We start from the raw sequence: 57671 nt of genomic DNA, 5'->3' as shown, positions 1-57671 counted from the left end.
AACAGCCCCCACTGGATGTGCAGACGGCCTTTTTAGCGACCGCTTTTACCGGGCTGGTGCACCACTGGTTAAATGACAATCGCCGTTATCGGTCAGAATTTTTGGCACAATCTTTTTGCCAATTATTAAAGCCGGAAGTCACGCCAGTCGCGGCCTGGTTCGCACCGGTCGGGATTGACTTGCCAATTGGTGCAGAAAAAGCTTGACGTAAGAAATCCTATCAAGTATAATTTTCATGTTGTATTTGTGGACTTCCACAGCTGCAACCGCTCGGGACGAGTCATTAAGTTTTCCGCCTTGCGGAGCACTTGTTTTCGGCGAGTCTAAGTCTAAATATATAAGGAGGTGCACACACATGTACGCAATTATCGTAACTGGCGGCAAGCAGTACAAGGTCGAAGCAGGCCAAGCTGTTTACGTCGAAAAGTTGAACGTTGAAGCTGGTGAAAAGGTTACTTTTGACCAAGTTGTCTTTGTCGGTGGTGACAAGCCTAAGATCGGGACGCCAACTGTTGCAGGTGCAACCGTTACTGGAACTGTTGAAAAGCAGGGTCTGGAAAAGAAGGTTGTTACTTTCAAGTACAAGGCCAAGAAGGGCCAACATACGAAGAAGGGTCACCGTCAACCATACACCAAGGTTGTCGTTGATGCTATCAACGCTTAAGCCTAAAGATTAAAGAGAGGCGATCTCGATGATTCACGCGACGTTCCATCATGGAACTAACCGAATCGATTCATTCCAAATCACTGGCCACGCTGACTCAGGTGAGTATGGTCAAGACATTGTTTGCGCTGCGGTATCGGTGCTTGCGATTACGACGGTCAATGCTCTACAACGAGTCGCTGAGATTCCAATAGAGGTTGAGAATCGTGATCAGGAGGGTGGCTATCTGGAAGTCCACCTTCCACCAAAGCTGGAAGCAACGGCCGAATTAAAGGGACAAACACTCCTCCAGAGTTTTGCGGATGGGTTAAGAGATGTCGCCACAAATTACGCGGATTACATTCAATTCGCTGAAACCAAAGACTAAATTGCGGAGGTGAAACTTATGCTGATGAACATGAACTTACAATTCTTCTCTCACCATAAAGGTGGTGGGTCTACTGCTAACGGTCGTGACTCTGCTGGTCGTCGTCTTGGGACGAAGGCTGCTGACGGTTCTACTGTTACCGGTGGTTCTATCCTTTACCGCCAACGTGGGACGCACATCTACCCAGGCTTGAACGTAGGCCGCGGTGGTGACGATACTTTGTTTGCCAAGGTTGCTGGCGTCGTTAAATTCGAACGTCTTGGCCGCGACAAGCGTCAAGTATCCGTATACCCAGTTGCAGAAGAAGCAGCTAAATAACACGAGGTTTTCCTCGTAACGACTGAAGAGCTTGAGGCGAGACCAATTCGCTTTGAGTTCTTCTTTTTTCTGCCAAACATCAAGGAGGCTAGGGTTATGACAACTAGAATCGAACGGTTACAGTCCAAATTTGCCACGTTAAGTATCGATAGCTTTTTGGTCTCATCACCCAGTAATCAACGCTACTTAGTTGGGACCAGTGTGGAGCCCGGCGACGGGTACCTGCTGGTCACGGAACACGACGCCGTGTTTATCACGGATGCGCGTTACCAGTCTGAATTAGCAGCGACTATGCCCAACGTGCCGAAAACAATCACCCGCGACTACTTGCAGGCCGTTGATGACGCGTTAGAGGCCGCTGGTGCGACGGTACTGGGGATTGAGGATAGTTTAACCTTAGCCGAATTTGAATGGTTAGATGAGCATTTAATGACCGACATCGTGCCCCTTAGTGGGGTCATCGATGCGCTTCGCCAAATCAAGGAGCCAGCCGAATTGGTAGCCTTGAAACGGGCAACGGCACTGACTAGCGAGGGTGTCCTCGCTTTGCTGGAGGTGTTGAAGCCCGGCATGACGGAGCGGCAAGCGGCCCAGTGGCTCGAACGGTGGATGCAAGACCACGGCGCAACCGGTCCCAGCTTTGGGACTATCGTTGCCAGTGGGGTGCGTTCAGCTTGGCCGCATGGTCAGGCGAGCGACAAGCAATTGGCCAGTGGTGAACTGGTCACGATTGATTGTGGCTTTTACGTGGATGGCTACACCTCTGATGTGACCCGGACGGTTGCCCTGGGAGATCCCGGGACTGCTTTGACGGCAGCCTATCACGCTGTGCAGACCGCACAGGAAAAGATTATGGCAGCGGTTAAACCTGGTGTCACGGGGGATGAGCTGGATATTATTGGTCGGCAGTATTTGACCGATCAGGGTTACGGCGCAGCCTTCATTCACGGTACGGGCCATGGCATTGGCTTGGATATCCACGAGGGTCCGAACATTGGTCGGGGCTGGCCCGACGTGATGGCCCCAAACGAGGTCATCACCGTGGAACCCGGTGTTTACTTTGCCGGTCAGGGTGGCATTCGCATTGAAGACGATTTATTGGTGACGGCAACGGGTCACGAGACCCTCACAACTGTCCCAAGAAATTTAATTATTCTGTAAGTGACTCACCTATCTTGCTTTTTATGGGTAAGAATTGATATTATAAAGAGGACATATTTTAGGAGGCTGACACATTATGGCAATTTCTACTGCTGATTTTAAAAACGGTTTAACGATCGAAGTCGATCACGCAATCTGGCGCATCATTGAGTTCCAACACGTTAAGCCTGGTAAGGGTGGCGCTTTCGTTCGTTCAAAGCTTAAGAACTTACGGACGGGTGCCGTTCAAGAAAAGACTTTCCGTGCCGGTGCTAAGATGGAACGTGCTGATATCCAAACGCGTTCGATGCAATACCTGTACGAAGATGGTAGTAACCGGGTCTTCATGGACACCGACAACTTCGAACAAATCGAAGTGCCAGATGAACAAATCAAGGCACAACTCCCATACTTACAAGAAAACATGAACGTTGACTTGGTACAATACGGTTCCGAAGTTCTCGGTATCGAAGTACCCAACACGGTTGTCTTGGAAGTTGTTGCTACGGAACCAGGTATTAAGGGGAACACCGCTTCTGGTGGTTCCAAGCCTGCTACCATGAACACTGGCTTAGTCGTTCAAGTGCCATTCTTCGTTAACGAAGGCGACAAGCTCTCCATCAACTCAACTGACGGTACGTACATTTCCCGTGCCTAAGTTTTCACACACGTTTAATCAGTAAGGGAGGGTCAACGAATGGCGGAAGATACTAATATCATTTTAGAATCAAAGGAACCCGCTTTGGGTAAGATCGAAGTGGCACCGCAAGTCCTCGAAATTATCGTCGGCATTGCGGCTAGTCAAACCGAAGGCGTCGCACGGATGCGGGGTTCTTTAGCAAATAGCGTCACCGAACTGTTGGGTCGTAAAGAACAACATGGGAAGGGCGTTAAGCTGGTCTTTGATGGCGACGAATTAGCGGTTGACGTTTACGTTTACTTGGATTATGGGGTAGCGGTGCCTAAGGTTGCCTTGGCCATTCAAGATAACGTGAAGCAACAATTGTTGTTCATGACGGACCTCGACTTGCGTGAAGTTAACGTTCACGTGGAAGGCGTCATTCCCGAAAAGACGGCGCAACAGGTCGACCCTGATAACCTGTTTAACCAGAGCGATGAAGGAGATAGTGACCAATAGTGACACTTACACGACATCAAATTCGGGAACGCGCGTTTCAAATGCTTTTTGCCTTGAACGCCAATCCCGATGCCGATCATGATGCGTTGTACCAACGTGTCTTGACGGATGACCCGGACCAAACCGTTCCCGTGCCTGACTACCTCCAGAAGCTCGTGACTGGCGTCTTAGCAAACCAAGCTGACTTGGATGCGAAGATCGACCAGTACCTGAGCACTGGCTGGCAGCTCAAGCGGATTGCCAAAACTGATTTGGTAATCATGCGGATCGCCTTTTATGAAATTGACTACGTGGAAGAAGTGCCTAACCGAGTGGCTGTCAACGAAGCCTTGGAATTAGCCAAGAACTTCAGCGACGACCGTTCTCGGCGGTTCATCAACGGTGTGCTTGCACATACGTTAGATGATGACCCGTTGGATTCACAATCTTAGTCACAAATCGACTGACTGCTAACTTTTAGCGGTCGGTCTTTTTTGTTGCGCCGAATGGGGTCAGTGCGTCGGGTGGAAACGTCAGTGGCCGACAAACATGTGTCGCGAACGAACACCGTCGACGTGCGGCGATGAGTGGGCACTGCGCACGGGGGTGCCGCGCGAAAAATTTGGTAGGGTGCGGACTAATTAAGTCTTCAGCAATCAATTCGTTTAACAGCTCGTCGCCGGGTCATTTTGCGCCGCGATGCAGTCCCGTTTTCAGGTCAACTATGCTAAAATGGTAGGTAACTTGAAATTTACGGGAGGAATAACTTCATGACGACCATTATCGACGGCAAACAACTGGCGAAAGACCTCAATGCGCAAACCAAGGACCGGGTGGCAACGCTCGCGCAACGCGGTGTCGTTCCAGGTCTGGCAGTGATTATTGTGGGCGAAGACCCCGCCAGTGCCATTTACGTGCGCAACAAGCACAAGAAGGCCGGCCAACTTGGCATCAATTCCGTGGTTCGGCAGCTTCCCGCAACCATTTCACAAACAGAACTTTTACAAGTTGTTAATGAGTATAATGCGGACCCAGCAATTCATGGTATCTTGGTGCAATCGCCGTTACCAGAGGGCCTGGATGAACAAACCGTGGTCGCTCAGATTGATCCGGCGAAGGACGTGGACGGGTTCCATCCCTTAAACGTTGGTCGCTTATTTGCCAACTTGCCAGGACACCATCCCGTTTCCTGCACGCCACGAGGAATTATGACCATGTTGAATTCACTCCCGGTTCATTTACGGGGGAAACACGCGGTCGTCGTTGGTCGCAGTATGATTGTGGGTCGGCCCATGGCTTCCATGCTGTTGAACGCCGATATGACGGTCAGCATCGCCCACATCTACACCAAGAATCTTAGCGAATTGACGCGAACGGCTGACGTGCTGGTTGTCGCGACCGGGGTGACCCATTTGATCAAGGAAACCGACGTGAAACCGGGTGCTATCGTCATTGACGTGGGGATGGATCGCGATGAAAACGGTAAATTGACCGGAGACGTGGACTTTGACGGCGTCGTTAAGCGGGCCGGTGCCATTACGCCCGTTCCGGGGGGCGTGGGTCCCATGACGATTGCCACACTAATGCAACAGACAGTTGACCTTTGCGAGTGGAGTGAGGAACTTGGCACAAACTGATTATTTAACGGTCACGGCGCTGACCCAGTATTTAAAACGAAAATTTGACGTCGATCCATACTTAGGCAAGGTGTATCTGACGGGTGAAATCTCTAACTTTCGGCTCCGGCCGCACGCCCACCAGTACTTTAGCTTAAAGGACGATCACGCGAAAATTAGTGCCATTATGTTCAAATCAGCCTTTGAGAAGCTGAAATTTACCCCGGAAACCGGGATGAAGGTCCTGGTGACGGGCCGCATTTCTCTGTACGAACCCACGGGAAACTATCAAATTTACGTGGAACGTATGGAGCCAGACGGTGTTGGTCAGCTGTATCAGGCCTATGAACAGTTGAAGCAAAAACTGGCCGATGAGGGCTTATTTACCGCGCCTAAACGGCCATTACCGCGCTTCCCTAAGCGAATCGCGGTCGTGACCAGTCCCAGTGGGGCCGTGATTCGAGACATTATTACCACAACCCGGCGGCGCTTTCCCATTGCACAGATTGTGCTTTTCCCGGCCGTTGTGCAGGGAGATGCGGCCGCGGCCGACATCGTTCGCCAGATTCAACGGGCCAACGCCAATGGCTCATTTGATACCCTGATTATTGGTCGGGGTGGTGGGTCAATCGAAGACCTGTGGCCATTTAACGAGGAAATTGTGGCACGGGCCATTGCAGCCAGTGAATTGCCAATCATTTCTTCGGTTGGACATGAAACGGATACCACGATTGCCGACCTGGTGGCCGATGTGCGGGCAGCAACGCCCACAGCGGCAGCCGAATTGGCCGTTCCAGTTTTGAGTGACGAATTGCTCAAACTGAGCCAACAACGGACGCGATTATTGAATGCCATGAGTAACCGAATCAACTTCCAACAGGAACGCCTGAATAAGTTAATGACGGCCTACGTGTTCCGACAGCCCCAGCGGTTGTACGAGACCTACGTAGAGCGCCTGGACCGCGCGCAGCAGGCCCTGATGCGGAACATGCAAACGCAGGTCCGTCAACGGCAGCAGCGCTTTGCGTTGGCCCAACAAGGCCTACTCGGGCAGTCGCCGCTGGAACGGGTTCATCGCGACCAGCTCCTGGTGAGCCAGACGTCGGCCCGTTTGAACACGGAAGCCAAGCGGTATTTAACCAATCAACAGAAACAAGTGGCCCAATTAATCAATGGACTGGATTATTTAAGCCCACTTAAGATTATGGGGCGGGGCTATAGCTACGTGACCCAAAATGATCACGTGGTTCGTAGCGTGAATGACTTAAAAGTCGCCCCAGCGACGATCCATCTGAGTGATGGCACGGCTGAAGCCGATATTAAGACGATTACACCAACATCGGAGGACAAACATGAGTGATGAAAAGCAACCAACATTTGAAGAGAATTTAACGACCTTAGAAACCATCGTTTCCCAACTGGAACAGGGAGACATTCCGTTGGAACAAGCCCTGGACCAATTTCAAAAGGGTGTCGCGCTGAGCAAGAGTCTGCAATCGACCCTCCAGGACGCTGAAAAGACGTTGACGACCATGATGAATGATTCCGATCAGGAAGTCGCCTTTGAAACGCCACAAGGGGGCAACGGTGATGCCGATTGATGACCAGCTCCAGCAGTTTGAAACGACCTGGGTACCGCGCTTAAATGCGCCGTTAAAGGCAGCTATTGCCACGGATAGTGGGGATGCTCGCTTGGCTGAAGCCATGAGTTACTCCGTTTTAGCCGGGGGCAAGCGTTTGCGGCCACTATTAACGGTGGCGACTCTCCAGACGCTGGGGCGGTCCTTTGACGACCAGCGTGATTGGCGACCCGTCATGGCGTTGGAACTACTCCACACCTATTCGTTGATTCATGATGATTTGCCGGCAATGGATAACGATGCCTTGCGGCGGGGAGAACCCACCAATCACATGAAGTTTGGTGCCGGTATGGCGACGTTAGCCGGTGATGGCCTGCTGACGTTGGCCTTTCAATGGCTGACGGCGACGGACTTACCCGCAGCGACCCAGGTGGCGCTGACCCAGGCCCTCGCTGTTGCGGCGGGACCACACGGTATGGTTGCCGGACAGGCCAAGGACGTGCAGAATGAGCACGTGGACCTGCCGATGGCTAAGTTGCGCGTCTTGCACCGGGAAAAGACCGGGGCACTGCTCCACTATGCCGTTCAGGCGGGATTGATTCTGAGTGAAGCACCAGAAGCGCAGTGGGCACCGTATCTGGAATTTGCTGACGCCTTTGGGCTGGCCTTTCAGATCTACGATGATATCTTAGACGTGGTCAGCACGCCTGCAGAATTGGGCAAGGCCACGCAAAAGGATGCCGGAGAGGCCAAGAATACCTATCCAGGTAAACTGGGCCTGGCGGGCGCTAATCAGGCGCTGATTGCCACGATTCAAAGCGGTCAGGCGGCCTTGGCCAAGGTGCCAGCTAGTGTAGATACAACGCTCCTCGCGGCTTTCTTTAGTTACTTTGATACGAAACGGGTGAATGCATGAAAAAGAAACGAGTTGCCGACTTATTAGTTGAACAGGGACTTTATACATCTTTAGATGACGCCAAGCGTGCCGTCATGGCTGGGGAAATCTTAGGAAAAAATGAGGAACGGTTGGATAAGCCGGGATCCATGATTCCAGCAGACACCGAACTTCATTTGAAGGGCCATCCCTTGCCATACGTGTCACGGGGCGGTTTCAAGTTGGCTAAGGCGTTAACTAGTTTTGATATCGACGTGACCGACCGTGTCGTCCTGGATATTGGCTCCTCGACGGGTGGGTTCACAGATGTCATGCTCCAAAACGGTGCGCAGTTAAGCTATGCGCTGGACGTTGGAAGCAACCAGCTGGTCTGGAAGCTCCGGCAAGATCCACGGGTCATTGTGATGGAGCACACCAATTTTCGCTACAGTAAGTTAAGTGACTTCACCAAAGGCCAACCCACCTTTGCCTCCATCGATGTCTCCTTCATCTCCTTGAAGATGATTTTGCCGCCATTGAAGGGCATCCTGGCGACAGATGGTGACGTGGTTGCACTGATCAAGCCCCAATTTGAAGCGAACCGCGACGATGTCGGTAGTCATGGAATCGTTCGTGACCGCGCCGTCCATACCCGCGTGGTGCAAATGATTATTGATTTTGCAGTTGCCACGGGATATAGCGTATTAGGTTTAGATTTTTCACCGATTCGGGGTGGCGAAGGGAATATTGAATTCCTGGTTCACTTACAGTCAGTTGATAAAAATGCAGTCTGTGCAAGTAATGTATCGGTTGAACAAACGATTGATGCTGCTTATAAGAGCCTACAACAATAGATTATGAGAAATTTATGAGAATTTACTTTCCAAATACTTAGGTCTGGTATATGATAAGATTATGCATTTTTATCACATAAGGGGGGCTAGGTATGAAGAAGCAGGAACGCCAGCAATTACTCAAACGATTACTGACATCACGAGAAATTGAACGGCAGGAGGATTTCGTCCGGCTATTAGATGAGGACGGGATTCACGTGACGCAAGCGACCATTTCACGGGATATCAAGGAGATGCAGCTGGTTAAGCTGCCAGCTGAGTCTGGTGGCTACCGCTACAGTCTACCCGTCCAAAAGAAAATTGATACGCAGAAAAAGTTACAGCGGACGTTACAAAACGCCTACATATCTTTTGCGGTTCAGGACCAATTCACCATTTTGAAGGTTCTACCAGGCAACGGTCCAGTAGTGGCCTCATTACTGGATCAAATGCGTTATGACTTTATTTTTGGGACGGTAGGCGATGATAGTTCCGTCTTGACCGTTTGTGTTTCCCATCAGGGTGCCTTACAATTAGAAAAGACGATTGACCGCATGATTGCGGATTAGAAACGACCGGACCACGACTGACGACCAGCAAGAGCTGATGAACAGCGGTGGTCTTTTATTTAGGGGGTCACAACGTGTTACAAGAGCTGTCAATTAAAAACTTTGCCATTATCGACCGACTGAACGTCGCCTTTAAGAATGGGATGACCGTGCTGACCGGGGAAACCGGGGCCGGGAAATCAATTATTATTGATGCGGTCGGTCTATTGGCTGGGGGTCGTGGATCGGCCAATTTTGTGCGTACCGGAACGGACAAAGCCATTATTCAAGGGAGTTTTATTTTTCCCACCGGCGGCACGACTTATCAAGTTCTAGACGAGTTGGGTATCGACCATGATGATGGAAGCGTGATTCTCCAGCGTGAAATTCATCAAAATGGCCGCAACACCTGTCGAGTCAATGGCATGCTGGTGAATACCAACACGTTGAAGCGCATTGGCGAAACGGCCGTTGATATTCATGGGCAAAACGAACACCAGGAACTCATGCAGCCAGAAAAACATCTGGGGATGCTCGATGAGTTCGCTGGCAGCTCGGTCGCAAAATTGCGGCAGCGCTACCAGGCCGTGTATCAGCAATATACCCAATTACAGGCAACCTTAGAAAATAAACGGGCCAACGAAAAAGAGTGGGCCCAGCATTTAGATATGCTGAAGTTTCAGGTCAACGAAATCGAATCGGCCCAGCTCCAACCCGGTGAGGAAGAAAGCTTGGTTGCTGAACGGGAACGACTGGATAATTTCCAGAAAATCAACGACGCCTTACAGTTGGTGCAAATTACCTTAACCGGTGAGGATACGGCTCCCGGGGCCAATGACCAAATCAGTGGCGCCATGCAAGCCATGCAGGGTATCGCTGATTTTGATCCGGCCTTTAAGCAGATTGCTAGTAGCCTGGAGACGGCCTACTACGCCTTAAGTGATGCGGTCGGGGATGTCTCTTCTCAATTGGATTTGCTGGAGTGGGACGAAGGTCGGCTCGACGAGATTGAACGGCGGTTAGACGTCATCAACCAGTTGAAGCGTAAGTACGGCGATTCCGAAGCCCAAGTTCTGAAATACTTTGATAAGATTGCGGCGGAACTTAAGCAAATGCAGGCTACCGATGAGACGGCTGACGACCTCGAGTCACAGGTTGCGACCCAACGGACGACACTATTGAAGCTGGGAGAACAGCTCAGTAAGGCCCGCAAACAGTCTGCCGATAAGCTGGAAACGGCCATTCATGGTGAACTGGCTGACCTATACATGGATAAGACGGTCTTTGCTGTGCACTTTACGCGGTCCAAGACCCAACCGATTCTCAGCACCGGACTGGATCACGTGGAGTTTTATTTGCGGACCAATCCCGGCGAAGCCATGCGGCCATTGGCCAAAATTGCTTCCGGTGGGGAACTCTCACGAATCATGCTGGCCTTGAAGACGATTTTCTCCGAGTCACAGGGGATTACCTCGATTATCTTCGATGAAGTGGATACCGGGGTCAGTGGTCGGGTGGCCCAAGCGATTGCCGAGAAGATTAGTGGCATTGCCCAGGCCTCTCAGGTCTTATGTATCACGCATTTGCCGCAAGTGGCAGCCATGGCGGATCACCATTACTTTATTGCTAAGGAAATTAAGGGTAACCGGACCGAAACGCAATTGACGCGGTTGAGTGAACACGACCGAATCAGCGAAATTGCGCGGATGTCTGCCGGAACTCAGGTCACCAAGCTAGCGATGGAGCACGCCAACGAGTTATTAGGCTTGGCTGATGAAGTGAAGGCGAAACGGCCAAAGAAGGCGTAGGTTTTGCGTTACGACTAGTGTTGGTAGGACTGAGGGGTGGTAAAAATGACTAAAACCAGAATTGTGGTCTATCCAACAGTTTTTATTCACGATACAGAAACAGATACAATGACGGTTATTTTTCCAGACGTGCCTAGTGCGATTAGCCAAGCGGCGACGTTGGGCAAGGCCATGCTAAATGCGCAAGAAGTTCTAGGACTCATGCTCTATGATGTGCAGGACCTGCCTACTGCATCATCGCTTGAACAGGTCCAGGCAGCTTATCCGCACGACCAGGTCCAATTGACGGCGGTTGATTTGAGCACAGTCGCTAAGGATAGTCACACACCGACAAATCAGGCATCTTAATTGGTGCCTGGTTAGACAATTTATTTAAAAAATTGCGTCAACTCTCCGTGAGCTAAACGGGTGAGTTGGCGCCTTTTATTTAGCTGTTAGTTTCAGGTGTATATGAATATGCCCTTAATCTATTGCCGCCTTTGCGGTATACTAGACCCAATGAAGTAACAAATTGAACGAGGTGTGAAATGTGGGTAAGCGTATTGGATTAATTGGATTCAGCTTGATGGTGACGCTACTGATTTTACTAGGATTTCAGAGTAGCGCTCAGGCCAGCAGCATTGATAACAATGTTCAGGGACTGAGTGCGCCCAGCAAGGTGGAAGAAGAGACCGGGGATAACACGTATACACCGGTGACCGATCCGACCGCGCCGCTCAAGTCGGGACAAAATTACCGGTTGTCGTATACGTGGAAGGTCGCCGACAATACGGCGATTAGTGATGGCGATACGGCGACGGTCACGTTGCCTGATTCTGCCAGCCATGGCTACGTTAAATTTGACGTGACAACTGGGGATCAAACGGCGACCAAGGTCGGGGACTTTTTACTTCCCGCTGACGATGGGCACACGGCAACGATTACGTTTAACAACGCTTTGGCCAATGCCAACACCTATCACCAAGGAACGCTAACCTTTAATGTCACGGGGACTAGCGGAACAGCCACGGGTGGTGGTAACGATTATGTCGTGGCAAAGAACGGCTGGATTCAAAAGAGTGATTACAACGACGCTGGTATTCCCAAGCAAGCCGTTTGGCAAATCGTGTTTAATCCGACGGCTAAGAACATGGGGACCGTCAAGCTGACGGATACGTTGGGGGCCTACCAGACTTATGTGGCTGGTTCCGTGTCAGCGACGAACGAAACGACCGGCGACAAGGTCACCCCGACCGTTGTGAGTGACGGCTCGAAGCTGACCATGACCTTTACGAATGTGACTGGGAAAATCTCGCTGTCCTACTATGCCAAGGTGGACACGACGGCCTTTACCGGGCAAACGAGTGGTTACCTCAGCAACAACGTTGATCTGTCAGCGGCCGATGGTGAATCGGGCAGTGCCGGCACCGGTTCGGGTTCTGGGTCGAATCCAGACAATCCGACGATGACGGCCGATTCCCACAAGAATGTGCAATGGGGCGGGAGTGCCACGATTGGTGGCGACTACATTGGCAGTGTCACGCTGACCAAGACGGCCGCTGATCAAGCTACGGTCCTGAGCGGCGCCGAATATACCCTGCAAAAGTTGAATCCAGCGACGGGGATGTACGAAGACTTGCAAACGAAGATGACCACCGATTCCCATGGGGTGATCAACGACTACGGGTTAGCCGCCGGCACGTATCAATTTGTGGAAACACAGGCGCCAAGTGGTTACCAGTTAAACACCACACCGGTCCCATTTGTGATCAGTGCGACCAATAAGGATGCCCATCAGACAGTGACCCAGGCGGATAGCCAGGGAACGGTTAAATTAACCAAATTTGATAAAAGCTCGCAGGACAAGTTAGCCGGCGCGATTTATGCATTGGCCTACGGCAGTGGTTGGCAGGATCACGAGGTTGGCGCACCGGTCTCCGCCGATGAGTACACTACCGGCGATGACGGCACGCTGACGGTGACGGGCCTGGCCCCAGGAAACTACGAATTTATCGAAGAGCAGGCACCAACCGGTTATCTGACGAATACCACGCCAATGCCATTTACCATTAGTGGCACTGAGCAGCGAGATAACGTGGTCAATGTTAAGCAGGACGATGTCTTTGCCACGGAGTCTAGCAGTAGTCCAAGTTCAAGTACTAGTGTTAGTTCGAACACCTCTAGCGTCAGTTCAAGTGCCTCCAGTCAGGATTCGTCGGTGACGAGTGAGACGGAGAGCACCAGTAGCGCAAGTTCTTCCGTGTCGGGCGGTTCTAGCCAAAGCAGTGAGACGACCGTTTCCAGTGCGACGGACTCTAGTCAAGAGTCGGACACATCGATTACATCTAGTACGAGTAGTTCTGGATTAAGTGATTCAAGCACGGGGAGCTCGAGTTCCAGCAGCGTCTCGTCGAATACTTACACGGTACCAAGCGCGAGCTCGTCTCAGTCACAACCGGGTTCGGAGCCATCTAGTGCTAAGAGTACCAGTTCGGAATCGACGTCTGTTTCCAGTTCTTCCGATAGTATGAGTAGTGGTGGGAGTGCTGACCGGGTAACCTCGTCCAGCGTCTCCAGCTCCAGTTCATCGATTAGTCGGGGAACAACCGTTGTGACAACATCGAGCCACGCCTCTTCAACACCAACAATCAGTTCCAGTGCGCCAGCAACGGCGGAGTCACAGAATCATATTTTGCCACAGACCAATGAAGGTAAAGGGGTCTTGGCTTTGATGGTCGGGCTAGTTCTGTTAGGCGTTGGCACGAGTGCTTGGCAGTGGCACCGGACGCATTAAACGAAAAATAGAGTGAATTTTAAGATCCAGCGGTGGTATCAGGAACCGCTGGATTTTTTATGCGCAAAGGCAACTAACTGTGTGAGTGTCATTTATTGCAGCAACTTATTTACACACTTCATATATTTAATACGAGTTTATTCGTTCAATTGCGTTATACTTGAGTTAAAACAAGTAATCAAATGTATGGGGTGTGTTTCTAATGTGGAAAAAGATTGGACTCTGGGGTTTAGGGTTGTTGACCATGGTGTTAGTTTTTATGGGTGGTTCAGTGGTCGCTAAGGCAGATGGTGAATCGCTGGATGGTCAGGTCGAGGGGGTGGATGCGCCTAAGGAAGTAAGAATGTACGATGCTTCAAAGCCAGGCCAGTTAGGCGCTGAAGTTCAGACAAACTCGCCGATGAGCTATCAATATCTGTCAGGAAATTATTACCACTTAATTTATCAGTACACTTTTAAACCTGGGACTAAGATAACGGATAAAAGTTATGTGACAGTTCACTTGCCAACTCAGAATATTGATTCTCAAGTGAATCCTATATCTGTAACGAAGAGTGACACAGATTCGACGATTGTGGGTAATTTTTCGAAGAATGAAGACCCTAAGGTAACTACAGGGCGGCTAACGTATAATGCTACTTTAGCAGGTGACGATGTGCTTACTACCGGGAAGCTGGACGTCATCGTAAGAGGGTCCTACATCAATAGTGAAAATACTGGGGGAGAATCACCTAATGTAGTTGATAAGAGCGGTTGGTGGGATTCTAAAAACAATAAAATTACTGTTGATACACCTGCTGGCGACCCAGTCACCTATCCAACAAAAACTGGCTGGAATGTTGTTTTTAATTCCGATGAGAAAAATATGGGGGATGTGACGCTGGTTGATACTTTTGGTCCGTATCAAACGTACAGTCCTGACTTTCTTGGCGCGACGGAAACCAAAGATGGTGTTAAGAAGGAAATTAATTTTGCTGATAGTCAGCAAGCAGAAATGACTTTAAATGGATCTGAAATGAAATTTGTTTTTAAGAACGTGACCGGTGAAATAAGTCTGCAGTATTATGCAACTGTAGATTACCAAACGTTGATTGATCAAAAACTATTGGGTGGTCACCTGAGTAATTATGTAGAACTAACAGCGGAAGACGGCGAAACGGGTAGTTCAGGAGAAGTACCTGGATCTGGGGATGATTCTGGCGTACCATCAGTTTCTGGAAAATCACATAATGATATTCCTTGGGGAACCGGTGGTGGTTCAGGGACCATTGATGGTTCTAATTTTATGGGTAGTCTGGTATTTACGAAGCAGGATGCCACGGATGAGAGTAAGGCGCTTAAAAATGCTGTTTATACCTTGCAAAAGAAAGACGATGCAGGTAACTTTACGGACTTTATGACGTTCTCAACTGATTACAAAGGGTCATTTTCAACTGACAGTTTACCGATGGGGACTTATCGTGTTCAGGAAACGACAGCACCAGTCGGGTACCAGCTTAACCCAGCGCCGTCAAAGGAGTTTAAAGTTGATATTACCAATGTAATTGTCAATATTTCGCAGGATGATGAACCTTACAAAGTGACATTAACTAAGAGCGATGAAAAAGATACGAAGAAATTGGCCAATGCTGTCTACCGGTTGTACTATGCTGGCACCAAAGAGTTAGCCAGCAACCTCACCTACAAAACGGATGCCAACGGCCAACTGACCATCAGTCCCATCGCCAAGGGCAGCTACGATTTCATTGAGCAAACCCCACCTGCTGGTTATAAGCTGGATCAAACACCGATTCCGTTTACAATTAGTGATGATAAAGAATCGACATCGCCCAATGATGGGCCGAATGCAGTCGTTTCACAGGCTGACGAGAGTAGCATTCCTACACCAGGCACAGACACCGGGAGTAGTAGTTCGAGTTCCAGTAACTCCTCGAACTCCAGCAATTCGACAAGCTCAAGTTCCAGCAGTTCATCATCGTCCAGCTCCAGCACTTCAACGAGTTCATCGACCCGGACGTCGACATCAACTTCAACGTCCAGCTCTAATTCTGTAGACTCAAGCAGTCGGCACGGTGACAGAGTGGGGTCTACGCCCGTTCCGCGTGCCTCGTCATCTAATCATGGCGGTGGCGCCGGCACCATCACGGGTAACCAGGCTTCGTCTGCTAAGCACCATAGTCAGGCCAATGGTCTTTTGCCTAAGACCAACGAAGCCAAGTCAATCTTCGCAGCCTTAGGTGGCTTACTGTTGATTGGCGGTAGCCTCAGCGTTTGGCAGTATCGCCGGACACGGAAAAGCTAAAAATTGGTAAAAAAACGGCCATGATAGGCGAGTGACTATCATGACCGTTTAGCTTACTTAACACGTTGGACCGAACGTAAGAGTTCCGGAGTCACAATGGTGGTAAGTTGTTTGTTCTGTTTTAAAGTGAGGTGACCAGCCAAGTCCTGTTTTAACTGACCGATCACAGTGGCGGGTGCCATCTCAGGCGCTGCCTTAAATTGGAGGCGGACTAAGTAATGACGGTCCAATGCCTGTTGTAGGAATAAGGTTAATTGAAAGGCGGGCATTTGGGCGTAAACGACCTGGCCGTTAATGACGGGTAAGGGACTGAACAGGGTCTGTGATAGGGTGGTTACCCGATCAGACAGGGTAACGCGTTTTGCGATTGAATTTTGCATGCTGATCACCTCGAACGTTTGTTTGTATTTTTATTATACGAACACTTGTTTGGAATTGCAAGCCTTTTTGTTCGTAACTTTTTTCGTCAAGGTGGTTAACCAGGTTGAAGTGCCGAGCTGACTCGGTTTAACGACAGGATTTTTATTTTTCTCCTCGATGACGGATTTTCCAGTATAGCACACACTGTTCGTTTTCAGTTAAATGCGGCTCACTGGCACTGAATCCAGTTTTTTTTCAGAAATAGCCCGGATATGCAGTATTTGTTGCTGAATAGTGGTAATATAGTATCCTATAGATTGTATAGTTCAAGCCAATCAATTCTGGCGATAAGCGGTTGGCTTCCCACTGATTTATTGACTAGGGGAGCCAACCCATAATTAAATTTTTTATGATGAAGGGATTTTTAAACGATGGCTAAACGTGGAATGCTCATTGTGCTCTCGGGTCCTTCCGGAGTTGGTAAGGGAACGGTTCGTAAGGCGCTATTTGAAACGGGAGCGACCGATTTTTCGTACTCCATTTCAATGACCACCCGGAAACCGCGGGAAGGCGAAGTGAATGGGGTCGACTATTACTTCGTCTCAAAGGAAGAATTTGAGGAAAACATCCGTAACGGTGAGATGCTGGAGTACGCCAAGTATGTTGACAACTACTACGGTACCCCGTTAAAATATGTTAATGAGACCCTTGATGAGGGTAAGGACGTCTTCTTGGAAATCGAAGTCAACGGGGCCATGCAGGTTCGCGCCAATTGTCCCGACGCTGTCTTCGTCTTCCTAACGCCACCTGATTTGATGGAATTAAAGCACCGCCTGATTGGTCGGGGCACTGACGCCATGGACGTCATTAACAAACGAATCAAGAAGGCCGTGGGTGAAATTCGGATGATGCGCAACTATGATTACGCCGTGGTAAACGACGAAGTCAGCCAAGCCGTCGACCGGATTCAAATGATCATCCGCAGTGAACGTTTACGGGTAACCCGGGTTATGCCGGATTACGAACAAATGATTGGAGACGAATAAAAATGTTACTCTATCCCTCAGTTGATGATTTATTAGCACAAGTTGATTCACGTTACTCTTTGATTATGCTGGCTAGCAAGCGGGCCCACGAGTTGGACGCCGGCGCTAAGCCACTCTTGACCGATTACAAGTCGCCCAAGACGATTGGTCGCGCACTGGAAGAAATTGCTGCCGGTGCCTTAATGATTGATCCGGACGAAAAGGATCTGGACGCCTAACTTTGGCGCCTCAGGAAAGACCAGGTTGCCGTTGGGTAATCTGGCCTTTTTTATCAGCCCGAGAAATTATAACGGGTTGAGCCATATGCTTTAGGTAGTCTTTGTGAATAAGGTATACTTAGTGCCGGTTTCTGAAAAATACGTTTCGTGTAAGCAGATTAAAGTACATGAAATTCAAATGACTAGATAATTGTTGATGCAGTGGACACGAAGAAAACAGTTGTCGCTCACAAGACTAGTGAAAATTAGCCATCAGTGTGAGTGACCAGAGGCGGGTCAACCTGGTCAGCTGTGTCGATGGCGTTAGCTGAGTGAACTGCTCAGCTTAGGCCATGGGCCGACCTTGGAAACTCGTGAACTTCAGCGAGGTTTCAAGGCGAGGTGGAAGCCCGTTTCTCAGGCTGGAACCGGGCCCCACAGTAGGACAGGTTGAACCCGCCGTCGGGAACGGCAGTCGGTGATCAGTCCAGGTTTATTTTCACTAGCCTTGTGACGATGGTTTCCTTCGTCTCAAGTGCAGATGATATAATTGGAGGGAAAGCAATGCTAGAAGACAAACACATTACGTTAACGGTCGGTGGCAGTGTGGCCGCCTACAAAGCCGCACTCCTAGCCCGTGACCTACAGCGGGCCGGCGCCACGGTTCGCGTTGTTCTGACAGCAGGGGCCGCCAAGTTTGTCACGGCGGCGACCTTTGCGGCCCTGACCAAGGCGCCCGTGCTCACGGACGAGACCTGGTGGCAGGCCAACGGGCAAATTGCCCACGTTGAGCTGGCCGATTGGACCGACCTGGCCATTGCCGCGCCGGCCTCCGCGAACCTCATGGCGCAATTTGCCAATGGTCAGGCCGATGACGCCGCTAGCGCAACCTGGCTGGCAACCGCCGCGCCCAAGGTCGTTGTGCCAGCGATGAACACCCACATGTGGCAGGCACCCGCAACGCAGCGGAATCGCCAGCAGCTGATTGCCGATGGGGTGCACGTTCTGGCGCCGGCCACGGGTAAACTAGCGGAGGGGTATTCCGGTCAAGGCCGTTTCCCTGAGCCCACCGATATCGTGGCGCAGGTGGAACAGTTAGGTGTGTTTACGCCCCAGACGCTGGCCGGTCGACGGGTCCTCGTGACCGCCGGCGGGACCCGCGAACGGTTAGACCCGGTCCGCTTCCTGACCAACGATTCCTCTGGCAAAATGGGGTATGCGGTCGCTACCGCCGCTCGCGAAGCCGGGGCCGAGGTCACGTTGATCACCGCGCCCACGAAACTGGCGGCCCCAGCCGGGGTGACAGTCGTGCCCATCCAAAGTACGACCGATTTGTCACAAGCCGTGTTGGCCCGCTTTCCCCAGGCCGACGCCTTAGTGATGGCCGCCGCAGTCGCCGATTTCCAACCGGAAGTGACGGCTAATCAGAAAATTAAAAAGACGGCCGATAACGATGACTTCATCTTAAAACTTAAAAAAACACCCGATATTTTGAAACAAGTTGCGGCCATTAAGCAGCCACAGCAGGTCACGGTCGGTTTTGCTGCGGAGACGCAGAATTTACTGGCTAACGGCCAAAAGAAACTGATCAGCAAGTCCTTAGACCTGTTGGCCGCCAACGACGTCTCCCGAAGCGACATTGGGTTTAATGGGGATGACAATCAGGTCACCTTCATTCTGCCGGATGGCGTGACGGATCAGACGCCCAAGACCAGTAAAACGGTGATTGCCCGGGCCTTAGTCGACCGGGTCGCCCAATTATTAGCAGACAAGTAAGTAAGCGAGGTGACAGACCATGGCCCAGATTGGCCAAATTATTGTTGACGTGCCAACGATGCAGACGAACGAACCTTATTCCTACGCAATTCCCGCCGACCTGGAAAATCAGGTTCAGGTCGGGATGCGGGTCACAGTCCCCTTTGGTCGCGGTCACCGAGTCGTTTCCGGCGTGGTGGTCGGCCTTAGTGATGCAACGAACTTTGACGGGCAACTGAAACCGATTCAGTCCGTTCTGGATCTGGCGCCCATTTTAACCACTGAGCTGCAACAGCTGGCCGCATGGTTGGCCGACACGACCTATGCCTTTCGCATCACGTGTATCCAGACCATGTTGCCCAGCCTGTTAAAGGCCCAAACCGAGCGGCAGATTCAACCGACGATGCCGCTGACGGACCAGGAGATGGCCGAATACTTTCCGGACGGGGCGCCACGGGCGTTTGATACCAGTAAACTAGCCGATACCACGTTGGCCGGGCTTCTGCGGTTACAGCGCGCGGGAAAGGTCGAGGTGACGTATCAGGTCACCAGTAAGGCCGCGGCCAAGACCACGACCGGTGTCAAGCCGGCGCTTCCCGTTGCCAAGCTCCAGGAGATCCAAGCGGAGGTGGCCAAGCGGGCGCCGAAGCAGGCGGAATTGTTGGCCTATTTACAAACCATGGACCCGGATAAATTAGTGGCCCAAAGCCAAGTCAGTCACGCCGCGGGGGTCAGCACTGCCGTCATGGCGACCGCCGCCGACAAGGGCTGGCTGACGAAATACCCGCTGGAAGTCTATCGTGATCCGTTTCACCAACCGGTAAAGCCCACGAAACCGTTAAAGTTAAACGCTGAGCAGCAGGTGGCCGTGACCGCGATTACTAAGGCGGTCGATGAACAGCGTACCGAAAACTTTTTGGTTGAGGGCGTTACCGGGAGTGGCAAGACCGAAGTCTATTTACAAAGCATTGCCGTCGCCCTCCAGCAACACCGCACGGCCCTGATGATGGTTCCCGAAATTGCGTTGACACCCCAGATGGTCAACCGGGTAAAAGCCCGATTCGGCCAGCGCGTGGCGGTCTTGCACAGTGGCTTGTCCAAGGGGGAACAGTACGATGAATGGCGGCGCATCGACCAGGGTGAAGCCACCGTGGTCGTGGGCGCGCGTTCCGCTATCTTTGCCCCGGTGAGAAACCTCGGCATTATTATCATGGATGAGGAACATGAAAGTAGTTATAAACAGGATGAGAATCCCCGGTACCACGCCCGTGACGTGGCGTTGTGGCGGGGGAAGTACAATCATTGCCCCGTGGTCCTGGGGAGCGCCACGCCGTCCTTAGAGACCCGTGCCCGGGCTGCCAAGGGGTTGTACACTCGGCTGCTTCTGGCTAAACGGGTCAACGACCATCCACTGCCAACGGTCCACATCGTTGATATGCGTGAAGAAGTGAAGCAGCGTGCGGATGGTGACTTTTCCCAGCCACTGTTAACGGCGATTCAGGAACGCCTCGACCGCCACGAACAGATGGTGTTGATGCTGAATCGGCGAGGATACTCGTCATTTGTGATGTGCCGGGACTGTGGGTTCGTATTGAAATGTCCTAACTGTGATATTTCACTCACCCTTCACATGGATACCCACACCATGAAATGCCACTACTGTGGGCACGAGGAAGCCATTCCCCACATCTGCCCCAACTGTCATAGCCGCAAGATTCGCTACTATGGGACCGGAACACAGAAGGTGGAAACGGCCTTGCAAAAGGAATTTCCAACGGCCCGCATCTTACGGATGGACGTGGACTCCACGCGGCGTAAGGGCGCTCACGAAAAAATTCTGCGGCAGTTTGGCGATCACCAGGCAGATATTTTGCTGGGAACCCAAATGATTGCCAAGGGACTCGACTTCCCGAACGTCACGTTGGTTGGGGTCTTAAACGCGGACACCGCGCTGGGTCTGCCGGACTTCCGGGCCAGCGAACGGACCTTCCAACTGCTGACACAGGTCAGCGGTCGGGCCGGCCGGGCGGAAAAACCTGGTGAGGTCTTCATCCAGACGTTCAACCCGGATCACTACGCCATTGAATTGGCGCAACAACAGGATTATGAGCGCTTCTTCGTCACGGAAATGCATATGCGGCATCAGGGAAATTACCCGCCGTATTACTTTGCTGTGCAGCTGACCGCCAGTCACGAGGACGAGGCCACGGCCGCCAAAGCCATGTACCAAATCGTCGGCACCCTGCAAAAGGGCTTGAGTAAGGACGCCATTGTGTTGGGTCCCACGCCCAAGGCGATTGCGCGGGTCAAGCGGAAGTATTATTATCAAGTTGTGATTAAATATAAGCGGGAGCCGCAGTTGCGGCCGTTGCTGGAGAAAATTCGGCAGGCGGCACAGATTCCAGCCCGTCACGGCTTAGCCATCACCATCGATTCAGAACCAATGAACTTTATGTAGGGGTTAACTTGTGTGCTTGACAGCGCCTCCGGGCTGGTGAAAATGGGCCGTGGCGCTGTGGGCGCACGTCTGGAGCCGAAAGGCGGTCTCCAGACTTACTTTGAGCCGAAGTTCGCGTCTCAAAGATAGCAGTTGCCTAAGCGGGGAACCCGCTAAGGCAACTCCCACGGCTGAGCCCATTTTCACCAGCCCTGCGGCTGACACGGCGTTAACCCCACAACAGTGTTAGTTGATTCTGATTGGTGGGGAGGTTGCGCGATTCTAATCGGTGGGGTTGTTACGTGATTCATTCGTGATGTTCCGATATTGAATGGATGAATTATTTCTGATTCAATTAATCCGATTCCGTCCGATTTCCAATTGAAATTAATGTTGAATCAACCGTGATAGTCAGTAATTGATTGACCCAACGAAAAATGTGTAGGTCAGTCTGAGTGACCAGAGGCGAATCAAGATGACCAGCTGTGTCGATGTTCCTAGCTGAGTGAATTTCTCAGCTTAGAACATGGGACGACCTTGGAAACTTGCGGGGTTTAGCGAGGTTTCAAGGCGAGGTGGAAGCCCGTTTCTCAGGCTGGAGCCGGGCCCAACAGTAGGGCACCTTGAATCCGCCGCCGGGAACGGGAGAACCCATCATTGTTAGTCACCCAATAAGGCAAATTAAACACAAGCATAACCAGTTAAAAATCAAATCAAATGTTAAAACAGAAAGTATGGTGCATTGCATGACTTCAGTAATCTTCATGGGCACGCCGGCCTTTTCGGCACCCATCCTCAGTAGTTTAATCAAGAACGGCTATGACGTCTTAGCCGTTGTGACCCAACCGGACCGTAAAGTTGGGCGGAAGCACGTCTTAACAGCTTCTCCCGTTAAGCAGGTCGCCGTTGAAAATGGCATCGAAGTGCTCCAACCACAAAAAATTTCCGGCAGTGACGAGATGGCACGGGCCATTGAATTAGCGCCAGACTTAATTGTGACGGCGGCCTTTGGCCAATTCTTGCCAACCAAGCTGCTTAAGGCAGCCAAGGTGGCGGCGGTCAACGTTCACGCGTCCTTACTGCCTAAGTACCGTGGTGGCGCGCCCGTTCACTACGCCATCATGAATGGCGACAAGGAGACCGGGGTGTCCATCATGTTCATGGAAAAGAAAATGGATGCCGGCGCGGTTCTGGCCCAACAGGCCATGCCAATCACGGATCAAGATGACGTTGGGTCCATGTTTGACAAGTTGAGCCTACTTGGCCGCGACTTGTTGCTGGAGACCTTACCGAAGCTGTTGGCCGGTGAGATCACGCCGGTTCCTCAGGACGAATCCCAGGTCACGTTCTCACCAACCATCAAGTCCGATGAAGAACGGATCGATTTAAACCTGAGTGCCCATTTGATTGATTGCAAGGTCCGGGCATTACGGCCAGCACCTATCGCCCATATCTACTTAAACGGCGTGCGGACAAAGCTGTGGCAAGTGACCGTGCTGGACGAGACGACCGACTTACAACCGGGCGCCTTGGTCAGCCATGACAAGCACCACCTGGCGATTGCCACGGGAGAACACGGAGTCTTAGGCCTTGACGAGATTCAACCGGCCGGGAAGCCCAAGCTAAGTATCACGGACTTCTTGAACGGGACGAGCGACGCACTGACAATAGGCGAACAGGTGGCTGAATAATGACAAAAAATAATACACCGCGGGCTTTAGCGGTTGAAGCACTGACACGGGTATCCAATGGGGCTTACTCAAACTTACAATTGGAACAAACCTTAGAAAATAACAACTTGAGTGACGTCGACCGGCGGTTTGTGACCAACTTGGTTTACGGGACGATCCAACACCAATTAACGTTGGAATACTACCTGGAAGGCTTCATCAAGCCTAACCAGAAGGTCTTACCTTGGGTCAAAATGACCTTGCTGGTGGCGTTATACCAGGAATTATATTTGGACCGGGTTCCTAAACGGGCCATCTTTAACGAAGCCATTCAATTGGCCAAAGACCGGGGCCACGAAGGCATTCGGCGCTTTGTGACCGGGGTCTTACACGCCATGGACCGACAAGGCTTGCCCGATTTGAGCAAAATTGAGGACCCAACGAAGCGCTTGAGCCTGGAATACTCCGTGCCAGAATGGCTGGTCACGGCGATTCAAAAACAAGTTGGCGACGACAAGGCCGTCAGCATTTTAGAAACGATCAACCAACCAGCCGCGCAGTCCGTGCGGGTCAACACCGCCGTGGCCACGACCGAAGAAGTTGAACAATCCTTACAGGACCAGGGGTACACGGTCACGTCTAGTGTGGTTGCCGCCGATGCCTTCCGTTTGGACGATAAGGCAGCTAACCAAAGCAATGTCTTTGAAACTGGCGAGCTGACGATCCAAGATGAGAGTGCGATGTTACCCGTCGAGGCCTTACAGGTCCGTCCTGGGGACCAAGTGCTCGATGCCTGTGCCGCACCTGGGGGCAAGACGACCCAGATTGCTGCCTTGCTGGATGCCCATTCCGGTGGGAAAGTGACTGCCTTGGATCTGCATCCCAAGAAGGTTGATCTGATCGACAGAAATGCCGAACGGATGCACGTGGCCGACCGGGTCGATGCCGTGGCCTTAGACGCCCGCAATATTGACGACCGGTTCCCGCACAAGGAATTTGACCGGATCTTAGTCGATGCCCCTTGTTCTGGACTGGGTCTGATTCGGCGGAAGCCAGAAATTCGTTATGAAAAGACGCCACAAGACATTCAACAACTGCAAAAGGTTCAGCTGGGTATCTTGGACGTTGTCAGTCAAAAGTTAAAGCCAAATGGGATTTTGGTTTACAGTACCTGCACTATTTTGGACACGGAAAACGCGGACGTGGCAGCGAAATTCTTGGCAGCCCATCCTGACTTCGAATCCATGCGGGTAACCACGAAATTAAACGTCAAGGGCGACCGGGACACGGATACGTTGAACATCTACCCAGATGATTTCGACTCTGACGGGTTCTTCGTCAGTGCCTTCCGGAAAAAGAAGTAGAGGTGACCAGCCATGGAAGTGGCATACCGCACGTCAATTGGAAAACAACGCAATGATAATGAAGACTACGTGGATGTGTTCACGAACCAGGCAGGGAAACATCTCGCCATCATCGCCGACGGTATCGGTGGCCATCAGGGTGGCGACGTTGCCAGTGCCATGGCCGTTTCCCACCTGGGCCACGAGTTTGAACAGACCAAGTTAACCACGCCGGCCGCGGCTCGTCAGTGGATTGCTACGGAGATTACCGCGGAGAACCAATCAATTATTGACAAGTCCAACCAATTCGCCGATTTGAACGGGATGGGCACGACGTTAGTGGCTGCTCTGTATTTCACAGAAGAGGTCGTCATCGCCAACATTGGTGATTCCCGGGCCTACCTCCTGCGAGACGATGAGTTACGGCAGCTGACCGAGGACCATTCGCTGGTCAACGAGCTGGTCAAACGCGGTGAAATCAGCCGCCAGGCCGCCCGTCACCATCCCCAGAAGAACGTGATCATTCGGTCACTAGGAATCTCGGACGACGCGCGCTTTGACCTCAACACGTATCCGTTAGTGTTGGGTGACCAGCTGTTGCTGTGTACCGACGGGCTGACCAACATGGTGGACGACCACCAGATTCAGGCCGTCCTGACCAGTGACCAGACGCCTAAGGAAAAATGTGATCAGCTGATCGACATGGCTAATGCCGCTGGCGGGCTGGACAACATCACCGTCTTGTTGCTGACCAACTTCTCACGGGAGGTGGCTAGCTAATGCGGACGGGTTATACGCTGAGCGGCCGGTACCGCATCGTTCGGGCTTTGGGCGAGGGTGGCATGGCCAACGTTTATTTAGCTCACGATCTGATTTTAGACCGGGACGTCTCCGTGAAGCTGTTACGGCTAGATCTGCGGGATGATCCCAGCACGATTCGTCGGTTCCAGCGCGAGGCGTTAGCGGCGACCGAGCTGGTCAATCCGAACATCGTTCAGGTCTATGACGTGGGCGAGGAAAATGGGATGCAGTACCTAGTCATGGAGTACGTCGAGGGGACCGACCTCAAGGCGTACATCAAGGATCACTTTCCCATTGCCTATCAAGAAGTGATTCAGATCATGGAGCAGATCCTGAGTGCGGTTCAAACGGCGCACGAGCATAACATTATTCACCGGGATCTGAAACCACAAAACATTTTGATCGATCAAAACAGAGTCGCAAAAATTACCGACTTTGGGATTGCCGTGGCGTTGTCGGAACACAGTCTGACGCAGACCAACACGGTCCTGGGTTCGGTGCACTATTTGTCACCGGAACAGGCGCGTGGGGGGATGGCGACGAAGAAGTCCGACATCTATTCACTCGGCATCATTTTGTATGAACTGTTAACGGGAACGGTACCCTTCGAGGGTGAAACTGCCGTCTCCATTGCCTTGAAGCATTTCCAATCGGAGATTCCGTCCGTTCGAGAGATTGACCCGCGGATTCCCCAAGCCTTGGAAAATGTGGTCCTCAAGGCCACGTCCAAGCGTCCGGAAGACCGGTACGTCGATGCCGCGAGTATGGCAGCCGATTTAAAAACGTCGCTGTCCCCCAAGCGGGCGGGTGAACGCAAATTCACGCCGGTTCAGGACGATGATGGGGAGACCAAGGTCTTGCCCCTCAGCGCGCTGAGTTCCGCCGCACCCGTTGCGGCCGAAGCGGCCACGAAGGCGAACTCTAAGCCAGCGGCCAAGGCCGATGACGAAGAGACGCCGCAGAAAACCGATAAGAAGGGCCGGAAGATAACCCGGCATCCGCGACGGCGTAAATTTCTGCTGGCGGGACTCGTTGTGCTCCTACTGGTCGCCGGCATTCTGATTGGCATGGCGCTCTTTCGGCCACAGATGACCAGTGTACCCGACGTGACCGGGCGGACCGAAACCGAGGCCAAGTCGCGGTTGCAGGACGCCTATCTGAGCGTCGGCAAGGTTCACAAGACGGCCAGCTCCAAGGTCAAAGTGAACCGGGTCGTACGAACGGAACCCCGGTCTGGGACCCAGCTCAAACGCGAGACGGTCGTGGATCTGTGGATCAGCACGGGGCCGAAGCGCTACAAGTTGGCCGATTATCAGGGTGATTCGTACGCTAGCACCGCCGCCAAGTTGGAGGCTCTGGGCTTTACCGTTCATCGGGAGTCCGTGCATTCAACCAGCGTGCCAGCCGGCAAAATTATGCAACAGAGTGTGAACGCTGGTGAGCGGGTCGTGCCGTCACGGACGGACATAACCTTTACGGTGTCGACTGGTTCGGCGACCGTGACGCTGGCAGACCTGACGGACAAAACCAAGGCCCAAGCCCAGGGTTACGCGACCAACCACAACCTGAACCTGGCGTTTGACTACGCCTACTCCAGCGACGTCGCCAAGGGCCGCGTGATCAAGCAGTCTCCTGGTGAGGGTGCTGTCGTTCAGGAGGGTGATGAAGTCACCTTGACCCTGTCACGGGGTGCGGAGAGCGAGAGTAGCTCCAGCGTCGATCAATTCAGCGTGAACGTCAAGATTCCATTTGATAATAGCGACAGCGAGAGTGAAAGCGACGACAGTGATGAGAGCAGCAGTAGCAGTAGCTCGTCGGCGTCGAACCTGGTTCAGATCTACCTGAAGGACCAGGATCACTCGCTGAGCACCATCTACAAGCAGATGACAATCACGGCGGATACCAGCGTAACGTTGCCATTCACCGTTGCATCCGGCAAGGCGGGGGCGTATAAGGTGGTCAGAGACGGCCACGTCATCGCTTCCGACAGCCACGTCACCAAGAACTAACAGCCTTTGATTCGCCTTACCGGGTGGCCAAAATGGGCCGGAACGCTGTGGGCGGGCGCCTAGAGCCGAAGAGCGGTCTCTAGGCTTACTTTGAGCCGAAAATCACGTCTCAAAGATACCAATTCTCTAAGTAGCCAAGCTACTAAGAGAATTCCCACGGCTGAACCCATTTTGGCCACCCTCACGGCTAACACGGTGTTAGTACTTGGGACGGTCTGTGGAGGTTAACTTTAATTAATAATTAGAACTCGGTGCTTACCTTAGTTGGTGGGGCCGAGTTTTTTGATGGCATCGATGAGCAAAAGTTTTAACACGACCGTCTCTTTGAATCGAGCGTGAAAATTAAAACAGAAGCAACAGAGAAGTTTGATGCAACGTAAAAAATGTAATTGTCGTTAGGCACGAGTATGACGATGGGTCGGTCAATAATCGATAGGCCACTGGCAGCACCAAGCTAGTGAAAAATACGGGGTCCATGTCAGTGACCAGAGGTAGGCCAAGCCGGCCAGCTGTGTCGGTGGTCTTGACTGAGTGGGCTTCTCAGTCTAGAGCACGGGACGACCTGGGAGACTGGTGTTTTTTCCAGGCTTCCAGGCGAGGTGGCAGACCGCTTCTTAGGCTGGCACCGTTCCCCACAGCAGGACCGCTTGAGCCTACCGGCGGGAACGGTTGTCATTCACCACACATTTTTAGCCTTGCTGACAATTGAACTAACACAATCTGCAGGAAAACTAGTGCCAAACTGCAAATTAGTGTAAACTGAAAGGAAAGAGTTTAAAGGAGGTGCTGCATGTCAGAAGGACAGATTCGTCAATCACTCAGTGGCTTTTATGATATCTACAGTGAGGGCCAAACTTACCGGACGCGCGCACGGGGGAACTTTCGGAAACGCAAAATCACGCCGCTCGTGGGTGACCGGGTAACCTTTGAAAGCACGTCACCTAAGGAAGGTTACGTGCTGGAGATTTTGCCGCGGGATAACGAATTAACGCGGCCACCCGTTGCTAACGTTGATCAGGGCGTCGTGGTCACGGCCGTGGCGTCACCCGAGTTTTCGACCGGCCTACTGGATCGCCAACTGATTGCGTTAGAGGTCAGTGACATTACTCCCGTGATTTACTTCACGAAGACCGACTTGATCGACGATGCCCGCTACCAGGAGTTTGAAACCCTGGCGGCCGGTTACCGGAAGATTGGGTACACGGTTTGTTTGACCCGGGAACCGTTTGCGAAAGCGGGGCTTGACCAACTCAAGGCCACGTTAAAGGGCCAAGAGACCGTCATCATGGGTCAGACCGGGGCGGGGAAATCCACCCTGTTGAATCACATTTCGCCGGACCTGGCGTTAGCGACGGGAGAAATCTCGACCGCGTTAAACCGGGGGAAGCATACCACGCGGAAGGTGAGTCTGATGCCGATTGCGGGTGGCCTAGTGGCTGATACGCCGGGGTTCTCCTCGTATGAGACGTTGACAATCGATTATCGTGACCTGTGTCACTACTTCCCAGAATTTTTGAACGTGGCTAGTGACTGTCGGTTCCGGGGGTGTGTCCACGTGAATGAACCAGGCTGTGCCGTTAAGGCCGGATTGGCGGACGGGGACTTCCTGCAGAGTCGGTACGATAATTATTTACAATTACTTACGTTGTTAAAGAATCAAAAACCAATTTATAACAAGAAGAAATGAGGAAGAGATTTTATGATTAAAGTAGCGCCTTCAATTTTAAGTGCAGATTACGTGAACCTCCAACCAGACATCGAAAAGGTCGACCAAGCCGGTGCTGAAGTCTTACACATCGACATCATGGACGGTAACTTCGTCCCAGCCCTGTCTTACGGTCCCGGTTGGGTCAAGGCGATTCGGCCAATCACCAAGATGGTCTTAGACGTTCACATGATGGTCCAAAACCCAGAACGTTACGTTGAAGACTTTGCCAAGGCTGGCGCCGACATCATTGGTGTCCACGTTGAAGCAACGTCACACATTCACCGGGCCTTACAAATGATTCAAAACGCCGGTGCAACGCCAGAAGTTGTCATCAACCCTGGGACGCCCGTTTCCATGATCGAACCCGTTCTGGACATGGTCGGCCAAGTATTGGTTATGACGGTCAACCCTGGCTTTGGTGGTCAGAAGTTCTTACACAGCACGGTTGCTAAGATTGCCGAATTGGATGCCATCAAGAAGGCCAAGGGTTACGACTTTGATATCGAAGTCGATGGTGGGGTCAACAACCAAACCGTTGTTGACTGTGCCAAGGCCGGTGCTACGGTTGCGGTTGCTGGTTCATACGTCTTCAACGCCGAAGACCCAGCTGCCCGGATTCAAGCCCTAAAGGACGCGACAAAATAATGCCCCGGGGCGGAACGTTTAATCTATTAGTGGGGGGTCCCAAGGCCAATTGGCCCGCAGACCTCACTGAGAAAATCGTTGGCCCCTGGATTGGCGTTGATCGGGGGACTTTACGGTTAATCGATCACAATGTGCAGCCGGTGGCGGCCATTGGGGACTTTGATTCCCTGGCGGCACCGGAGTTACAACGGGTGCGGCGCAATGTCAAAGACATTCGTCAGTCGCAACCCGAAAAAGATTTTACCGATACGCAGATGGCGGTCTCCGTGGCCTTTGGTGACTACGGGGCCGACAACGTCGATATTTATGGGGCGACGGGCGGTCGGTTGGATCACTTTTTGGCGAACCTTTTTATCGTGTTGGAACCGCAGTATAAATTGTATGCGAGTCGAATTCGGTTGATTGATAAACAGAATACGATCACGTACTATTTACCGGGTCATTACACGTTGCAGAAGGAACCCGACAAGAATTACCTGGCCTTTGTGCCGTTGACGCCCATCGACCATCTCAGCTTGATCGATGAGAAGTATCAGCTCCATGACGAACCGATTCCGTACCCGATTTCCTTTGCCAGCAACGAGTTTGTTGGCGACACCGGAGAATTTCAGTTCGACACGGGCGTGCTCTGCGTCATCCAAAGCTGTGACACCTACGAGGCTCGGCACGAGTAAGCGTTAGCTGAACAGCTAGCGGATGCAGCGCCTCTGGACGGGTGAAAATGGGCGCGGTTCGTTGTGGGCGGACGCCCGGAGCCAAAGGACGGTCTCCTGGCTTCCTTTGCGCCTCATAAGACGAGGCGCAAAGTGACCAATTCCCTAAATGGCCCCATTTTCACCCGTCCCGCGGCTCACACTAGTTTTTCAGTTAACTCTCTAGTGCGTTACGGATCCGTGGTTAGCAATAGGTTTTTACTAGAAATAAAAAATAAGACACACAAAATTCCGTAAAAAGAATTTCGTGTGTCTTATTTATTTTGAAAAAATCTCAAGTCAGAGATAAGTTGATAATCGGGTAAGGGCGACCGTCCGTGTCCAAGGGACTCTGAGAAACAATCTTGAATCCCTGACGCTGGTAAAAGGCCAGGGCACCCGAATTTTGAGCGTTCACCGTAACCGTTTGGAGGTTTGCTGTTTTCATCAAGATATGGATAATCTGTTGACCGTAACCGTGGCGAAAATAAGCCGGGTCCAAGAAGAGCATGGCCAGGTCGGTGCCAGCCATGCCGGTGAAACCCATGAGGTGCCCGTCCAGTTGCCACCGCCACAGGGTGACCTGCGCGAAGTACTGAGGCAAGTCCCGCTGAATGGCTTTGCGGTCCGCTAGGGTTAAGAAATTGTGGGTCGCCGTCACCGAACGCGTCCAAACGGCGGTGAGCTGGGGATAATCGGCCGGCGTGGCCAAACTATGAGTAAGCATAGGGGGAGAGCCTCCGAATCTAATTTTAGTCTGATCAGTCTATTTTAGCAAAAAGCGTCACTGGGGGCCAGCAAGGGTAATACCTGTTTCACCCAACCGAACAATGGTAAACTATCATATAGAAGTAACTGTTAATGAATCCAATCAGTAAGGGACTCGATACGAAAAAAGTAAAATAAAAAAGCACCAACCAGCAAATGCTGATTAGTGCTTTCAAGATTAGTCATATCTAGAAACTAGACACGCGTAACCTTACCTGACTTCAAAGTCCGAGCTGAAATCCAGACTTTTTTCGGCTTACCGTCCACTAAGATGCGAACCTTTTGTAAGTTCGGCTTCCAAGCGCGACGACTTGAATTCAAAGCGTGAGAACGCTTGTTACCGAAGCGCGTCCGCTTGCCGTTGAGAAAATCCTTTGCCATGGCGTAAACCCTCCTTTATGGATTCATTACTTTTAAAAAGCAGTGCTTTTTACTCACCTGAATAATTTACCATACAATTTTGTGGAAAGCAATGTTTTCTTTCAAGGAAATTTACTTGACACTTATTTACCGTAAGAACAAGCATTTCAGAGTTCCTATTTCTATTTTTGCTTGGGTTGTGGTAAGATTAATTTCTGTTAAAGATTCTATATCCAGACAAGGAGGCTATTTCCATGGCCGTAAAGATTAAAACTCAGTACGGAACAATTGATATTACCAATGAAGTGATTGCGACCGTTGTTGGGGGAGCCGCGACTGATAACTATGGTGTCGTGGGCATGGCAAGTAAGAATCAGATCCGTGACAACGTTAACGATATTTTACGGCGGGAGAATTATGCCCGCGGGGTCGTCGTTCGCCAAGAAGAGAACGGGGTTGCCATTGACGTGTACGTGATTGCCAGCTACGGAACCAAGATTTCCGAAGTGTCACGCAGCGTCCAGTCTAAAGTTAAATATAACCTAGAAACAATGCTGGGGGTTACCGCAAACTCAGTGAACGTCATCGTACAAGGGGTGCGGGTATTGGCTGATTAGCCAGTCGTACTGAAATCAAGGAGGAAACTTAGTTGAAAGTAACAGAAATTACTAATCTTGAGTTTGGTAAGATGGTCCAAGCCGCCTCGCAAAAGCTAAACCAAAACGCTGATTTTATTAATTCATTGAATGTCTTCCCAGTTCCTGATGGGGATACTGGGACCAACATGAGCCTGTCGTTACAAAGTGGGGCCAAGTACGAACGCGATGCTGATAGCACGGCGGTCGGTGTCCTGGCCGTGGCTTTGGCCAAGGGCTTACTGATGGGCGCCCGGGGAAACTCCGGTGTGATCCTGTCCCAAATTTTCCGTGGTTTTTCCAAAAAGTTAGCTGACAAGCAAACGCTGACGGCCCAAGACTTGGCCGATGGCTTCGCAGCCGGCGCAGAGACCGCCTACAAGGCCGTTATGAAGCCAACAGAGGGAACTATCCTGACTGTTGTTCGTGAAGGTGCTCAGGCGGGCTTAAACACGGCTAAGGAGTCCGATGACGTCTTAGCTGTGATGGATGCTGTCTTTGAGGCGGCCAAGGCTGCTTTGGCAACCACGCCAGACTTACTGCCTGTCTTGAAGCAGGTGGGCGTTGTGGATTCCGGTGGCCAAGGGTTGACCTTTGTGCTGGAAGCCTTCAACGACTCCCTAAACGGCCGTGTCTCTGAAGAGGGCGACTACAAGCCAGACGATGCTGAAATGGACGAAATGATTGACGCTGCGCACCATCAGAGTGTGCAAGGAAAATTAGATCCTAACAGCATCAAGTACGGTTACTGTACCGAAATCATGGTTCGTATCGGCCGTGGGAAACAAGTTGACCACGACTTTGACTACGATACCTTCTACAAGTATCTCGCCGATTTAGGGGACTCCCTGTTGGTCGTGAACGATGAAGAAATCGTCAAAGTTCACGTCCACACGGAACATCCTGGCAAGGTTATCGCCTGGGGCCAAGAATTTGGTGATTTAGCCAAGGTCAAGGTTGATAACATGCGGATGCAACAGGAAACCATCATGGAGCACGATGAAGAAACTGGGGCCGTTCCGGTGGCCACAGCAACCGACGAAGCCCCTGCCGACACGGCCATCATTGCGATTGCCGCCGGCGAAGGCCTCGGGACGTTGTTCAAGAGCTTAGGCGTGACCCACGTGGTCAACGGTGGGCAAACCATGAATCCAAGTACGCAGGATATTGTGGATGCCATCAACCAGAGCCAAGCTAAACGCGCCATTGTGTTGCCGAACAACAAAAACATTTTCTTAGCCGCTGAACAAGCCGCTAAGGTCGCTGATATTCCAGCCGTTATCGTCCATTCCAAGACGGTTTCGCAAGGGATGACGGCGATGCTCGGTTACAATCCAGACGCTGAATTGGCAGAAAACCAAGAAGCCATGGAAGATAATTTGAGCGCCGTGAAGAGTGGTCAAGTGACCCACGCCATTCGCGATACCCAACTTGATGGGTTTGACATCAAGGAGGGTAACTTTATGGGCATCGTTGACGGGACCATCAAAGTGACCGACGCCGATCTGTTAAAGACCGCCGTCGACACGGTGAAGGCCATGCTCGATGATGAGAGTGAAATTATTACGATTATTTACGGTTCTGACACGACGGCCGAGGTTGCGGAACAATTGCAACAACAGGTCGAAGCGTTGGATGACGACTTAGAAACAGAAGTTCATGAAGGGGACCAACCGGTTTACCCATTCTTGATTTCGGTTGAATAACCGGTAAACGAAAAAAGATTGGGCTAATGGTCCAGTCTTTTTTTCGCTATCACCAGTGACGGGAGGGAAGCACATGACAAGTTTAAGCGATAGCGTCGCCACTTTAGCGGGGGTCGGCCCCAAGCGGGTTCAGGCGCTCAAGAGTCTCGATATTGAAAATATTAATGATTTATTGACCTACTTTCCCTTCCGTTACGAAGACCTACAGGCCAAGGACCCGGCCGAGTTAACCGACCAGGCTAAGGTCACCCTGAAGGGAACGGTTGCGGGAGCACCAGTCCTGACGCGGTTTGGTCGAAAGAAAAATCGGTTGAATTTCCGGTTGTTACTGGATGAACACACCGTGATCCCGGTGACCTTTTTCAATCAGCCCTGGTTAAAGGATAAGCTCGAGGTTGGCAATGAAATCGTGGTCTACGGGCGTTTCGATGCCAAACGGCAGAGCCTGGCGGGGATGAAGATTCTGGCCAGTGCTGACAGTGGCATGGGATCCATTTACCCGGCCAATAAGGAAATCCGGCAGGGCACGATTCAAAAGCTGGTCGAATCCGCGTTTGACACCTACGAACCGGTGATTGTCGACCTGATTCCCGAGGGTTTGCGCGACCAGTATCGCCTGCTGCATCGCAAACAAATGATTCACGATATGCATTTTCCAGCCGACGCCAACGCGGCCCAGGCAGCCCGCCGAACGGCCAAGTTTGAGGAGTTTTATCTCTTTGAGCTACGCTTACAAATCGTGCGAGAACAGGACCACACCTTACACGGCAAGGCGCTACACTACGATTTGGCCAAGCTCAAGGCGTTTATCGATTCACTGCCTTATGAGTTGACCGGGGCGCAAAAGAAAGTCGTTAATGAAATTTGTTTTGATTTGAAACGACCGGTCCACATGAACCGGCTCCTACAAGGGGATGTCGGGAGTGGGAAGACCGTCGTGGCCGCCATTGCCATGTACGCCGCGATTACCGCGGGGGCCCAGGCGGCCCTGATGGCGCCCACCGAAATTCTAGCCGAACAACACGCCAATAACCTGGCCAAGCTGTTCGCCGATTTCCCCGTCAACGTGGCCCTCTTAACTGGGGCGACCAAGGCTGCGGCCCGTAAGACTCTGTTACCGCAAATCAAACAGGGTGGCGTGGATCTCCTGATTGGGACCCATGCGCTGATTCAGCCCGAGGTCGACTACCATGATCTGGGCCTAGCAGTGATCGATGAACAACACCGCTTCGGGGTGAACCAACGGCAGGCGTTACGGGAAAAGGGCCAACAGCCCGATGTGCTAGCCATGACGGCCACGCCAATTCCCCGGACCCTTGCGATTACCGCGTACGGTGAAATGGATGTCTCGGTCATCAACGAGCTTCCCGCCGGTCGGCAACCCATCAAGACCACCTGGATTCGCAGTAATCAGGTCGACGCCACGTTGCGTCAGGTCAAGGCGGAGCTGAGCACGGGGTCACAGGCCTACGTGGTCACGCCCCTGATTGAGGAATCCGAAGCCGTCGACATGAAAAATGCCGAGGCCATTTATGAACGCTTTAAAGAAGAATTTGAACCGACCTACAAGGTAGGCCTGCTACATGGTCGGATGAAGGATGACGAGAAGAATGCCATCATGGATGCGTTCAAGGCCAATGAATTTCAGGTGTTGGTTGCCACGACCGTGATTGAAGTCGGGGTCGATGTGCCCAATGCCACGCTGATGATGATCTATGACGCCGACCACTTTGGCTTAGCCCAGCTGCACCAATTGCGGGGCCGGGTCGGTCGGGGAACACGGGCATCGGCCTGTATTTTAATTGCTGACCCCAAAAATCAATTAGCCGTCGAACGAATGACGACCATGACCAGTACCAATGACGGGTTTGTGCTGTCGCAAAAGGACTTGGAATTGCGGGGCCCAGGTGATATTCTGGGAAGAAAGCAGTCCGGGGTGCCCGACTTTAAGGTGGGTGATCCCGTGGCCGACCTCAACATTTTAAGTGCGGCACAACAGGCCGCTAAGGAAACCGTCGCCTCGCCAAATTGGGCGGACAAGGACGATAACCTGGCCCTGGCAGCGTTTCTCAGCACCACCGCGCACCGCAACACCACCATGGATTAGCCAAAGGAGATTACTCATGAAAATTGCTGTAGATGCAATGGGCGGCGACTTTGCGCCCGCTGAAATCGTTAAGGGCATTGAATTAGCCCGTGACGCGTACCCAGACATTGAATTTTTACTGTACGGTCAAGAAGAGAAGGTCCAACCGCTATTACAGGACAGTACCCGTATCAAATTGATGCCGGCGCCAGAAGTGATTGCCATGGAGGACGAACCCGTTCGTGCTGTGCGGCGGAAGAAAAATTCCAGCATCGTGCTGGCCGCCACGGCCGTCCGTGAGGGGGAGGCCGACGCCTTCTTCTCCGCTGGGAACACCGGGGCCGTCTTGGCTGCCGGTCTGCTGATTGTCGGCCGAATCAAGGGTATCGACCGGCCCGGCTTGACGACCACCTTACCCGTCTTGCAAAAGCCAGACCAATCGAGCTTTGTGATGCTGGACGTAGGGGCCAACGCCGATACCAAGCCATTTAACGTCGTCCAATACGCCATTATGGGCCAGTATTACGCCCAATCCGTCATGCACGTGGAAAAGCCCCGCGTTGGCCTGTTAAACAACGGGACGGAAGCGGACAAGGGTGATAAGAATCACCGGGCCATCCACGAAGCGCTGGCTGCGATGGACGAAATTAATTTTGTTGGCAACGTTGAATCCCGTGAATTGCTGAATGGGGCGGCTGATGTGGTCGTGACCGATGGATTTACTGGAAACGCCACGTTGAAGGCTATCGAAGGCACCGCGCTGTCCATGTTGAAGCTGATCAAGGGCGAAATCATGAGCGGCGGTCTGGGCGGTAAAATTGGGGCCAGCATGCTGAAGCCAGTCTTCCGCAACGTTCAGAGCGCCATGGACTACTCCCAATACGGGGGTGCCGTGCTGTTGGGCTTGAAGGCGCCGGTCGTTAAGACCCATGGTTCCACCAAGGCCCCAACCGTTAAGAACACGATTGGTCAAATCCATGAATTGATTGCTAGCAAGAGTGCGGACCAGTTAGTCACTTACTTTGCCGAACACGGCGAGCAAATGAGCGCTCTCAAGGAGTCTCTGAAGTAAACGCCTATAATGGGCTAAACGAGAGTGGTAATTCGCCTTACCGGGTGAGAAAAATGGGCCGGTGTCATCGCAGGCGTTCCCGGCGGCGGATTCAAGTTGCCCTGCTGTGGGGAACGGTTCCAGCCGAAGAGCAGGCTTCCACCTCGACTTTGAGCCTGAAAAGCGGTCTCAAAGGTCGTCCCGTGGTCTAGGCTGAGTGGAAAACCTCAGCCAAGACCACCGACACAGCTGGTCAGCTTGATCCGCCTCTGGTCACTGACGGTGGCGTCGCCCTTGTTTCACGTCCTTACGGCTTAGCGTGGTTTAGCTCAGTTAGACATTCACGTCTGTCTCTCTTGATATGAGGGATGCAGTCGTCAGGTGATTATCTGGCAACGCACACCTGGAGACACGTACCACACGGGTTAAACGAGTGTGAGCCGCAGGGCTGGTGAAAATGGGCTCAGCCGTGGGAGTTGCCTTAGCGGTTTACCGCTTAGGCAACTGATATCTTTGAGACTCGGTCTATGAGGCTCAAAGTAAGTCTGGAGACCGCCTTTTGGCTCCAGACGGGCGCCCACCGCGTCCTGGCCCATTTTCACCAGCCCGGAGGCACCAGCAAAGACAAGTTTAACCCGGATGATTAATTGGCTAGACAAGGACCGGCAAAACGGTTAGACTACTATTTGAATACTGTGAGCGAGGGATTACAATGACAAAAGCAGAAATTTTTGACAAGATTGCCGACATTATTGCCGACCGTTTTGAGGCTGACCGAGATACCATCAACGAACAACTGAACTTCAAGCAGGACTTAGATGCCGATTCCATTGATTTTGTGGAATTCGTCTTGGAACTGGAGGACACGTTTGGCGCTGAAATTTCGGATGAAGATGCTGAAAAGCTGAACACCATTGGTGAAGTAGTCGATTACATCGACGCCCACCAGAATCAACAAAAATAAGTTATTTGAGCGAGTCCGGGCCGCAGGTTAAGTCGTCCCGGGCTTTTTCAATCTGGAAATATTCCCCAGTCAGGCAGTCAGTCCACCACCAGAATTATTTTCTCGTGAAAATTCTGCGTGATTTCCAGTGAAAACGGCTGGATTCAGGTATAATAGTGACTGTGTGTGTCTTTTAGATTGGGTAATAATTTAATCATGAACAGAGAACTTAAAGTGTTGAAATGATTTGAAGAGAGTTTAGTTGGCTGAATGAGCTTAGCCGCAGGTAGGCAGGTGTGGAGCCCCCTGTGTCGGTGTTCTTAGGTCGGGTTCTTTCCGGCCTTAGAACACAGGCCGACCTTGAAGACCCGTGATTTTCGGGGCTTCAAGGCGAACCCGGAGACCGCTCTTTGGCTCTGGGTGGGCCTCAGAGGGGGCGGAATACCTGTCTACCGGAGGCGAACCCATTTACCCAACGTATTGAAGAAATGAGGGAATTAGCGCGTGATTGCTGGATTAAATCAAGAATTAGCAGAAAATTATGATATACATTTTAAAGATCAGTCGTTGCTGGACGAGGCGTTTACTCAGGCCTCGTACGTCAATGAACACCCGAACCAGGGGCTGAAATTTTACGAACGTATCGAATTCTTAGGTGACGCTGTGATGCAATTGGTGGTTTCCAATTACATTTTCCGCCGGTACCCCAAGATGCCCCAAGGCCGGTTAACGCGGCTGCGGGCCGCCATGGTAAACGAACAAAGCTTTGCCAGTTTTGCTCGCGAGTGCCACTTTGACCAATACATTCGCTTAGGCAAGGGTGAGGAAAAGGCGCAGGCCCGGCAACGGGATTCCCTGCTCTGTGATATTTTCGAATCCTTTGTTGGGGCCCTGTACATGGATCAAGGGCTGGAAAAAGTTGTGCCATTTGTCACGAAAGTAGTCTTCCCTAAGCTAGACGAAGGCCGCTTCGATGAATTCTTTGATCACAAGACGGAATTACAAGAACTCGTCCAACAAAATGGGCCCGTGAACATCGAATACCGGTTATTAGATGAAGAGGGTCCCGACAACGACCGGGCCTTTATGGTGGCCGTTTACGTGGATGACAAGCAGTTAGGCGAGGGCCACGGCCATTCGAAGAAGCACGCGGAACAAAATGCGGCGCGGCATGCGCTGGAGAATCTGAAAGTAGAGTAAGGATGACTAACGATGCGGTTAAAGACATTAGAAATTAGCGGGTTCAAGTCCTTCGCGGATAAAACCCGAATTGACTTTTTGCCGGGGATGACCGGCATCGTCGGCCCCAATGGGAGCGGTAAGAGTAATATTTCCGAAGCGGTTCGTTGGGTCTTGGGGGAACAGTCCGCGAAGAGCTTGCGGGGCAGTAAGATGCCTGACGTGATTTTTGCGGGCTCAGCCGACCGGCACCCGTTGAACCGGGCAGCCGTGTCGATCACGCTGGACAACAGCGACCACTATTTAAAAAGTGATTACACCGAGTTGACCATTAGCCGGGTGCTCTACCGGTCCGGCGACTCGGATTACCAATTAAACGGGCAAAGCTGCCGGTTGAAGGACATCACGGAACTCCTGATGGATTCGGGGATGGGGCAAGACTCCTTCTCCATCATTTCTCAGGGGCGCGTCGAGGCCATTTTCAACAGCAAGCCCGAAGACCGACGCAACATCATTGAAGAAGTCGCGGGCGTTTATAAATACCGGAAGCACAAGGAAAAGGCGCAGCGTGAATTGGACGACACCACGGCGTATTTACACCGGGTCGAGGACATCATCGCCGAGCTAGAAGGCCGCGTGCAGCCGTTAGAGGAACAGAGTAATCTCGCCCAGGACTATCTGGATCAGCAGGAAAAATTTGCCCTGCTGGACCGGACCCAACTGGTGCGCCAACTTCACACCGAGATGACACAGAAGCAGACGGCGGATGCCCAGGTCACCGAGAAGCAGGACCAGGTCACCACGCATCAGGCTGCCGAGAAGGCGCAAACGACGACCGTCAATGACCTCAAGCAACAACAGACGAGACTGCTGGCAACCAAAGATGACCTGCAGGCCAAATTGGTGGCGGCAACACAGCTGGTGGAGCAGCGTCAGGGGCAGGTCAACCTGTCCGGTGAGCAGCAAAAGCACCAAAACGAGCAACGTCAGCGCTTAGAGCAACAACTGACGACCTTGCAGGCGCGGATGACCACCAATTACGAGGCATTGACCAAGGCTGAGGCGTCGCTTGCCGAGCTGACGGACGCCATGAAGACGGCGAAGAAGGAAGCACGCGAGCTGACCCAGGCCACGGATCCCCAAGTGATTGCGGGACTGCGTAAGGACCTGGAGGACTTGCGGACGACCTACTTCGATCAGAAGCAAGACGTTGCCAACTGGCGGAATCAACGGCAGTATTTGCAGCAGAACCAGGAGCGCCTGCAACAGCGGGGGCAACGGGTCGCGCAGCAATTGGCCGAGCTCCAGGAGCGGGCACAGTCTGCCGAGACTGAAGTCCAAACCCTAACGGCCCAGGCCACCAGCCAAAAGACCGCGTTGAATCAGGCGGAACAGGGACTGGACGCCGAAGCCGGGCAATACCAGCGCCATCAAAAAGAGTATCAAACCCTACAGCACAACTGGCAGGCGGCCTTAGAGGTCTACCAGCGCGCCCAAACCAAGGTGGCTAGTCAACAGGCTTCCTCCGCAGAATACGGTGGCTTTTACCAAGGGGTTCGGGCCATCTTGAAGCAGCGCGACCATTTCCGAGGACTCCTCGGGGCGGTTTCTGAGCTGTTACAGGTCCCCGAACGCTATACCAGCGCCGTTGAATACGCGCTGGGTGGTCAGCTGCAACAGGTCGTGGTCGACGATGAAACGACGGCCAAGGCCGCGGTCGGCTACCTGCGTGAGCACCGCGCTGGCCGGGCGACTTTCCTACCTCTGAGCACGGTGCGCGGCCGGCAAATTGACCGCAACACCCTGCAACAGGTACACAGCATGACGGGGTATCTGGGTGTCGGGAGCGAGCTGATCAGCATTGATCAATCCGCCGCCACGATTTTGGCTTACCTGTTAGGCACCACCATTTTTGCTGCTAATCTGGACACGGCCGTCGCCATCAGCCAACGGATTCACCACCGGTATCGCGTGGTCAGTCTGGCGGGTGACGTGGTCAGCGCCAGTGGGGCCATTACCGGGGGCCAATCCCGGCAGAGCCACAGTAGCGTGCTCCGGCAACAACAGGAGCTCCAGCAGCTGCAGACCAATATTACCCAAATGCAAAAGTCACTGACCGAGCAAGAGGCTAAAATTAAAGCCCAACGAGCGGCCTTAACGTCTAGCGAACAGCGAAGTCAGGCCTTTCAGAGCACAATTAACACGCTACAACCACAGTGTCGGCAATTAGACGACCAGTTGGCCAATGCGCAAACGACCTTAGAACAGGCCAACCGGCAAGTGAAAGCCGCCGAGTTGGAGATTCAACAGGCCCAGGACAGCGATGCCGATGATCAGGGCAGTCAATTAGCCCAACAAATCACAAGGGGTGAACAACAGGTTGTGGCGACTGAAAAAGCCATCACTGACCTGCAACAGAAGATCTCAATGGTCACGGCCGAGCAGTCGCAAAAACAAGCGGCCTTGACGGCTAAGCAAACGTGGTTGGCGGGCGCCAAGGAACGTCATCAACAACAGCGCGAGACCATCAAGGGGTTGCAAGAGGATGTGACCGCCGATGAGGCCACCGCTAAGACGGTGACCACCGGCCTGGCCGACCTCAAGCAGCAGGCCACGTTGACGCCAGCCGATGCGCAGGCCCAACTGACCCAGGCAAAAAAGGACCGGGAGACGGTTCAAACGGACCTGAATCAGGCTAACGAGCAATTGACGACGGTCAACGATGATTTAGAGGCCGCCGAGACCGCCAATCAACGGACCAGTGGCTTACTGCAGCTGGCCAACGATGATTTGCAACAGGCTCAGGTCCAACAGGCCCGGTTAGCCGCCTTGATCGACCAGCAACAGAATCAGTTAGCTGAGAAATACCAGCTGAGTTTAGCCGCCGCCGAACAAGACGTCAGTGAGTTGCCCGCCGATGAACTGGCCGTACAACTCAAGCTGTTGAAGCGGGGGCTGGATGAAATTGGTCCGGTCAACCTCAACGCCATCGACGAATACAAAGAGGTCAAGGAACGCTATGACTTTCTGACTCAACAACGCGACGACCTGGTCACGGCCAAGGAACAGTTGACCGCGACCATGACCGAGTTGGATGGGCAGGTCAAGCGCCGGTTCAAGGCCAGCTTTGACCAAATTGCCGCAAAGTTTACGGCCACGTTCAAGCAGATGTTTGGTGGGGGCAAGGCCGAACTCGTTTTGACCGACCCGACTGACCTACTGACGACGGGGGTCGACATCATGGCTCAGCCGCCTGGCAAGAAGTTCCAGAACATGGGGCTCCTTTCCGGGGGTGAACGGGCGTTGACAGCCATCACGCTTTTATTTGCCATTTTACAGGTCCAACCCGTGCCATTCTGTATTTTAGATGAGGTGGAGGCGGCGCTTGACCCGGCCAACGTGACCCGGTTTGCCCGCTACATTCACCAATTCCAAGACCAAACGCAATTTATCGTCATCACCCACCGGAAGGAAACCATGGTGCAAGCCGATATCCTTTACGGGGTGACGATGCAGGAATCCGGCGTCTCTAAGATGGTCGCCGTCGACCTGGACCAAGAAACCACTCAGGAAAGGAAGCAATCCTAATGGGATTATTTGATATTTTTCGCCGGCGTGCTAAAAAGGAGCCGGCCAGCGAGGCACCAGCCAGCAGTGAAGCGGCCGTAGACTCTTCTGCAGCGGCTACACCGGCTAGTGAAGCGCCCGTAGCTGCCTCTAGTTCGGCACCGGTCACCGCAAACTCGGCAGTAGAAACGCCTGAATCAGCAGCGACTGCCGCGCCTGACGAAAGTTCTGCGGCGGCTAGCGAAGCGCCAGTTGCGTCGAGTGCAGCTGTTGCAGAACCAGCTGAGCCAGCATCAAGTAGCGCCGCAGACTCCGTGGCAGCGCCAGCACCAGAATCAGCGGGCAGTGAGGCACAACCGATTGCCGAACCCGTGGCGCCGGTTACAGCTGAGGATGATACGGCGACTGAGCCGGTAGCTAGCGCAGCCGCAGAGTCAGCAGAACCAGCAGCTACCGACCAACCCGTGACGACTGAGTCTGCGGAAGAACCAGCTACGGAAGCCAGTGAACCAGCAACGTCTGAAGAAGCTAAAACGACAGAAGCTGATGAAGCAGAACCAGTAGTAGTCGCAGCCGAAGAACCCAAAGAAACTGCGTCAGAGACGACTGAGTCCACTTCAACCGAACCCGCAGAACAAACCGATGAACAATTGTACGATAAGGGCTTGGAAAAGACCCGGACGACCTTTGGCCAACGGTTGAACGCCTTGCTGGCTAACTTCCGGCACGTGGATGAGAGCTTCTTTGATGATTTGGAAGAAACCCTGATTGGTGCTGATGTGGGCTTTGACATGGCCGTGAAGCTCAGTGATGAGTTGCGCGACGAGGTCAAGCTGCAGAACGCCAAGAAGTCCGCTGACGTGCAAAACGTGGTGGTCGAGAAGCTGGTTGAGATTTATGACGCAGCTGGCAACGACGAGGAGAGTACCGCGCTGAACATGGCAATTGATGGCCCAACCGTGATCCTGTTCGTTGGGGTCAACGGGGTCGGTAAGACGACCACCATTGGGAAGATGGCCAACCGGTACCACCAGGCTGGCAAGAAGGTCTTGCTGGCCGCTGCCGACACATTCCGGGCCGGGGCAACCGAACAGTTGGACGTCTGGGCCAAACGCGCGGACGTGGACATTGTCAAAGGGAAGCCCCAATCCGACCCAGCCGCCGTGGTGTTTGATGCCGTTAAGAAGGCCAAGGAAGAGGCTTACGATATTCTCTTCGTCGACACCGCTGGTCGGTTACAGAACAAGGTCAACCTGATGAACGAGCTGGAAAAGATGAAGCGGATCATTACCCGTGAAATTCCTAGTGCGCCACATGAAGTTCTCCTGGTACTGGACGCGACGACGGGGCAAAATGCCTTGACGCAAGCGAAATTGTTTAAGGAATCCACCGCTGTGACCGGGATCGTTCTGACCAAGCTGGACGGGACCGCTCGTGGGGGAATCGTGTTAGCCATTCGCAACGAACTCCACGTGCCCGTGAAGTTCATTGGGTTGGGCGAACAGATTTCCGACTTACGGCCATTCGACCCGAACGAGTTTGTTTACGGCTTGTTCAAGGGCCTGATCGACGTGAAGGCGTTGGATAAAAAAGCTTAGCTAAAGAAAACGACTTCGCCGATGAAATTTGGTGGAGTCGTTTTTAATTTGGCTTAAACGTAACTCGTCACCAGATTACCCAAAATCAGCGAAAAAAATTGACGAAACCGCTAAAAATCGGTATTCTGGTAGAGTGTGACACGAACTGGAGGACCAAGCATGGAGATTGAAAAAAATTATCGAATTAATTCCTTATTTGCGTTCTACCAGCCGCTACTGACCGCAAAGCAAAATAATTATATGCAGCTGTACTATGGCGACGACTACTCTTTGGGCGAAATCGCCGAAGAGTTTAACGTCAGTCGGCAGGCGGTTTACGATAATCTGCGACGGACGGAAAAAATCCTCGAAGATTATGAGGGCAAGCTGCACCTCTACCAAGAATTCACGGCGCGCAACGACCAGGCTGATGAGATTCAGTCCTACGTGGCGGCCAATTACCCGCAGGATGCCAAGTTAAATCGGCTGGTGGCGGGTCTCGAAAATCTAGAAGAACAATGAAAGTTAGGTGGCAATACGAATGGCGTTTGAAGGATTAACTGAACGACTACAAAACGCAATGCGCAAACTTCGGGGCAAAGGCAAGGTCTCCGAAAGTGATTTACGCGAAACCATGCGAGAAATTCGGCTGGCCTTGCTGGAAGCCGACGTTAACTTTACCGTGGTCAAGGACTTCGTTAAGCAGGTCCGCGACCGGGCAATGGGCGCCGACGTTCTCGAAGGCTTAAACCCTGCACAACAAATTGTGAAGATCGTTGACGAAGAGCTGACTAAGACGATGGGTGACGAAGCCGTTCCCCTGAACAAGTCGGCGAAAATTCCAACGATCATCATGATGGTTGGGCTCCAAGGGGCCGGGAAAACGACGACTGCCGGCAAGCTGGCGTTGAAGTTAAAGAACGAAGAAAATGCCCGTCCCTTAATGATTGCCGGAGACGTTTACCGGCCAGCCGCTATCGACCAATTGGTCCAAGTGGCTGCCGGCATTGACGTACCCGTCTTTGAAATGGGCACCGACGTGGATCCCGTGGAAATCGTCCGCCAAGGGTTAGCCCAAGCGGAAAAGGATCACAACGACTACGTCATCATCGATACGGCCGGTCGTTTACAAATCGACGAACAGCTGATGGATGAACTGGCCAACATCAAGGACCTCGCGCACCCTGACGAAATCCTCTTGACGGTTGATGCCATGACTGGGCAAAACGCCGTGGCAACCGCCGAAGGATTCAACGGCAAGCTCGACGTGACCGGGGTCGTTTTGACCAAGTTGGATGGCGACACCCGTGGTGGGGCTGCCTTATCCATTCGTTCCGTCACCGGCAAGCCAATCAAGTTCATCGGGCAAGGTGAAAAGATGACCGACCTGGACGTCTTCCACCCTGACCGGATGGCGTCCCGGATCTTGGGCATGGGCGATATGCTCTCCCTGATTGAAAAGACCCAAAAAGACTTTGACGAGAAACAAGCCAAGGAGTTAACCGAAAAGATTCAGGAAAACTCTTTTGACTTTAACGACTTCCTGGACCAAATCGAACAGATTCAAAAGATGGGGCCAATGGATGAGTTAATGAAGATGATTCCGGGGATGGCCAACAACCCAGCGCTGAAGAACGCTCAGGTCGACCCCAAGGATATGAATCACCTGAAGGCGGTCGTGTACTCCATGACGCCACAGGAACGGACCAACCCGGATGTACTGAACCCCTCACGGCGGCGACGCATCGCGGCTGGGGCCGGCCGGCCAATTCATGAAGTGAACCGCATGATCAAGCAGTTTAACCAAATGAAGAAAATGATGAACCAAGTTTCCAAGGGAAACATGTCCGGCATGGAACAACTCATGGGCAACTCAGGAATGGGTGGCGGCATGGGCGGTGGTATCAGTGGCCGTATGCAAAAGATGGCCATGAACCGCATGACGCGGCAAATGAAGAAAAATAAGAAGAAACGTTTGCGGGGTAAGAAGCGGAAATAGTTTCTGATTGCTGATAGATAAGCAGGTTCGAGGATGGCGATGGGTAATCGCTGTGCTGGGGCCTGTTTTTTGTTGGATTCGGGGATGTGGCAAGCGTCTACCGCGTTCCGGGCTCATTTTCACCATCCTGGAGGCCGGGCAAGGACTAGTCTTATGGAAAAACTTACCAATACCATTAACTTTTAAATATCTTTTGGGTAGACGTGGTGAAATCATTCCGGTATACTGTTCCTAAAGCAACCATAAGGGAGTAACTAGCAGAGCGATTCTGCGGCAATACCCGTCAGCAAGATTTCTTTGGAACTGGTGTCTAGCCAGTTGCCAATCCGGGATTGCCTTAAATAGTGAGACTTATGTGTGTTCACAATTTATTTTGTGTGCACGCGTGAGTCTCTTTTTTTACCCCCGAAAATGGGTGAAAAATGGGCTTACGAGCACACCTCAGGAGGAATTGGCAAATGGTCAAATTACCGTTTTATCAGGAAACCGTTACCGACTTGTACCAGCGCTTGCAGACCAGCGAGCATGGGTTGAGCTCGGCAACCGCACAGGAACGCCTCACCACGAATGGACACAACGTCTTGAATCAACAGAAGACCACGTCCCTGGTGCAGAAATTTTTCGCGCAGTTCAAGGACTTCATGATCATCGTCTTGCTGGTGGCCGCGCTGATTGCCGGGCTGACGGGTGAGGTCGTGGATGCCGTCATCATCCTGGTCGTGGTGGTGTTAAACGCCATCTTCGGGGTCTTTCAGGAGGCCAAGGCCGAGGAAGCCATCAACGCCTTAAAGGAAATGTCGGCCCCCAACGCCACGATTCGCCGGGATGGCCAGGTCATGACCGTTAAGAGCGACGAGCTGGTCGTGGGGGATATCGTCTTGCTAGAAGCCGGTGATATCATTCCCGCCGACCTGCGTTTGCTCGATGTGGCCTCGCTAAAGGTCGAGGAATCCGCGTTGACCGGGGAATCGGTGCCCGTGGAAAAGGCGGACGCCATTTTGACCGGTGCGGACCTGCCCATCGGGGATCGCCACAACATGGCGTTCATGAATTCTAACGTCACGTACGGTCGGGCGACCGGGGTCGTGGTGGCCACTGGGATGCAGACGGAGGTCGGCCGAATCGCCGGCATGATCGAAGCCGCCGACGAGACCACCACGCCGCTTCAGGCCAATCTGACCCAGTTAGGAAAGTCGCTGACCATCTTGATCCTGGTGATTGCGGCCATCGTCTTTGCGATGGGGATGTGGCGTCAGGCTGAGAGCCTGATCGACATGCTGCTGACGGCAATTTCCTTGGCCGTCGCCGCGATTCCAGAAGGTCTACCCGCCATCGTCACGATTACCTTGGCGCTGGGGACCCAGCGGATGGCTAAACGCCACGCCATCGTCCGGAAGCTGCCCGCCGTGGAAACGCTGGGGAGCACCGATATTATCGCCTCGGATAAGACCGGGACGTTGACGCAAAATAAGATGACGGTCGAAAAGGTTTACGAGGACTTACGTTTAGCCGACGCGCACACGGTTGATTTTGACCGCGAGGACCGGCTGGCACAGGTCATGATTCTCAGCAACGATACCAAGGTGACGCCGGATGGCTTGGCCGGTGACCCTACCGAAACGGCGCTGGTGCAGTACCAACTGGACCGGGACTACCCGGTTGATCAGGTGTTAACGGACATGCCCCGGGTCGCGGAGATTCCGTTTGACTCCGAGCGAAAACTCATGTCGACGGTCCACCCCTTAGTGGATGGCCGCTTCCTGATTGCCGTCAAGGGGGCGCCGGATGAATTGCTGAAACGCGTCACACGGTTGGCCAGGGACGGCGCGGTTTCACCGCTGAGCGACGCCGACCGGCAACATATCTTGGACACGAACCACAACATGGCCACCCAGGCCTTACGGGTCTTGGCGTTTGCCTACCGGATCACGGATCAGGTGCCAACCGACATGACCAGTGAAGCCGTGGAAAATGACCTGATTTTGGCCGGGATGGTCGGCATGATCGACCCCGAACGCCCAGAGGTGGCCCAGGCCGTGGCGGATGCCAAATCTGCCGGGATTCGGCCAATGATGATCACCGGGGATCACCGCGATACGGCCGCTGCCATTGCGGTACGACTAGGCATCATTGACAAGGGGGAGACCGCCGCTGTGATCACCGGGGCCGAACTCGATGAGATGGACGATGCGACATTTGCTAAGAAAGTGAGCGACTACGCGGTTTACGCCCGGGTCGCCCCCGAGCACAAGGTCCGCATCGTCAATGCCTGGCAGAAGCGCGGCAAGGTCGTTGCCATGACCGGGGATGGGGTCAACGATGCCCCCGCCTTGAAGGCCGCCGATATTGGGATCGGCATGGGTATCACCGGGACCGAGGTTTCCAAAGGGGCCAGTGATATGGTCCTGGCCGACGACAATTTTTCCACCATTGTGGTCGCCGTGGAAGAGGGACGGAAGGTCTTTGCTAACATTCAAAAGGCCATCCAGTACCTACTGTCCGCCAACCTGGGGGAAGTCTTGACCCTATTCATGATGACCATGTTGGGCTGGCAAATTCTGGCGCCGGTCCACATTCTCTGGATCAACCTGGTGACCGACACGCTGCCAGCCATTGCGCTGGGGGTCGAACCCATGGAACGCAACATCATGAAGCAGCCACCACGGGGCCGGAAGTCGAACTTCTTCTCCGGTGGGGTCTTCGGCGGTATCATCTACCAGGGGCTGTTAGAGGGTGGCATTACGCTATTCGTCTACTGGTTGGCGTTGACCTACCCGGTACACGCAACGGCCAGCCTGGCCCACGCCGATGCCTTGACGATGGCCTTTGCGACGCTGGGACTGATTCAACTGTTCCATGCCTTTAACTCCAAGTCGATTCACGGTTCGATCTTCACGGTCGGCCTCTTCAAGAACAAGTTCTTCAACTGGGCCATCGTGATTGCCTTTGCCTTACTGGCCATGACGATTCTGGTGCCCGGCTTGAACGGCATGTTCCACGTCGCTCACTTGGATGGATTCCAATGGGCCATCGTGCTGGTGGCTTCGTTTATGATGATCGTGATTGTGGAAATTGTTAAGTTCTTCCAGCGCCGCGTGTTAAAATAAGCATTAACAGCGCCTCCGGGCCGGTGAAAATGTGCCGGAACGCGGTGGGCGCCGCCTGGAGCCGAAGGGCGGTCTCCAGACTTACTTTGAGCCTCCTAACCCGAGTCTCAAAGATAGCAGTGGTCTAAGCGGTAAACCGCTAAGGCCACTCCCACGGCTGAGCACATTTTAACCGGCCCTGCGGCTAACACTGGTTTAGCCCGCGGGCGTGCAATTGGTTTGTGTGGTAGCGTTGGACTTGAAACAGGTTAACCTCATCTAAGTGACGTGTGTTCCTGTTTAGCCTAAAGTCGTCTACCACTGTCCAGTTAAAATGAATTTTGAAGATAATCAAAAAACTGCCCACTCGTGTGTTTTTCGAGTGGGCTTTCTAGTATCCGAAAGGGAGTTGGGACGATGGCTTTAACCTATGCGACTTGTTTACAGGCCGCCGATGTTATTTTGAACAGCGAGGCCGTGCCCACGATTGTTGGCGAGGCCGGCATCGGGAAATCCGCGTTAGTGGCCGATTTGGCGCAGCGACGGCAGGCAAAATTGTTTACGACCGTGGTGAGTTTGGTCGAGAAGGGCGACCTGGTGATTCCCGTGCCGCCGTTGACCGCCGATTCCTTTGTGCAGACGGCTAAGTACGGGTCGTTGGCCGACGTGCAGTTTGGCTATTCGCACACCCTGGTTGCCATGATTCGCTACGCCGAGGCCCATCCCGACCAGGAAATCATTTGGTTCCTGGATGAGTTCAACCGGGGCACGCAGGCCGTTCAGAGTGAACTCATGAACTTGGTGCTCCAGCGACAGATCAATACGCTGACGCTGCCGGATCAGGTGCACCTGATTTTGGCGGAGAACCCGGACGCCACGATGGCCGGGTTTGCCCAGAGTCACTACGGGGTCACGCCGGGGGATGCGGCGATTGCCGACCGGACGACGCGGCTGATTTTGCAGGCCGACGTCACGTCTTGGCTGACGTGGGCAACGACCGTCGTTGATGGGCGGCCGCGGATTGATCCACTGGTCACGGACTATCTTCAAGAGACGCCCGCTGACTTGCACGTGATCGCCACGGACAATCTGGCGGATGACGACCTCCAACCCACGCCACGGGCCTGGGAGCGCGTTTCGCGGGCGCTGCGCGAGCTGGAACGGCAGGGACTCTTCAATCAAACGGCCGTGATGACGGCGATTATTCAGGGAAACCTGGGCGTGACCGTGGGAACGGCCTTTGCCAGCTACGTGACCGCCCAGCGACCCGGCCTGACGGTGGAACAGGCGCTAACGGCACCGACTGCGGTCGCCACCTTTCAGACGCTAGCCGCCGCGCAACAACAGACGATTCTGCAGAATTGCTTGGCGAGTCCGGACTGGCCACTGGCGGTCGACGCCACGGCTAGTCGGTTCACGGCGTTACTAAACACGTGCCCGCCGGATGGCCAGTTTGCGATTGCACAACGGATGGCGGCCCAACAGGACTTGTTTGAAAAATTAGCTGCCGCTCAGGACCACCCCGGCGTGGCGGCCCTGTATCAACAGTTAACGGTGATCGGCAAACGCAGCAGTGAAATCGAGGTGTAGGCCATGACGAGTCTGACGCAGGACCTCCAGCGACTCCGGCAGGCCACACCTGGCGACCAACCGGCTGCGGCGCGGCGAGTCTACCGGAATGCCGTTTTGTATTTGTTACAGCACGACCCATTCTATGGACACGTGCTGAGTCGGGTAACGGTGACCGTCGCCGACCAGCGTGCCCCCTTGGGTCTGGTGCCCACGGAGCGTGAGTGGCAGCTGGCCTTAGGTCCCGGCGCACTGGCTCAGACTAGTTGGACGGGGCCCCAATTGCTAGCGATGTTGCGGCACACGGTGTTGCATTTATTATGGCGGCATCCCGAGCGCTACGCCACGGCCCTCCAAACACCAGCGCAGGCCGGACTCGTTCGCTGGGCCACGGATGCGGCGGTCAACGACTACCTGACGGATCTTCCGTCGGCGGCCGTGACCAGTGCCAAACTCGCGACGGCGTTGGGTGAACCCGTCTTGCCACGGCAGGATTCGGCGGTGTACTTGCATCAGCTTCGGCAGTGGCAGGATCAGCAACAGGCCACCACACGGAATCAGCAGCCGGGTGGTCCAACGAGTACGGAGACGGCCGTGACTCAGGATGGTCATACCGGCTGGCGGGGCGCGACTGACCAGGCCGCGGCTAACCGCGAACAATGGCGTTCTCAGCTCTTTCAGGCCGTGAGCACGGACTTGTCCGCCAAGCAGCGTGGCACGTTGCCTGGCAGCATTCAGGCGGCCCTCACGCCGACACAGGCGCAGCATCCCTTGGATTGGCAGTCATTGCTGAAACGGGGACTGGGGCAGGTGCCCACGGGGCGGCAAGCGGCTTATGGCCGATTTAACCGCCGACAGCCGGTGCGGATGGATTTACCGGGTGAGATCGTACAGACCTGGCAGCGGGTCGCCGTCTTCGTCGATGAGTCCGGGTCCATGGGTAATCGCGAAATCAGTTACCTGCTGGGGCAGATGGCCACGTTATTGGCCGTTTATCCCGCCCAGGTGACGGTTTATCCGTTTGATACGGTCGTGGACCCGGCCAACAGCTTTGCCCTGGAGAAACGTCCCCAGCGCTTGCAACGGACGGGTGGGGGTGGCACCCGGTTTCAGGCGGTCTTTGACGCGCTGCCCCGTTTGTTTGCCGGCAGACCGAACCAGATTGTTGTCATTTTGACCGATGGCTATGGCGAAGAGCAATTGCGGCCCACGTTACCGGTGACGGTGATTTGGCTCCTGACGAGTCCGGTCAGTCAATTTTCTGTGAAACAAGCCCCGGGCACCGTGGTCAGCCTGACCACCGACTCGCAGTGGCAAGCGTTGAGGAGGCATGAATGATGTTAACGGCTAGTGAATTACGTTCTTTGATACAGCAGGATGCGGCTTACCGCAACGCGCGAGCCGTTTTGACCGGCGAGTGGGCGTCACGAGCCGAAGAAAACCCGTTGTTCCGCGCACCGATGACGATTGCGGATTTAAAATTTGCGCGGGACCTGCAGGCGGCCGGCGTGGTGGCGACTAAACTCGATTTTGACGATTACGCCGCCGTTCAGACCTGGATCACGACAAATCGGACGTCGTTGACCGGGGATGATCTGGCTTGGCTGCGAAGGAATTTCGATTAATTTCAAGGTGTAAAGAAAAAAACCTTTACATCATATCCAGAAACTGGTATATTATTACACGTTGAAAGAAATACAGGAGGTGTCTACATGTCAGTTAAGATTCGTTTAAAGCGAATGGGTTCTAAGAAGCGCCCATTCTACCGGATTGTGGTTGCCGACTCACGGAGTCCTCGTGACGGTCGTTTCATCGAACAAGTTGGAACGTACAATCCAGTTACCCAACCTGCTTCAATCACGTTGAAGGAAGAATCTATCATGAACTGGTTGAACAATGGTGCTCAACCTTCAGATACGGTTAAGACTTTACTCTCCAACGCTGGTATCATGAAGCAATATCATGAAGCTAAGTACACTAAAAAGTAGTGATTAGCAATGACCGATTTTAAGGCATTAATTCTAGCAATTGTTAGCCCACTCGTGGAGCATCCCGAGGACTTGGTGGTAACACCGGTCGAAACGGATCGCTTTTACGAATATCGGTTAGCCGTTCACCCCGATGATGTCGGACGGGTGATCGGTAAACAAGGCCGCGTGGCGCAGGCAATCCGAACGATTGTCTACAGCGTTCGCGTTCAAGGCAATAAGCGAGTACGGCTCATCATTGATGACCGTCCCGCACAGAAACTCGAGTGAGGCGGCAACGTTTCCTCGAGTTTTTTGTTATAAAAAAATTGAAATTAAAATCTAAAATAAATTATTTAAAATTAGGGAGGCAAAAAATTTGGCTTATTATACGGTAGGCACCATTGTGAACACGCACGGTATCAAGGGTGAGGTCCGCGTCATTGCGACCACGGACTTCCCAGAGAGCCGCTTTGCGGTCGGCGCAACGCTCTATGCGTTTCAGCGGGGGCAAAGCAAGCCCGTCACACTGACCGTGGCGACCATGCGCAAGCACAAGAATTTTTACTTGCTGGGCTTTGAAGGCAAGCCGTCGATCAACGACGTGGAAATTTACAAGCAGAGCACGCTCAAGGTCACGGATAATGAATTAGAGACCGGCGACCTCCAACCGGGTGAGTACTACTATCACCAAATCGTGGGCCTGAAGGTCGTCACCGAGGACGGCGAAGAACTAGGCAAAATTAAGGAAATCCTGTCACCGGGCGCCAACGACGTCTGGGTCGTGGACCGGCCAGGCAAGGACGACCTGTTACTGCCAAAGATCGACGACGTGGTTAAAAAGGTTGATTTGGATGCCGGTCAGGTCACGGTAGAATTGATGGAGGGACTCGAGTAATGCGCATCGATGTGTTAAGTTTATTTCCCGATATGTTTTCTGGTCCCATGCACGATTCCATCGTGGGCAAGGCCATTGAAAATGGGCATCTGACCATGCCCGTCACCAATTTTCGTGACTACTCGACCAACAAACACGGCAACGTCGACGACTACCCCTTTGGTGGGGGTGCGGGGATGCTGCTGCAGGCCCAACCCATCTTTGACGCGTTAAAAGCCACGCAGGAACAAGCCGCAGCCGAGGGCTTACCCAAGGGACGCGTGATTCTGCTGGATCCAGCCGGCGTGACGTTCAATCAGCACGTGGCCGAGGAGTTTGCCCACGAGGAGCATTTAACCTTCCTGTGCGGCCATTATGAGGGCTATGACGAGCGAATCCGCACGCTGGTGACGGATGAGGTCTCCCTGGGGGACTTTGTCCTGACCGGTGGGGAATTGGCCTCAATGGTCATGATTGACGCCACGGTGCGCCTGCTACCCGGCGTGCTGGGCAATTCGGAGTCGGCACCGGGCGATTCCTTCTCATCCGGTCTGCTGGAATACCCGCAATACACGCGGCCAGCCGATTTCCGGGGGATGAAGGTGCCAGACGTGTTGACCAGCGGCGACCACGGTAAGATTGCCGAGTGGCAACAAAAAGAAGCCTTACGGCGGACCTACCAACGGCGCCCAGACCTGATTGATCACCAAAAGCTGACCGCGGAACAGAAGCGGTTATTAGCGGACGTGCGGATCGAAGAAGAAGAACGGCAGGGCAAAAAGTAAGGAGTCAAGAAAATAACCTTTACAGGCATTTCTAGATATGATACACTTACTTTTGGCTGTTTAGCCACAGAAACAACATTCCGCTGTCGAAACTGAGGATGAATGTTGGCGAAAGGATAGAATACATTATGCGCCAAAACAATTTAATTGCTAAGATCAACCAAGAACAATTACGGGACGATGTTCCAGACTTCCGTGCCGGAGACACTGTTCGGGTTCACGCCCGGATCGTCGAAGGTACCCGCGAACGTATCCAATTGTTCGAAGGTGTCGTAATCAAGCGTAAGGGTGCTGGCATCCAAGCAACTTACACGGTACGTAAGATCAGTAACGGTGTCGGTGTGGAACGGATCTTCCCATTACACTCCCCACGTGTTGCTAAGATTGACGTTATTCGTCAAGGTCGTGTACGTCGTGCTAAGCTCTACTACCTCCGTGAACTTAACGGTAAGGCAGCGCGGATCCCAGAACGCCGTCGCAACTAGTAACATTCAGAGAAAGTCAATCACTTCGGTGGTTGGCTTTTTTGTTTGACAGAGCTGTATATAGCTTGCGTGTGTACAAGATGATATAATGTACACACGAGCGAAAGGGAGGTAATTTTTATGATTAACCCAGAGAAGCTAAATGGACCAGTAAAGTTATTTAAAAACGGAAACTCATATGCCTTTCGACTTTCTAAAAGCGATCGTGAGTTTTTAAATGCAGATGGTGAGACGACTTTTGAAAAAATTATCTCCCCGGATGGCAAGGAAGTTACTTTTAGAAAAATCGAACAGGTTAGACCGAATGTTTTAGAAGCAGCTAACGAGTTGTTCGATGAGCATGAAGACCTGATGAAAAGGCTAGAAAACTTATGATTTTTCTAACTAAGGAAGAGTTTGTCGCCTTAAATAAATTGGTTTTAAATCGGGCACGCAGCCGGTCCTTTGGCGTTCAGTACCCGCAAGGCTTAGACATACTGGTTGAACAGCCCCAGCAAATAATATTTGGGAGAGAACTGTATCCTAGTATCTGGCTGAAAGCAGCATTTATCATTCAAAAATTAACCAAGAAGCACGTTTTTGTAGATGGAAATAAACGAACCGCGCTTCTGTCAGGACTAACCTTCCTGAAGGTTAATGGCTATAAGCTACGTTTTAGTCAGGAAGAAGGGGAAAAGTTAATTCTGAGTGTCACGACTAGCTTGGATAATGAAGAAATTATGATTACGCTTGCCGAATGGTTAAAGGCGCATCAAATTTAGGCAGTGACGATATGGAAGTGTGTGTTAACGGATTTCCAAAGTGCCCTTACCTAGCCGTAGATGGATAGGTAAGGGATTATTTGCGTTTCTTTCAGTGGTTGGCTAGTCAATCACGTTGCGTTGATGGCGACGTTGTACGAGCCAAAGTACGAAGGTACCGCCATCGAAGACGAGGAGCCCAATCCAGGAAAACTTTAAGGAAAGGGCGTTAGCCAGGGTGGCAAAAATCAGTGAGCCCAAGGGAACGGTGAGCTGAATGACCGTATAGAAGGCGCTGATAATGGACCCAATCGATTCCTTGGGTAAGTCATTGATCATTTTTCCTTGGACCTGGGGATTGAGAATGCCTGTTAAAACACTTGAGACGATCACCACAAAAAGTAAGAGCGTTCGACTTTTAAGAAACAGAATGTTTAGCGGCATTAAGCTGTACGTGGCGTAAATCAACACAATACCGATGGGGATGTTAAAGCGTCGAGTAAGTCGTCCGGGGAGGAGTGAACCGACGATACTCCCCACGGATTCAACCATGCCGACCAAGGCGACGGTATAACCGTAGTTGATGAGTAACAAGCGGGGTTGGTGAGCGAAGGACAGGTTCAACAAGACCTCCTGACCCGCATCGAAGAGATTGATTGCCATAAAAACTTCGGTGAATTGGATGATGCTGGCGTGTTGTTTGAGTAACTTAAAGTTGTGACGAGTTTGGTGAAAAAAGTGGCGAATGCTAGCGGTGAAACCAACTTGTTTTGGCACAACGACCTGGCTACTAGCTAGTGTGGCAAAATGGCGGCGAACGTGAAAGAGTAAGGCAAAGGCTAGGAAGAAGGAAGCCGCATTGACCAGTGCAAATAGGCTGTAGTGATAGTGAAAGGCGGCTAGCAGTGCGGCGCCAATCAGACCCCCAGTGATAGAAATCGTCGCGTTAATGCCGGCTTCAAAGCCCGCCGCTTCCGAAATGTCTTTGGGCACCACAATATCCTTGATGATGGGGATGGCCCCATACGTGTTGTAACTGCTGATAAGGCTGACTAGCATACTCAGACTCAGAATAATAATGAAACCCGGCCAGTTACCCTGGGCTAACAGTATTAGGCTGATGATGAGGTAAAGCAGGCCTTGGATTAATCGGTTACGAAGCTGTTGCCGGAAGTGATTGGTTGTTTGATCCGCCAGATAACCCATTAAAATGTCTAGCAGGAGCGGAAAACTTCCCGCAACTGAAGCTACACTAATGGCTAGACCTGGATGTGGCATGTGTCGGGCGTAAATGACGAAGACAATGCCAAACAGTGAGGAGCCAATGGCACTGATGATGTTGGCCAGCATAAAGATTCGGTAGTGGTGGTTGCGAAAGAAGACTTCCACGGGTGGCTCGCTTCCTTTGTGGTGGAATTTTTAGTGAGTAGTCGTCCTATCTGATTCGATAAGAAATTTCTAGTCCTGACGATACACGGATAATACCGGTAGGGCAAAAGGGATGGCCTGGTTTTTAGATGTTGGTCCACAAGGCTAACCAAGGGAATTAAAGTAAGCGCCAGTACGCTCTAAAAACACGAAATAGCATGATTCCGATAATTTTTCGGAATCGCCCGATTTAAAATTGAAGTGCAACACCCCTTAAGACATTAAGGGTAAACAAATAGGCCATGGAGACCTATACTTTT

54 protein-coding genes and 1 other annotated feature (1 of these 55 running past the window's edge) are annotated in these 57671 nt (G+C 52.6%); of the genes, 50 read left to right on the top strand and 4 right to left on the bottom strand.

Going from position 1 to position 57671, the window contains the following annotated elements:
- The 18 genes from JUF13_RS06855 to JUF13_RS06770 form a co-directional block, all read left to right on the top strand.
- Window positions 1-206: the end of a TetR/AcrR family transcriptional regulator gene (locus JUF13_RS06855; RefSeq protein ID WP_203638742.1), read on the top strand. 361 nt of this gene lie to the left of the window's left edge; 206 of the gene's 567 nt are visible here — the last part of the coding sequence; its start codon lies beyond the left edge, outside the window; it ends in the stop codon at window positions 204-206.
- A gap of 48 nt (window positions 207-254) precedes the next feature.
- Window positions 255-335 (top strand) — a sequence feature (ribosomal protein L21 leader region).
- Between the two features lie 20 nt (window positions 336-355).
- On the top strand, window positions 356-664 hold the full coding sequence (rplU, locus tag JUF13_RS06850) for a 50S ribosomal protein L21 (RefSeq protein ID WP_048736202.1): 309 nt from the start codon (window positions 356-358) through the stop codon (window positions 662-664).
- 28 nt (window positions 665-692) lie between these two features.
- Window positions 693-1031 carry a ribosomal-processing cysteine protease Prp gene (locus JUF13_RS06845; protein WP_203638741.1) on the top strand — a complete coding sequence of 113 codons (339 nt, stop codon included), beginning with the start codon at window positions 693-695 and terminating at the stop codon, window positions 1029-1031.
- Between the two features lie 24 nt (window positions 1032-1055).
- Window positions 1056-1349 (top strand): 50S ribosomal protein L27, encoded by a 294-nt coding sequence (gene rpmA, locus JUF13_RS06840; protein WP_269801535.1) that lies wholly within the window; start codon window positions 1056-1058, stop codon window positions 1347-1349.
- A gap of 96 nt (window positions 1350-1445) precedes the next feature.
- Entirely contained in the window at window positions 1446-2510 is a 1065-nt protein-coding gene (locus JUF13_RS06835) for a M24 family metallopeptidase (RefSeq protein ID WP_203638739.1), read from the top strand.
- Window positions 2511-2586: 76 nt separating this feature from the next.
- Window positions 2587-3147, top strand: coding sequence for an elongation factor P (gene efp / locus JUF13_RS06830; RefSeq protein WP_125765959.1), 561 nt, complete (start codon window positions 2587-2589; stop codon window positions 3145-3147).
- Between the two features lie 39 nt (window positions 3148-3186).
- Complete coding sequence (locus JUF13_RS06825; protein ID WP_125582857.1) at window positions 3187-3627, top strand: Asp23/Gls24 family envelope stress response protein; 441 nt, start codon at window positions 3187-3189, stop codon at window positions 3625-3627.
- Window positions 3627-4058 carry a transcription antitermination factor NusB gene (gene nusB / locus JUF13_RS06820; protein WP_203638737.1) on the top strand — a complete coding sequence of 144 codons (432 nt, stop codon included), beginning with the start codon at window positions 3627-3629 and terminating at the stop codon, window positions 4056-4058. The genes JUF13_RS06825 and nusB overlap by 1 nt, the downstream gene beginning before the upstream one ends.
- A gap of 318 nt (window positions 4059-4376) precedes the next feature.
- Window positions 4377-5243, top strand: coding sequence for a bifunctional methylenetetrahydrofolate dehydrogenase/methenyltetrahydrofolate cyclohydrolase FolD (folD, locus tag JUF13_RS06815; RefSeq protein ID WP_203638735.1), 867 nt, complete (start codon window positions 4377-4379; stop codon window positions 5241-5243).
- Window positions 5230-6582, top strand: coding sequence for an exodeoxyribonuclease VII large subunit (gene xseA / locus JUF13_RS06810; RefSeq protein WP_203638733.1), 1353 nt, complete (start codon window positions 5230-5232; stop codon window positions 6580-6582). The genes folD and xseA overlap by 14 nt, the downstream gene beginning before the upstream one ends.
- A complete protein-coding gene (locus JUF13_RS06805) occupies window positions 6575-6823 on the top strand; it encodes an exodeoxyribonuclease VII small subunit (RefSeq protein ID WP_125582865.1) in 249 nt (82 codons plus the stop codon). Before xseA ends, JUF13_RS06805 begins: the two co-directional genes overlap by 8 nt.
- Window positions 6813-7718 carry a polyprenyl synthetase family protein gene (locus tag JUF13_RS06800; RefSeq protein WP_203638732.1) on the top strand — a complete coding sequence of 302 codons (906 nt, stop codon included), beginning with the start codon at window positions 6813-6815 and terminating at the stop codon, window positions 7716-7718. Before JUF13_RS06805 ends, JUF13_RS06800 begins: the two co-directional genes overlap by 11 nt.
- Window positions 7715-8530 carry a TlyA family RNA methyltransferase gene (locus tag JUF13_RS06795; RefSeq protein ID WP_203638731.1) on the top strand — a complete coding sequence of 272 codons (816 nt, stop codon included), beginning with the start codon at window positions 7715-7717 and terminating at the stop codon, window positions 8528-8530. Before JUF13_RS06800 ends, JUF13_RS06795 begins: the two co-directional genes overlap by 4 nt.
- Window positions 8531-8622: 92 nt before the next feature.
- Complete coding sequence (locus JUF13_RS06790; protein ID WP_125765952.1) at window positions 8623-9078, top strand: arginine repressor; 456 nt, start codon at window positions 8623-8625, stop codon at window positions 9076-9078.
- A 74-nt stretch (window positions 9079-9152) separates the two neighbouring features.
- Window positions 9153-10865 (top strand): DNA repair protein RecN, encoded by a 1713-nt coding sequence (gene recN / locus JUF13_RS06785; protein WP_203638730.1) that lies wholly within the window; start codon window positions 9153-9155, stop codon window positions 10863-10865.
- Window positions 10866-10910: 45 nt separating this feature from the next.
- Window positions 10911-11213 carry a type II toxin-antitoxin system HicB family antitoxin gene (locus tag JUF13_RS06780; protein WP_203638729.1) on the top strand — a complete coding sequence of 101 codons (303 nt, stop codon included), beginning with the start codon at window positions 10911-10913 and terminating at the stop codon, window positions 11211-11213.
- Window positions 11214-11394: 181 nt separating this feature from the next.
- On the top strand, window positions 11395-13638 hold the full coding sequence (locus JUF13_RS06775; RefSeq protein ID WP_203638728.1) for a SpaA isopeptide-forming pilin-related protein: 2244 nt from the start codon (window positions 11395-11397) through the stop codon (window positions 13636-13638).
- A 202-nt stretch (window positions 13639-13840) separates the two neighbouring features.
- Window positions 13841-15940 carry an MSCRAMM family protein gene (locus tag JUF13_RS06770; protein ID WP_203638727.1) on the top strand — a complete coding sequence of 700 codons (2100 nt, stop codon included), beginning with the start codon at window positions 13841-13843 and terminating at the stop codon, window positions 15938-15940.
- A 53-nt stretch (window positions 15941-15993) separates the two neighbouring features.
- On the opposite strand, the gene JUF13_RS06765 is transcribed toward JUF13_RS06770, so the two are convergent.
- Entirely contained in the window at window positions 15994-16320 is a 327-nt protein-coding gene (locus tag JUF13_RS06765) for a hypothetical protein (protein WP_203638717.1), read from the bottom strand.
- A 411-nt stretch (window positions 16321-16731) separates the two neighbouring features.
- Here JUF13_RS06765 and gmk point away from each other — a divergent pair, with 411 nt between their 5' ends.
- From gmk to JUF13_RS06710, 11 genes are all read left to right on the top strand, one after another.
- Complete coding sequence (gene gmk, locus JUF13_RS06760) at window positions 16732-17346, top strand: guanylate kinase (protein WP_125765947.1); 615 nt, start codon at window positions 16732-16734, stop codon at window positions 17344-17346.
- Between the two features lie 2 nt (window positions 17347-17348).
- Complete coding sequence (rpoZ, locus tag JUF13_RS06755; protein WP_061776946.1) at window positions 17349-17564, top strand: DNA-directed RNA polymerase subunit omega; 216 nt, start codon at window positions 17349-17351, stop codon at window positions 17562-17564.
- Between the two features lie 543 nt (window positions 17565-18107).
- Window positions 18108-19319 (top strand): bifunctional phosphopantothenoylcysteine decarboxylase/phosphopantothenate--cysteine ligase CoaBC, encoded by a 1212-nt coding sequence (gene coaBC / locus JUF13_RS06750; RefSeq protein WP_203638715.1) that lies wholly within the window; start codon window positions 18108-18110, stop codon window positions 19317-19319.
- A 19-nt stretch (window positions 19320-19338) separates the two neighbouring features.
- A complete protein-coding gene (gene priA / locus JUF13_RS06745; protein ID WP_203638713.1) occupies window positions 19339-21756 on the top strand; it encodes a primosomal protein N' in 2418 nt (805 codons plus the stop codon).
- A gap of 725 nt (window positions 21757-22481) precedes the next feature.
- A complete protein-coding gene (fmt, locus tag JUF13_RS06740; RefSeq protein WP_203638711.1) occupies window positions 22482-23426 on the top strand; it encodes a methionyl-tRNA formyltransferase in 945 nt (314 codons plus the stop codon).
- Window positions 23426-24769, top strand: coding sequence for a 16S rRNA (cytosine(967)-C(5))-methyltransferase RsmB (rsmB, locus tag JUF13_RS06735; protein WP_203638710.1), 1344 nt, complete (start codon window positions 23426-23428; stop codon window positions 24767-24769). The genes fmt and rsmB overlap by 1 nt, the downstream gene beginning before the upstream one ends.
- 12 nt (window positions 24770-24781) lie before the next feature.
- On the top strand, window positions 24782-25528 hold the full coding sequence (locus JUF13_RS06730; protein WP_203638709.1) for a Stp1/IreP family PP2C-type Ser/Thr phosphatase: 747 nt from the start codon (window positions 24782-24784) through the stop codon (window positions 25526-25528).
- Window positions 25528-27558, top strand: coding sequence for a Stk1 family PASTA domain-containing Ser/Thr kinase (gene pknB / locus JUF13_RS06725; RefSeq protein WP_203638708.1), 2031 nt, complete (start codon window positions 25528-25530; stop codon window positions 27556-27558). Before JUF13_RS06730 ends, pknB begins: the two co-directional genes overlap by 1 nt.
- Before the next feature lie 790 nt (window positions 27559-28348).
- Window positions 28349-29245 (top strand): ribosome small subunit-dependent GTPase A, encoded by an 897-nt coding sequence (gene rsgA / locus JUF13_RS06720; RefSeq protein WP_203638707.1) that lies wholly within the window; start codon window positions 28349-28351, stop codon window positions 29243-29245.
- A gap of 12 nt (window positions 29246-29257) precedes the next feature.
- Entirely contained in the window at window positions 29258-29911 is a 654-nt protein-coding gene (gene rpe / locus JUF13_RS06715) for a ribulose-phosphate 3-epimerase (protein ID WP_203638706.1), read from the top strand.
- Window positions 29911-30585, top strand: a complete 675-nt coding sequence (locus tag JUF13_RS06710; protein ID WP_125762381.1) for a thiamine diphosphokinase — start codon at window positions 29911-29913, stop codon at window positions 30583-30585. The genes rpe and JUF13_RS06710 overlap by 1 nt, the downstream gene beginning before the upstream one ends.
- 313 nt (window positions 30586-30898) lie before the next feature.
- Here JUF13_RS06710 and JUF13_RS06705 read toward each other — a convergent pair whose 3' ends face one another.
- Together JUF13_RS06705 and rpmB are read right to left on the bottom strand one after the other, a co-directional pair.
- Window positions 30899-31330 carry a GNAT family N-acetyltransferase gene (locus JUF13_RS06705; RefSeq protein ID WP_203638705.1) on the bottom strand — a complete coding sequence of 144 codons (432 nt, stop codon included), beginning with the start codon at window positions 31328-31330 and terminating at the stop codon, window positions 30899-30901.
- Between the two features lie 236 nt (window positions 31331-31566).
- Complete coding sequence (rpmB, locus tag JUF13_RS06700; protein WP_048736175.1) at window positions 31567-31752, bottom strand: 50S ribosomal protein L28; 186 nt, start codon at window positions 31750-31752, stop codon at window positions 31567-31569.
- A gap of 233 nt (window positions 31753-31985) precedes the next feature.
- Here rpmB and JUF13_RS06695 point away from each other — a divergent pair, with 233 nt between their 5' ends.
- From JUF13_RS06695 to JUF13_RS06595, 21 genes are all read left to right on the top strand, one after another.
- Window positions 31986-32348 carry an Asp23/Gls24 family envelope stress response protein gene (locus JUF13_RS06695; RefSeq protein ID WP_061776403.1) on the top strand — a complete coding sequence of 121 codons (363 nt, stop codon included), beginning with the start codon at window positions 31986-31988 and terminating at the stop codon, window positions 32346-32348.
- A gap of 32 nt (window positions 32349-32380) precedes the next feature.
- Window positions 32381-34072: a DAK2 domain-containing protein gene (gene fakA, locus JUF13_RS06690; RefSeq protein ID WP_203638703.1), complete on the top strand. Its 1692-nt coding sequence runs from the start codon at window positions 32381-32383 to the stop codon at window positions 34070-34072.
- 73 nt (window positions 34073-34145) lie between these two features.
- Window positions 34146-36179: an ATP-dependent DNA helicase RecG gene (recG, locus tag JUF13_RS06685; protein ID WP_203638702.1), complete on the top strand. Its 2034-nt coding sequence runs from the start codon at window positions 34146-34148 to the stop codon at window positions 36177-36179.
- A gap of 16 nt (window positions 36180-36195) precedes the next feature.
- Window positions 36196-37230: a phosphate acyltransferase PlsX gene (gene plsX / locus JUF13_RS06680; protein ID WP_203638701.1), complete on the top strand. Its 1035-nt coding sequence runs from the start codon at window positions 36196-36198 to the stop codon at window positions 37228-37230.
- 691 nt (window positions 37231-37921) lie between these two features.
- Complete coding sequence (gene acpP / locus JUF13_RS06675; RefSeq protein WP_125762389.1) at window positions 37922-38173, top strand: acyl carrier protein; 252 nt, start codon at window positions 37922-37924, stop codon at window positions 38171-38173.
- 483 nt (window positions 38174-38656) lie between these two features.
- Window positions 38657-39352: a ribonuclease III gene (gene rnc, locus JUF13_RS06670; RefSeq protein WP_203638700.1), complete on the top strand. Its 696-nt coding sequence runs from the start codon at window positions 38657-38659 to the stop codon at window positions 39350-39352.
- A 12-nt stretch (window positions 39353-39364) separates the two neighbouring features.
- Window positions 39365-42919, top strand: a complete 3555-nt coding sequence (gene smc, locus JUF13_RS06665) for a chromosome segregation protein SMC (RefSeq protein ID WP_203638699.1) — start codon at window positions 39365-39367, stop codon at window positions 42917-42919.
- Window positions 42919-44496 carry a signal recognition particle-docking protein FtsY gene (gene ftsY, locus JUF13_RS06660; RefSeq protein ID WP_203638698.1) on the top strand — a complete coding sequence of 526 codons (1578 nt, stop codon included), beginning with the start codon at window positions 42919-42921 and terminating at the stop codon, window positions 44494-44496. Before smc ends, ftsY begins: the two co-directional genes overlap by 1 nt.
- A gap of 159 nt (window positions 44497-44655) precedes the next feature.
- Window positions 44656-44997, top strand: a complete 342-nt coding sequence (locus JUF13_RS06655) for a putative DNA-binding protein (protein ID WP_203638697.1) — start codon at window positions 44656-44658, stop codon at window positions 44995-44997.
- Window positions 44998-45016: 19 nt separating this feature from the next.
- Entirely contained in the window at window positions 45017-46474 is a 1458-nt protein-coding gene (gene ffh, locus JUF13_RS06650) for a signal recognition particle protein (protein ID WP_203638696.1), read from the top strand.
- Window positions 46475-46932: 458 nt separating this feature from the next.
- Window positions 46933-49581, top strand: coding sequence for a cation-translocating P-type ATPase (locus tag JUF13_RS06645; RefSeq protein ID WP_203638694.1), 2649 nt, complete (start codon window positions 46933-46935; stop codon window positions 49579-49581).
- 396 nt (window positions 49582-49977) lie between these two features.
- On the top strand, window positions 49978-51150 hold the full coding sequence (locus JUF13_RS06640) for an AAA family ATPase (RefSeq protein ID WP_203638692.1): 1173 nt from the start codon (window positions 49978-49980) through the stop codon (window positions 51148-51150).
- 3 nt (window positions 51151-51153) lie between these two features.
- Complete coding sequence (locus JUF13_RS06635) at window positions 51154-52467, top strand: vWA domain-containing protein (protein ID WP_203638690.1); 1314 nt, start codon at window positions 51154-51156, stop codon at window positions 52465-52467.
- Window positions 52464-52754, top strand: coding sequence for a hypothetical protein (locus JUF13_RS06630; RefSeq protein ID WP_203638688.1), 291 nt, complete (start codon window positions 52464-52466; stop codon window positions 52752-52754). Before JUF13_RS06635 ends, JUF13_RS06630 begins: the two co-directional genes overlap by 4 nt.
- Before the next feature lie 87 nt (window positions 52755-52841).
- On the top strand, window positions 52842-53117 hold the full coding sequence (rpsP, locus tag JUF13_RS06625; RefSeq protein WP_020088982.1) for a 30S ribosomal protein S16: 276 nt from the start codon (window positions 52842-52844) through the stop codon (window positions 53115-53117).
- Window positions 53118-53126: 9 nt separating this feature from the next.
- On the top strand, window positions 53127-53387 hold the full coding sequence (locus tag JUF13_RS06620) for a KH domain-containing protein (RefSeq protein WP_125762411.1): 261 nt from the start codon (window positions 53127-53129) through the stop codon (window positions 53385-53387).
- An 88-nt stretch (window positions 53388-53475) separates the two neighbouring features.
- Window positions 53476-53994, top strand: a complete 519-nt coding sequence (gene rimM, locus JUF13_RS06615; RefSeq protein WP_203638686.1) for a ribosome maturation factor RimM — start codon at window positions 53476-53478, stop codon at window positions 53992-53994.
- Window positions 53994-54758, top strand: a complete 765-nt coding sequence (gene trmD / locus JUF13_RS06610) for a tRNA (guanosine(37)-N1)-methyltransferase TrmD (protein ID WP_203638684.1) — start codon at window positions 53994-53996, stop codon at window positions 54756-54758. Before rimM ends, trmD begins: the two co-directional genes overlap by 1 nt.
- Window positions 54759-54886: 128 nt before the next feature.
- Window positions 54887-55243, top strand: a complete 357-nt coding sequence (rplS, locus tag JUF13_RS06605; RefSeq protein WP_048736156.1) for a 50S ribosomal protein L19 — start codon at window positions 54887-54889, stop codon at window positions 55241-55243.
- A gap of 120 nt (window positions 55244-55363) precedes the next feature.
- On the top strand, window positions 55364-55618 hold the full coding sequence (locus JUF13_RS06600; protein ID WP_203638682.1) for an AbrB family transcriptional regulator: 255 nt from the start codon (window positions 55364-55366) through the stop codon (window positions 55616-55618).
- The gene (locus JUF13_RS06595; protein ID WP_203638680.1) at window positions 55615-56004 is read left to right on the top strand and encodes a type II toxin-antitoxin system death-on-curing family toxin; all 390 of its coding nucleotides are present in this window, start codon (window positions 55615-55617) and stop codon (window positions 56002-56004) included. Before JUF13_RS06600 ends, JUF13_RS06595 begins: the two co-directional genes overlap by 4 nt.
- 102 nt (window positions 56005-56106) lie before the next feature.
- Here the strand turns inward: JUF13_RS06595 and JUF13_RS06590 are convergent, their stop codons facing one another.
- Entirely contained in the window at window positions 56107-57372 is a 1266-nt protein-coding gene (locus tag JUF13_RS06590) for an MFS transporter (protein WP_203638678.1), read from the bottom strand.
- Between the last annotated feature and the right edge of the window lie 299 nt (window positions 57373-57671).

The organism is Levilactobacillus wangkuiensis, assembly GCF_016861605.1.
Taxonomy (GTDB): Bacteria; Bacillota; Bacilli; order Lactobacillales; family Lactobacillaceae; genus Levilactobacillus; species Levilactobacillus wangkuiensis.
This window is presented reverse-complemented; position numbering and strand designations above follow the sequence as displayed.

What these genes read in the sequence shown, in the direction of transcription:
- JUF13_RS06825 (WP_125582857.1), top strand. Translation starts at nt 3,187, where the DNA reads ATGGCGGAAGATACTAATATCATTTTAGAATCAAAGGAACCCGCTTTG.
- JUF13_RS06780 (WP_203638729.1), top strand. Translation starts at nt 10,911, where the DNA reads ATGACTAAAACCAGAATTGTGGTCTATCCAACAGTTTTTATTCACGAT.
- rpe (WP_203638706.1), top strand. Translation starts at nt 29,258, where the DNA reads ATGATTAAAGTAGCGCCTTCAATTTTAAGTGCAGATTACGTGAACCTC.
- JUF13_RS06770 (WP_203638727.1), top strand. Translation starts at nt 13,841, where the DNA reads ATGTGGAAAAAGATTGGACTCTGGGGTTTAGGGTTGTTGACCATGGTG.
- folD (WP_203638735.1), top strand. Translation starts at nt 4,377, where the DNA reads ATGACGACCATTATCGACGGCAAACAACTGGCGAAAGACCTCAATGCG.
- fmt (WP_203638711.1), top strand. Translation starts at nt 22,482, where the DNA reads ATGACTTCAGTAATCTTCATGGGCACGCCGGCCTTTTCGGCACCCATC.
- rplS (WP_048736156.1), top strand. Translation starts at nt 54,887, where the DNA reads ATGCGCCAAAACAATTTAATTGCTAAGATCAACCAAGAACAATTACGG.
- plsX (WP_203638701.1), top strand. Translation starts at nt 36,196, where the DNA reads ATGAAAATTGCTGTAGATGCAATGGGCGGCGACTTTGCGCCCGCTGAA.
- JUF13_RS06630 (WP_203638688.1), top strand. Translation starts at nt 52,464, where the DNA reads ATGATGTTAACGGCTAGTGAATTACGTTCTTTGATACAGCAGGATGCG.
- rpsP (WP_020088982.1), top strand. Translation starts at nt 52,842, where the DNA reads ATGTCAGTTAAGATTCGTTTAAAGCGAATGGGTTCTAAGAAGCGCCCA.
- coaBC (WP_203638715.1), top strand. Translation starts at nt 18,108, where the DNA reads ATGCTAGAAGACAAACACATTACGTTAACGGTCGGTGGCAGTGTGGCC.
- JUF13_RS06600 (WP_203638682.1), top strand. Translation starts at nt 55,364, where the DNA reads ATGATTAACCCAGAGAAGCTAAATGGACCAGTAAAGTTATTTAAAAAC.
- JUF13_RS06800 (WP_203638732.1), top strand. Translation starts at nt 6,813, where the DNA reads ATGCCGATTGATGACCAGCTCCAGCAGTTTGAAACGACCTGGGTACCG.
- trmD (WP_203638684.1), top strand. Translation starts at nt 53,994, where the DNA reads ATGCGCATCGATGTGTTAAGTTTATTTCCCGATATGTTTTCTGGTCCC.
- JUF13_RS06765 (WP_203638717.1), bottom strand. Translation starts at nt 16,320, where the DNA reads ATGCAAAATTCAATCGCAAAACGCGTTACCCTGTCTGATCGGGTAACC.
- rpmA (WP_269801535.1), top strand. Translation starts at nt 1,056, where the DNA reads ATGAACATGAACTTACAATTCTTCTCTCACCATAAAGGTGGTGGGTCT.
- JUF13_RS06795 (WP_203638731.1), top strand. Translation starts at nt 7,715, where the DNA reads ATGAAAAAGAAACGAGTTGCCGACTTATTAGTTGAACAGGGACTTTAT.
- JUF13_RS06710 (WP_125762381.1), top strand. Translation starts at nt 29,911, where the DNA reads ATGCCCCGGGGCGGAACGTTTAATCTATTAGTGGGGGGTCCCAAGGCC.
- ftsY (WP_203638698.1), top strand. Translation starts at nt 42,919, where the DNA reads ATGGGATTATTTGATATTTTTCGCCGGCGTGCTAAAAAGGAGCCGGCC.
- JUF13_RS06790 (WP_125765952.1), top strand. Translation starts at nt 8,623, where the DNA reads ATGAAGAAGCAGGAACGCCAGCAATTACTCAAACGATTACTGACATCA.
- JUF13_RS06805 (WP_125582865.1), top strand. Translation starts at nt 6,575, where the DNA reads ATGAGTGATGAAAAGCAACCAACATTTGAAGAGAATTTAACGACCTTA.
- acpP (WP_125762389.1), top strand. Translation starts at nt 37,922, where the DNA reads ATGACAAAAGCAGAAATTTTTGACAAGATTGCCGACATTATTGCCGAC.
- rpoZ (WP_061776946.1), top strand. Translation starts at nt 17,349, where the DNA reads ATGTTACTCTATCCCTCAGTTGATGATTTATTAGCACAAGTTGATTCA.
- JUF13_RS06620 (WP_125762411.1), top strand. Translation starts at nt 53,127, where the DNA reads ATGACCGATTTTAAGGCATTAATTCTAGCAATTGTTAGCCCACTCGTG.
- smc (WP_203638699.1), top strand. Translation starts at nt 39,365, where the DNA reads ATGCGGTTAAAGACATTAGAAATTAGCGGGTTCAAGTCCTTCGCGGAT.
- JUF13_RS06640 (WP_203638692.1), top strand. Translation starts at nt 49,978, where the DNA reads ATGGCTTTAACCTATGCGACTTGTTTACAGGCCGCCGATGTTATTTTG.
- recG (WP_203638702.1), top strand. Translation starts at nt 34,146, where the DNA reads ATGACAAGTTTAAGCGATAGCGTCGCCACTTTAGCGGGGGTCGGCCCC.
- JUF13_RS06845 (WP_203638741.1), top strand. Translation starts at nt 693, where the DNA reads ATGATTCACGCGACGTTCCATCATGGAACTAACCGAATCGATTCATTC.
- rsmB (WP_203638710.1), top strand. Translation starts at nt 23,426, where the DNA reads ATGACAAAAAATAATACACCGCGGGCTTTAGCGGTTGAAGCACTGACA.
- gmk (WP_125765947.1), top strand. Translation starts at nt 16,732, where the DNA reads ATGGCTAAACGTGGAATGCTCATTGTGCTCTCGGGTCCTTCCGGAGTT.
- efp (WP_125765959.1), top strand. Translation starts at nt 2,587, where the DNA reads ATGGCAATTTCTACTGCTGATTTTAAAAACGGTTTAACGATCGAAGTC.
- JUF13_RS06645 (WP_203638694.1), top strand. Translation starts at nt 46,933, where the DNA reads ATGGTCAAATTACCGTTTTATCAGGAAACCGTTACCGACTTGTACCAG.
- pknB (WP_203638708.1), top strand. Translation starts at nt 25,528, where the DNA reads ATGCGGACGGGTTATACGCTGAGCGGCCGGTACCGCATCGTTCGGGCT.
- JUF13_RS06730 (WP_203638709.1), top strand. Translation starts at nt 24,782, where the DNA reads ATGGAAGTGGCATACCGCACGTCAATTGGAAAACAACGCAATGATAAT.
- rpmB (WP_048736175.1), bottom strand. Translation starts at nt 31,752, where the DNA reads ATGGCAAAGGATTTTCTCAACGGCAAGCGGACGCGCTTCGGTAACAAG.
- priA (WP_203638713.1), top strand. Translation starts at nt 19,339, where the DNA reads ATGGCCCAGATTGGCCAAATTATTGTTGACGTGCCAACGATGCAGACG.
- JUF13_RS06655 (WP_203638697.1), top strand. Translation starts at nt 44,656, where the DNA reads ATGGAGATTGAAAAAAATTATCGAATTAATTCCTTATTTGCGTTCTAC.
- JUF13_RS06695 (WP_061776403.1), top strand. Translation starts at nt 31,986, where the DNA reads ATGGCCGTAAAGATTAAAACTCAGTACGGAACAATTGATATTACCAAT.
- JUF13_RS06835 (WP_203638739.1), top strand. Translation starts at nt 1,446, where the DNA reads ATGACAACTAGAATCGAACGGTTACAGTCCAAATTTGCCACGTTAAGT.
- ffh (WP_203638696.1), top strand. Translation starts at nt 45,017, where the DNA reads ATGGCGTTTGAAGGATTAACTGAACGACTACAAAACGCAATGCGCAAA.
- JUF13_RS06595 (WP_203638680.1), top strand. Translation starts at nt 55,615, where the DNA reads ATGATTTTTCTAACTAAGGAAGAGTTTGTCGCCTTAAATAAATTGGTT.
- rplU (WP_048736202.1), top strand. Translation starts at nt 356, where the DNA reads ATGTACGCAATTATCGTAACTGGCGGCAAGCAGTACAAGGTCGAAGCA.
- JUF13_RS06705 (WP_203638705.1), bottom strand. Translation starts at nt 31,330, where the DNA reads ATGCTTACTCATAGTTTGGCCACGCCGGCCGATTATCCCCAGCTCACC.
- JUF13_RS06635 (WP_203638690.1), top strand. Translation starts at nt 51,154, where the DNA reads ATGACGAGTCTGACGCAGGACCTCCAGCGACTCCGGCAGGCCACACCT.
- rsgA (WP_203638707.1), top strand. Translation starts at nt 28,349, where the DNA reads ATGTCAGAAGGACAGATTCGTCAATCACTCAGTGGCTTTTATGATATC.